Source organism: Streptomyces sp. AM 4-1-1, assembly GCF_029167625.1.
Taxonomy (GTDB): domain Bacteria; phylum Actinomycetota; class Actinomycetes; order Streptomycetales; family Streptomycetaceae; genus Streptomyces.
In genome coordinates this window covers 4939410-4997080 of record NZ_CP119145.1, presented here as the reverse complement: position 1 = coordinate 4997080, position 57671 = coordinate 4939410, and the positions used below count along the sequence as shown (strand labels likewise).

Below are 57671 nucleotides of genomic sequence, written 5' to 3'. Positions count from 1 at the left end.
GCGAGGTGTTCCGCAAGCACACCGGCGCCTCCAGGAAGGAGTCCAGGGCGCGGGCCGTGGAGATGCTGACCAGGGTCGGCATCCCGCAGCCGGGGCTGCGGGTCGACGACTATCCGCACCAGTTCTCCGGCGGAATGCGCCAGCGGGCGATGATCGCCATGGCGCTGGTCTGCGACCCGGCGCTGCTGATCGCGGACGAGCCGACGACCGCGCTGGACGTCACCGTGCAGGCCCAGATCATGGACCTGCTCAAGGACCTCCAGCAGGAGACCGGCACCTCGATCATCTTCGTCACCCACGACCTGGGCGTCATCGCCGACATCGCGGACGACGTGCTCGTGATGTACGGCGGGCGGTGTGTGGAGCGCGGCACCAAGCAGCAGGTCCTGCGGTCGCCCCAGCACCCCTACACCTGGGGGCTGCTGGGGTCCATGCCGTCGCTGGAGGGACCGGTCGACATACCGCTGTCACCGATCCCCGGTACCCCGCCCAGCTTGCTGAACCCGCCGACCGGCTGCCGGTTCCACCCCCGGTGCACCTTCACCGAACAGGTCATGGGCGGGCGCTGCTCGACCGACCGGCCGCCGCTGGAGCTGGTGGACGACCGGGGGGCGGCCTGCCACCTCACCGCCGGACAGCGCGCCGAGCTCTTCGCCGGTATCGCCGGCAGCCGGTCCAACTGACGTACAAGAGACGGGACTTCACCACCATGAGCACGACCGACCCCCTCCTGGACGTCTCCGGACTCAGCAAGCACTTCCCGATCATGGGCGGCTTCCCGATCAGACGGAAGGTCGGCGCGGTCCAGGCCGTCGACGGCCTGGACTTCGGCATCGGCCACGGCGAGAGCCTGGGCCTGGTGGGCGAGTCGGGCTGCGGGAAGTCCACCACGGGCCGGCTGGTCACCCGGCTGCTGGAGCCGACCGGGGGCCGGATCTCCTACCGGGGCAAGGACATCACCCACGCCTCGCGCCGGGAGCTGGCACCGGTCAGGTCCGAGATCCAGATGATCTTCCAGGACCCGTACGCCTCGCTGAACCCCCGGCAGACCGTCGGCAAGATCATCTCCAGCCCGATGGAGGTCAACGACATCCGGCCGACGGGCGGCCGGGAGGCGCGGGTCCGGGAGCTCCTGGAGACCGTCGGGCTCAACCCGGAGCACTACAACCGCTTCCCGCACGAGTTCTCCGGCGGCCAGCGGCAGCGCATCGGGGTGGCCCGCGCGCTGGCCCTGGAGCCGAAGCTGATCGTGGCCGACGAGCCGGTCTCCGCGCTCGACGTGTCGATCCAGGCGCAGGTGGTGAACCTGCTCCAGAACCTCCAGAGGGAACTCGGCATCGCGTTCCTCTTCATCGCCCACGACCTGGCCGTCGTGCGGCACTTCTCGCAGCGCGTCGCGGTGATGTACCTCGGACGGATCGTGGAGATCGCCGACCGCGCGGACCTGTACGGCAATCCGCGCCACCCGTACACCAGGGCGCTGCTCTCCGCCGTGCCCGAGGCGACCGCCGACGACGCGCCGGCCCGCGAGCGCATCCGGCTCACCGGCGACGTGCCGTCCCCGATCGACCCGCCGTCGGGCTGCCGCTTCCGTACCCGCTGCTGGAAGGCGACGGAGAAGTGCGCCACCGACACCCCGCCGCTGGTCGTGGTGGAGGGCAGCAACGCCGGGCACCTGACGGCCTGTCACCACCCGGAGCCGAGCACGCTCGGGTCCGCCGCCGCACCGGCCCGTACCGGCGGGACGGGCCCCGCGTCCCCCGCCGAGGGGCCCCCTTCCCTGTCGAAGGCCACCGCGGCCGCCGAAGGGGCGAGGACCCCCGACGACCCGAAGGCCGGGGCCTGACACCCCGCTCCGGCCCCGGGGAGCCCCGTCCGGTACCGACCGGGCGGGGCTCCCCGGCCCGGGTACCGGGCACGCGCGCCCCTCTGACCCGAGCCGTCCGCGCGCCCGGTACCCGGGAACGGAAGGGCGCCCGGAACCGAACGGTTCCGGGCGCCTTCGTGTGTCCTCGGACAGGGTGACGGACTCAGCCGTACGGGTCCGGACTCAGCCGACCAGTACGGCCTTCTCCTCCGCGAAGTGGCAGGCCGACTCGTGCGCCGCCTGGGTCTCCTCACCCTTGAAGCGCTCCGGGATCGCCAGCAGCGGCACCTCCGTCGCGCACTTGTCCTGGGCCTTCCAGCAGCGGGTGCGGAAGCGGCAGCCCGACGGCGGGTTGGCGGGCGAGGGGACGTCACCGGAGAGGATGATCCGCTCGCGGCCCTCCCGGGCGTCCGGGTCCGGCACCGGGACCGCCGACAGCAGCGCCTGGGTGTACGGGTGCGTCGGGTGGTCGTAGATCTGCGTGTCCGTGCCGATCTCGGCCATCTTGCCGAGGTACATGACCCCGACCCGGTCCGAGATGTGCCGGACGATCGACAGGTCGTGCGCGATGAAGAGGTAGGAGAGGTTGAACTCGTCCTGGAGCTTCTCCATCAGGTTGATGACCTGCGCCTGCACCGACACGTCGAGCGCGGAGACCGGCTCGTCGCAGATGATGATCTCCGGGTTGAGCGCGAGGCCGCGGGCGATGCCGATGCGCTGGCGCTGACCGCCGGAGAACTGGTGCGGGTAGCGGTTGATGTACTCCGGGTTGAGCCCGACGACGTCCAGCAGCTCCTGCACCTTGCGGCGCCGGTCGCCCTTCGGGGCCACCTCGGGGTGGATCTGGAAGGTCTCGCCGATGATGTCGCCGACCGTCATCCTCGGGTTGAGCGAGGTGTACGGGTCCTGGAACACCATCTGGATGTTGCGGCGCACGGCCTTCAGGGCGCGGCCGGACAGCTTGGTGATGTCCTGGCCCTTGAAGAAGACCTCGCCCGCGGTGGCCCGCTCCAGGGTCATCAGCAGCTTGGCGACCGTGGACTTCCCGCAGCCGGACTCGCCCACGATGCCCAGGGTCTCGCCCTGGTACAGGTCGAAGGAGATCCCGTCGACCGCCTTGACCGCGCCGACCTGCTTCTTGAAGAGGATGCCCTGGGTCAGCGGGAAGTGCTTGACCAGGTTGCGCACCTGGAGGATCGGCTCGCCGTGCGAGACCGGGGCCTCGATGGCGGCGACCGCCTCGTCCTCGGTGGCGGCGTTGACCGTGCCGACCTCGGTGACGTTGGGGGTGGCGTCCACGGACTCCGACCCGGCCGCCTTCTTCTTCGGGCTGTCAGCCATGGAGCGTCTCCTTCCAGAAGTGGCAGGCGCTGTGACGGCCGGCCAGTTCGCTGCCGTCCCGCTCCGTCACCGGGTACAGCGGCGGAATGTCCGTGCGGCAGATGTCCTGCGCCATCGTGCAGCGCGGGTTGAAGGCGCAGCCCGGCGGCACGTGGAGCAGGTTGGGCGGCAGTCCCTTGATCGCGAACAGCTCCTGGCCCTTCTGGTCCAGGCGCGGGATCGAGGCGAGCAGGCCCTTGGTGTACGGGTGCGCGGGGCGCTTGTAGATCTCGTGGACCGGCGCGGTCTCGACGATACGGCCCGCGTACATCACGGCGATCTTGTCGGCGACGTCGGCCACCACACCCAGGTCGTGGGTGATCAGGATCAGGCCCATGTTGTACTCGCGCTGGAGTTCCGCGAGCAGGTCCATCACCTGGGCCTGGACGGTCACGTCGAGCGCGGTGGTCGGCTCGTCCGCGATGATCAGGTCCGGCTCCAGGGCCAGCGCCATGGCGATCATGATGCGCTGGCGCATACCGCCGGAGAACTGGTGGGGGTAGTCCCCGATGCGGGCCCTGGCGGCCGGGATCTTGACCTGGTCCATCAGGTCGATGGCCTTTTCCCTGGCGTCCTTCTTGGACAGGCCCTGGTGGACGCGGTACATCTCGCCGAGCTGGTAGCCGACGGTGAGGACGGGGTTCAGCGAGGAGAGCGCGTCCTGGAAGATCATCGCGATCTTCCGGCCGCGGATCTGCCGGCGCTCCTCGTAGCTCATCTTCAGCATGTCCTGGCCGCGGAAGAAGATCTCGCCCTGCGGAATCCTGCCGGGGGGCATGTCGAGGATGCCCATGATGGCCTGGGCCGTCACGGACTTGCCGGAGCCGGACTCGCCGAGCACGGCGAGCGTCTCGCCGGCGCCCACGCTGTAGTTGACACCGTTGACCGCCTTGGCCACACCGTCGCGGGTGTGGAACTCCACATGGAGGTCACGGACTTCGAGCAGTGGGCCGACGTGGTCGTCACCCGAACGTGCGGACGGGACTTCGGCGGTCTTGTCGATGGTGGTCACGTACGCCCTCCTTATCGCGTCTTCGGGTCGAGGGCGTTGCGGACGGCTTCGCCGAGCATGATGAACGCCAGAACGGTGATGCTGAGCATGATCGACGGGTACAGCAGGATGTGCTGTGCGACTCGGATCTGGTTCGAGCCGGTGGAGATGTCGATGCCCCACGAGATGGTCGGGGAGGCGAGGCCCAGCCCGAGGTACGACAGGGTCGCCTCGGCCGAGATGTAGACACCGAGCGAGATGGTCGCGACGACGATGACCGGGGCCATGGCGTTCGGCAGGATGTGCTTGAACAGGATGCGGTTCGTGCCCGCGCCCAGCGCTCTGGCGGCCTGGACGTAGTCCGACTGCTTGATGGTGATCACCGCGCCGCGCATGACTCGCGCGATCTGCGTCCAGCCGAGGAAGGCCAGTGCCATCACGACGACCCAGACCGTGCGCTCGGTGAACGCCTGGAGGACGACCATGGCGCCGAGCAGGAACGGCAGGCCGAGGAAGATGTTGGTGAAGCCGGACAGCAGGGCGTCGACCCAGCCGCCGAAGTAGCCGCCGATCATGCCGACCAGGCCGCCGAACACGGTCACCAGCAGGGTGACGCAGATGCCGACGATGATCGAGGCGCGGGTGCCGTAGATGACGCGGGCGTAGACGCTGCGTCCCTGCCCGTCGTAACCGAGCCATTCCGGCGAACCGACCTTGCCCAGTTCGGGCTTGGTCAGGAAGTGGTGGCTCAGGTCGCCGGTGGTGGGCGAGGCGCTGGTGAACAGGCCGGGGAAGACCGAGATCACCACGAGGATGGTGATGAGGATCGCCGACACGATGAAGTACGGGTTGCGGCGCAGGTCGGCCCAGGCGTCGCCCCAGAGGCTGCGCGCCTTCTCGGCCTTGATCCCCGCCGGTTCCGCGATGGGTGCCTTGGCGTCGTCGGGCGCGGAGGCGGTCTTGGTCAGCTCAGGCATACCGGATCCTCGGGTCCAGGACCGCGTACAGCAGGTCGACGAGCAGGCTCATGAAGAGGTAGACGAGCACCAGGATGGTGACGAGTCCGACCAGCGTGGTGCCTTCGCGCCGGGTGATCGACTCGAAGATGGTGCCGCCGACGCCCTTCACGTTGAAGACACCCTCGGTGACGACCGCGCCGCCCATCAGGGCGCCCAGGTCGGTACCGAGGAAGGTGATCACGGGGATCAGCGAGTTGCGCATGAGGTGCACACCGACGATGCGGCGCCGGGGAAGCCCCTTGGCGACGGCCGTCCGCATGTAGTCCGCGCGCAGGTTCTCCGCCATGGTCGTACGCGTCAGTCTCGCCACGTAGGCCAGGGAGAGCGAGCCCAGCACAATCGCAGGCGTCACCAACTCCCCCCAGGTGGCGTCGGCCGAGACGTTCGGCGCGATCCAGCCGAGCTGGTCGGCGAAGACGGACTTCACGATGTGGGCGAGCACGAAGACCGGGATCGAGATGATCAGCAGTGTGATGATCAGGACGACGTTGTCGGCGAGGCGCCCGGCGCGCAGACCGGCGATCATGCCCAGGCCGATGCCGAGGATGATCTCGATGAGGAAGGCCATTCCGGCCAGTCGCAGCGTGACGGGGAAGGCGTCGCTCAGCACGTCGGTGACCGGCCGGCCGCTGGCTATCTGGGTACCGAAGTCACCGTGCAGCACGATGCCCTTCATGTAGTCCCAGTACTGCACCAGAAGCGGCTGGTCCAGGCCGAGCTTGTGCCGCATCGCGGCGAGGGTCGCGGGGTCCGCGCCCTTGTCCCCGAAGAGTCCCCGCACGGGATCACCGGGCAGTGTGTAGACCATCAGGAAGATCAGCAGAGTCGTCCCGATGAAGACCGGGATCATCTGGAGCAGTCGTCGTGCGACATAACGCCCCATGGTGCCTCCATGTAATAGGCAAGCGGCAGCCGACGGGCCCTCCCCCGCCGACGGCGTCCCGGTGGGACGGTCGTCGGCGGGGAAGGGCCCCCCGGCCACGGCGAGCAGGCTGGCCCCGGGACCGATGTCAGTGTCGGTCCCGCACCGGCCCGCGGACTACGACGGTGGTTACTTCTTGACCTGGACCTCGGTCAGGATCGGGTCGCCGTCCTGCGCGTAGTCCACGTTCTGGACCTTCTCCGAGTAACCGGCGTTGACCTTGTAGTACCAGAGCGGGATGGAGGGCATGTAGTTCACCAGCTCCTTCTCGATCTTCTGGTAGGCCTTGACCGACTCGTCGAGCGAGGCCGCGGAGTCCGCCGCCTTGATCTCGGCGTCGAGCGCCTTGTTGGAGAAGTCACCCTGGTTACCGGCGGCGCCGGTCCGGAACAGGTCACTGATGAAGTTGGCGTTCACCGGGTAGTCGAGCACCCAGCCGGAGCGGTACAGGGACTTGACCTGCTTGGCGTCACGGGCGTTCGTGTCGGCCTGGAAGTCCGGCTTCGAGTCGCCGGTGCACTTGACGCCGGTCGCCTGGGTGATGCTGTTGCAGACGGCCTCGACCCATTCCTTGTGGCCGCCGTCGGCGTTGAACTGGATGGAGATGGCGTTCTTCGGGACGCCGCCGCCCTCCGTGATGAGCGCCTTGGCCTTCGCCGGGTCGTACTTGGTGACGTCACCGGTGGCGTTGGGCTGGTAGCCGAGCACGCCCTTGGCGACCCAGCCGGTGGCGGGCTCGCGGGTGCCCTGGAGCACCGTCTTGGTGATCGTGTCGCGGTCGATCGCCATCGACAGGCCCTGGATGACCTTCGGGTTGATGCTCTTGAACTCGGGGGAGTAGAACGCCACGGCGATGGTCTGGATCGCGGAGTACGCCTTGTCCACGGCGCGGTCGCCGAGGTCGGACCGGTAGACCGGGAGGTCCTTCGGGCCTATCTGGCGCAGCACGTCGACGTTGCCGGACTTCAGGTCCTCGTAGGCGGTTTCGAGGGTGGTGTAGTTCTTGAAGACCACACCGCCGTTCTTCGCCTTGTCGGAGCCCTTGTAGTCGTCGTTGCGGACGACCTTGATCTGCTTCTTGTGGTCCCAGCTGACGAACTTGTACGCGCCGTTGCCGACCGGCTTCTGACCGGCGGCCTTCGGGTCCTTGTAGAAGGACTCGGGCAGCGGGGAGAAGACCGTGTAGCCGAGCTTGTACGAGAAGTACGGCAGCGGGGCGTTGAGCTCGATGGTGAAGGTGTAGTCGTCGACGACCTTCAGGCCGGACATGGCGTCCGACTTCGGAGTGGTCTTGGCGTCCGCCGGGTGGACGTCCGCGTAGCCGACGATGTCACCGAACCAGGACGCGTTGGTCTGGTCGTTCTTGATGTTCGCGGCCCAGTTCCACGCCTTGACGTAGGAGTTGGCCGTGACCGGGGTCCCGTCGTGGAACTTCCAGTCCTTCTTGAGCTTGACCGTCCAGAGCTTGCTGTCCGTGGTCTCGACGGACTCGGCGTTGATCATTTCGAGCTTGCCGGCCGGGTCGTAGTCGACCAGCTGCGAGAAGATCGAGTCGGTGACGATGCTGCCGTTCGACTCCATCGTGTTGGCCGGCTGCAGCGGGTTCTGCGGCTCACCGACCTCGACGGAGAAAATGCCGTCAGGGTCGACAGCGCCCTTCGCTCCGCCGTCGCTCTTGTCGTCGCTACCGCCGCAGGCGGTCGCGGCCAGGGCGATGATTGCCGCTCCCGCGACCCACTTGGCGCTCTTGGCACCGCGCATGGGTTTCCTCCTCATGAGTCCACTTTTGACTACAAGAGGGGCACTGTGTGATCCACCGACACCCCTGACGGTGATCGTTCCAGTGCCCCGAGTGTGCTCGTGAGTCCGTACTCCCCACAGTCCGTGACCCATTGACCCGAGCTCAATGGAGCCAACTATTGAGTACGACCGGGCTGTAAACCACACTTAAAGGGTCTCGGTTTGACAACATCAGTCATCCCCCTATGCCCGAAATCCGGACAAAGTGATCCCAGACAGACACCCCCGAAACGGACTGTTAACACACGTTCCGGAGAGCGACGCCCGATATCCGGACGCTCGGGCCGTGAAATCCGCTTGACGAAAGGCTCGGGCCCCCGCGGTTTCCGCGGGGGCCCGAGCCCTGGATCTGACGCCCCACCAGCACAGACCTGTGTATCAGGCGGGTGCGCCGGCCGGCGTCCGGGGGGGTGGTGCGTGCGCGTCAGCGCTTGGCGCGCGAGGCGGCGCGGCCACGCTCCTTCTGGTCCAGGACGACCTTGCGGATACGGACCGTCTCCGGGGTCACCTCGATGCACTCGTCGTCGCGGCAGAACTCCAGGGACTGCTCCAGCGACAGCTTCCGCGCCGGCACCACGTTCTCGGTGGTGTCCGCGGAGGCGGCGCGCATGTTGGTGAGCTTCTTCTCCTTGGTGATGTTCACGTCCATGTCGTCGGCGCGCGAGTTCTCGCCGACGATCATGCCCTCGTAGACCTCGGTGCCCGCCTCGGTGAAGATGACACCGCGCTCCTGGAGGTTGACCATCGCGAACGGGGTCACCGAACCCGAACGGTCCGCCACCAGCGAGCCGTTGTGACGGGTGCGCAGCTCGCCGAACCACGGCTCGTGGTCCTCGAAGATGGAGTGCGCGATGCCGGTGCCGCGGGTCTGGGTCAGGAACTCGGTACGGAAGCCGATGAGGCCGCGGGACGGGACGATCCACTCCATGCGGACCCAGCCCGAACCGTGGTTCGTCATGGTCTCCATGCGGCCCTTGCGGGTCGCCATGAGCTGGGTGATGGCACCGAGGTGCTCCTCGGGCGAGTCGATCGTCATGCGCTCGACGGGCTCGTACGTCTTGCCGTCGATCTGCTTGGTGACGACCTCCGGCTTGCCGACGGTCAGCTCGAAGCCCTCACGGCGCATCTGCTCGACGAGGATCGCCAGCGCCAGCTCGCCGCGGCCCTGGACCTCCCAGGTGTCGGGGCGCTCGGTCTCCAGGACGCGGAGCGAGACGTTACCGATCAGCTCGCGGTCGAGGCGGTCCTTCACCTGGCGGGCGGTGACCTTGTGGCCCTTGCCGCCCTTGCCGACGAGCGGCGAGGTGTTCGTACCGATGGTCATCGAGATGGCGGGCTCGTCGACCGTGATCAGCGGGAGCGCGATCGGGTTCTCGGGGTCGGCCAGGGTCTCGCCGATCATGATGTCCGGGATACCGGCGATGGCGCAGATGTCACCGGGGCCGGCCTTCTCGGCGGCCTTGCGGGTCAGCGCCTCGGTCATCAGCAGCTCGGTGATGCGGACGTTGGTCTGCGTACCGTCACGCTTGATCCAGGTGACCGTCTGGCCCTTGCGCAGCTCGCCCTGCTCGACGCGGCAGAGGGCGATGCGGCCGAGGAAGTTGTCGGCGTCGAGGTTGGTGACGTGGGCCTGGAGCGGCGCCTCTTCGTCGTACTCGGGGGCCGGGACGTGCGACAGGATCGTGTTGAAGAACGGTTCGAGGTTCTCGCTGTCCGGCGGGACCGTGCCGTCCTCCGGCTTGGTCAGGGAGGCGACGCCGTCCCGTGCGCAGGCGTAGACGATCGGGAACTCGATCTGCTCCTCGTCCGCGTCCAGGTCCAGGAACAGGTCGTACGTCTCGTCGACCACCTCGGCGATACGGGAGTCGGGACGGTCCGTCTTGTTGATGCACAGGATGACCGGCATCTTGGCCGAGAGCGCCTTGCGCAGCACGAAGCGAGTCTGCGGGAGCGGGCCCTCGGAGGCATCGACGAGCAGCACGACCGCGTCGACCATCGACAGACCGCGCTCGACCTCGCCGCCGAAGTCGGCGTGGCCCGGGGTGTCGATGATGTTGATCGTGATGGGGTCCCCGCCGGACTTGGGGTGATATTTCACCGCCGTGTTCTTGGCGAGGATCGTGATGCCCTTCTCACGCTCCAGGTCGTTCGAGTCCATCATGCGTTCGTCGAGGTTCTCGGCGGCGTGCGCGGCGAAGGCGCCCGCCTGCCTCAGCATGGCGTCGACCAGAGTGGTCTTGCCGTGGTCGACGTGGGCGACGATGGCTACGTTACGGATGTCGTGGCGCGTGGGCATGGGTGGCTTGCGCTTCTCTCGGTTCGTGGGATCAGGCGTCTCAGTCGCTCTCGGGTCCTCGTACGCCCGCCGGGCGGACACGCCACGGCTCGTCCCATGGTACGGGCCCGACGCGTCCGGGGCTTCCCGGACCGGTGCGCGAGACGGGTCTTCAGCCGGTGCCCCACCGGTCCTACGGCGCTGTTCAGCCCCTGTTCAGCGAGGCTCGCGGGGGCCCGGAAATCCGGCCCGCCGAACCCGGGCGGCTGCCCGCCCGGGTTCGGCGGGCCGCACGCGCGAACGGGGTTCGGCGACCTTCCGTACCCGCCGTGACCTGGTCTTTCCTACCGCTTGTACGGGTGCGCGGGGGCACCGGCCCGCGGTCCTCCCCGGAACCCGATGTCCTGGTAGCGGGGCGCCGCGAAACCGAACGCTCCGGCGTTCACCAGCTTCCTGTCCACCGCCACCAGCTGCGGGCGCTGAAACAGCGGAATCGATCCTGCGGCGGCCCAGATCCGGGCGTCCGCCTCCTCCATCAGCGCCCGTGCGGCGTTCTCGTCCAGCTCGGAGAGGGCCTGGTCGAAGAGCTGGTCGATGTGGTCCGTACCGACCCGGGTGTAGTTCTGCTCGACGAGGAGCGAGCCGTCGGACGCGGGCTGCGGCTTGGCGTAGATCGGGCGGCCGTCGGTCGCGGGGTAGGCGCTGGCGGGCCAGGAGTACAGCGCCAGGTCGTAGTCGCCGGACGCGACGTGGTCCTTGAAGTAGCTGTCGTCGGCGACCTTGGTGATCTCCGTACGGATGCCGATCGATTCGAGCATCGCCGCGATCCGGTCGCCGACGGTGCGCAGCGACTGCGAACCGGGCCCGGACGGCAGCACGAAGCGCAGGGTCAACGGCTTGCCGTCCTTGCCGAGCGCTCCCGGTGCCGCGGCGGCGTCCACCGGGGCGGCCGTGCCCACGGGGGCGTAGGCCCCCGCCGCGCCCCTCGGGTGCCTGTCCTGCGGGACGCCCTGGGCCGCGGCGTCGTCACCGGCGCCGGCCGCCTCGGCCCTGGTGCCGGTGGTACCCGCGGTTCCGGTGGCGCCCGTGAGGAACGCGGCCTGGCGCAGGAGCGCGTCCCCGTGCCGGGCGGCGGTGGTGGCGGGGGCCAGGACACGGGCGGGAGCCTCGGCGCCGTGCCGGGCGGGGGGCTTGTCGTCCCCGCCGACGATGTACACGCCGTCGTCCGGGGAGACGGCGGCCCGGTCGTCCTTGTCCGCCTTGTCGTCCCCGTCGTCCTTGCCGGACCGCGCGCCCTTCTTCTCGTCCGCCTCGCTGCCCGCCTTGGTGTCACCGGACTTCTTGGCGGCGCCGCCCCGGGTCCAGCCCGCGTCGGCCAGCAGGGCCAGCGCCTCCTTGGTGTCCTGCCGCCCGAGCGCGCCGCTGCTGTCCTTGTACGCGGGCTGCCCGGCGAGCGCCAGGTGGCTGCCGAGCGGCCGCGCGGGCAGGCCGAGCGGTTTGAGCACGGCGTCGGCGAGCGCCTGGCGGTCCAGGGCGCGGGCCACCGCCCGGCGCACCCGGTCGTCCGACAGCGGGCCGGACTCACCGTTCAGGGCGAGCTGGGTGTAGGCGGGTTCCAGCGAGGTGCGGACGACGTACCGGCGCAGCCCCTTCTGTTCCGTGGCGTACGCGGCGACGGCCAGCCTGGTCCGTTCCCGGGCGGCACGCGCCTCCTCCGCCTGCTCCTCGTCGGAGCCGTGTGCCAGCGCCCAGGAGCGCAGCGCCTCGGCCGGGCCGGTGTCGGCGCCGGGTCCGTGGGCGGGCGGCTGCCCGCCCGCGCCGTCGCGGGCCGCCTGCGCGACCCGGTCCGCCGCGACGGGGTCGACGTCGGCGATGTCGACGGTGCCCTCGGCCAGCGCGTCGACGCGTTTGTCCGGTTCGACCACGCGGAAGACCAGCCCCTGGAGCTTGGCCCGGTCACCCCACCAGCGCGGGCTGCGGACCAGGCTCACGGTCCCGTCGCGCTTGTTCACACTGCGCAGCTGGAACGGTCCCGCCGTGGCCTTGAGCGTCGCCCTCGCCCCGTCGTTGAAGGCGTCCGGCGTGCCGGTCACCTGCTTCGGGTAGAGCGGCGAGAAGAGGGAGCGCCAGTCCGCGTACGGCTTGGCGAAGGTGACCCGGACCTGTAGGTCGTTCGCCCCGCGCTCGATCTTCTCGATCCGCTCGTATCCGGCGTTGTGGGCGCTCCAGTACGCGGAGTCCCTGCCGTTCAGCGCGCGCCACTGGGCGACGAAGTCGGGTGCCCCGATCTCCCGGCCGTCGCTCCAGACCGCCTGCTGGTTGAGTTTGTAGAGAACGACCTGTTTGGGCTCGCGTCCGACGATCTTCGCGGATTCCAGATAGTCCGGGTTGAGCTGCGGCCTCCCCTTGGCGTCGAGCGGGAAGAGCGACGGCAGCAGGGCTCCGGTCACGCGGGCGGTGGCGTCGTCGGCGTCGGCCTGGAAGGCGTTGAGGGTGGTGGGCATCGAAGCGATGGCCCAGTTGACCGTGGACCCGTCGGCGACCGCGTCGCGGGTCGTGGGCGCGATGTCCTGCGCGGCCATGGCCGCGGTGGTGTCGTTGCCCACGGTGCAGCCGGCCAGTACGGAAAGGGCGAGCACCCCCGTGGTGAGAAGCGCGAGCGTGCGACGCCTGGGGGCCGTCCCGCGCGGGACGCCGACGTGGGACATGGCTGATACCTCCGGGGCCGGCCCGGCCCATCCGTACCCGATGCGCCGGATTGTGCATGTCTGGTGGCATTTGCAGTTGATCACACTGTTTCTGCTCACCCACTGAAAGCACACCCTCGCGAGCGGGGGCGCCGACACGTCGCACGGACCGCGAACCTCACCCGTCCGCCCCGTCGCGCGTTCCCCGCACGGCGGGGCGGACCACGAGAGAGCGAGGGCGCCGGACGGACCGGGCGCCGGACCGGGAAGGACCGGACTCGGGGCCGGACGGCTCGGAGCCGGGGCGGCTCGGAGCCGGGGCGGCTCGGGCTCAGTCCAGGAGCGCGAGGACCGCGTCGGTGGTGTCCGTCTCGCCGAGCCTCGGGAAGATCTTCTCGACGCTGTTGCGGTGGGCGTCGGCGTCCATGTCGGTGACGGCGTCGACCGCGACGGTGACGTGGTAACCGTGCTCGTACGCGGCGCGGGCGGTGGACTCGACGCCGGACCGCGCGGGCCCGGAAGCCGACCCGCGCGCCGCACCGGGCCGGACCGGACTCGCGGCGGGCCGTACCGAAACACACCGGTCCGGTCCGGCACGGCACGCCTCCCGCCCGGCTCAGTTCCAGCCCGTGCGGTACGCCGTCCAGTCCCCCTCCAGGGCCGCGAAGTCGACGTACAGCGCCAGCCCGAACCGCTCACGCCCCCGGTCCGTGCGGCCCAGTCCCAGCCTGGCGCCACGGACGGCGGCCGTGACGGTCTCCGCCGGCGCGTGGTGCCCGAAGCGTTCCTCGTGGAAGAACGGCAGCCCCATCAGCAGATCGGTGCCGGCCGGCGTCACCTCCAGGGCGAGCGCCGTCTGCTGGGCGACATAGCCGCCGTACAGCCCCTCCAGCGGCATCCAGCTGTCGTACGACATGACGGCGATCTGGTCGACGCGCCGGGCCACCTGCCCGAAGAACTCCTGCGACCACCACTTGGGGCTGCCGGTGACCGCGCCGAGGACCCGGTGGGCGGCGGGCAGCGGGTCGATCTGATGGGCCGCGACGGACAGCGTGACCCCGCGCGCCCGGGTGAGGGCCCGCAGGTCGTCGAGGAGCGAGAGGTAGTGGGTGTCGCCCGAGTGCAGCGGCTCCAGGTCGAAGTGGACGCCGTCGAACCCGGCGTCGGCGATCTGCCGCGCCGACGCCACCACGGCGGCGCGCGACGAGGCCCGCTCCAGCCGCAGCCCCTCCGGGCCCTCGGTGGCGAGTACGTCCCCGAGCCATGCCTGCACCCTGATGCCCGGCATGGTGCGGTGCACGGAGTCGAGCAGCCACTTCGCCCTCGGATACGCGGTGGCGGGCAGTGTGCCGTCATGCTCCAGCGGCCCCGCGTGGACGTAGAGGTCCTTGATGCCCGTGCCCCGGATTCGGTCGGCGAAGGCGGCCAGATCGGCGTCGGTCCTGCGCCCGTCCACCCAGGCGTGGCCGAGCCAGATCGCGTCCCGGCCCCGGGTGCGGGTGCCGTCACCGGGATCGCCCGTGTAGTTGAGCCGCAGTGCGAGCCCGGCGCCGAGCGCGGGAAGGACGACGGCCAGGACCAGCCCCAGGGCGATCCGCCTCGGCCAGGTCCACCGGAACCGACGCGCCGCCTTCCCGGGCGCCTCCCCGCCCGGGACCTCGTCGCGCACGGCGTCCTCGCGCACAGCGCCACCCCGCGCGGCCCTGCCCCGTATCGACCTGCTCCCCACCAGCCTGCCGCGTATCAACCCGCCGCGTATCGCTTCCGCCACCCGTGAAATCCGTGTACGCACGTCCTGCCCCCCCGTTGTGGATGTTGATGACCGGGCAGTATGCCGGACGCGCGTTGCTCCCGGTGCCCGTCACGGACCGCCCACCGGGCGCCGACCACCGGGTCGCGAGGCCGGAGAAGTGGACATAGCCTCACAAACGTGACGCCGCCCGTGAGCCGTACCAGGACTCCCCGGCCGGGCCGGGTCCTGCTCGCCACGTTGATGGCGCTGTGCTGGGCCGTGCTCCCGGCCGCGCCTCCGGCGCACGCCGATGCCCGGCTCCGGCCCGGGGCGCACATCGCCACTCCCGCGCTCACCCCGGGCGGAAGTGATCAGAGCGACGAGGGCGACACCACGGCCGACGACTCCGGTGGCGGCGCCGTGGACACGGTCCTGCCGGTGGCCGTCCTCTGCGTGGTGGCGGCCGTCGCCGCGTACACATATGTCCGGCGCCGAAAACGCGTCACGACCCGTACCACTCCGGTGACAGGCGCGCCGAGTCGGGACAGCCACCCCGAACCGCCTGCACCGCTGCGTGAGTTGTCGGCGCGGGCGGACGACGCGCTGGTGGCCACGGACAACGCGGTCCGCACCAGCGCGGAGGAACTCGGCCATGCCACGGACCGGTCCGGGGACGAGGCCACCACCCCCTTCGCCGACGCCGTCGCACGAGCCGGGGACGAACTGGCCACCGCCTTCCGGATACGGGGGCGGCTCGACGACGCGCCCCCGCAGGACGCCGCCACCCGGCGGCGGATGCTGGACGAGATCGTGGGCCGGTGCGCGGACGCCGACCGCCGGCTCGACGCCATGGCCGAGGACTTCGACGCGCTGCGCGCCCTGGAGCGCGACGCCCCACGGGCACTGGCCGCCGTCGAGACCACGTTCCGCGCGCTCACGGGCCGGGTCTCCGCCGCCGGGACGGCTCTCGTCGCGCTGCGGGACCGGTACGCCGAACCGGTCCGCGCGCCCCTGACGTCCGCCGCCGAACGGGCCAAGGACCGGCTGGTCTTCGCGACCTCGGCCCTCAACCGGGCCCGTCAGGCCGTCGACGCGGACGACGGCGGCGCGGCGGCCGCGTACGTCAGGGCGGCCGAGAGCGCGGTCGGCCAGGCGACCACTCTCGTCGACGCCGTGGACCGACGGGTGGCCGAACTCGTCCAGGCCGCCCGGCTCCTGGCCGCCGCACTCGCCGACACGGACACGGATCTGACCGAGGCGAACGGGCTGCTCGCGGGCCTCCCGGAGGGGCCCGCCAGGACGGATCTGCGCGTCCGGGCCGCCCGCGCCGCGTCGGTGCTCGCCGCCGTACGGAGCGGAACGGAGACCGGTCCGTACGACCCGGTGGACGCGCTGCGCCGGGTGACGGGAGCGGGAGCGGCGCTGGACGAGGCACTGGCGAGGGCCGGCGAACCGGGCGGTCGGCGGGTCAGGCGTGAGCTGCTCGAACAGGCGCTGTTCACGGCGCGCGCGGCGGCCGGGGCCGCCATGGACCACATCGACACGCACCGGGGCGCGGTGGGCGGCCGGGCCAGGACCCTGCTCGCGGAGGCCGGACGACGTCTGGAACGGTCCGGGGAACTGGCCTCGGCCGACGACGCCCGGGGCGCGCTGGACGAGGCACACCGGGCGGACGCCCTGGGGGCGGACGCCCTGGACGTGGCCGAGCGGGACGTACGGTCGTATCAGGACCGGTACGAACAGGACGGGCAGCGGGAGTTCCCTGCGGGAGGGGGCGTGGACGATCCACGACGTGCGGGACACGCGGCCGACGGGCGGGACGCCCGGGACGGGGGGAGCCATGCCCGCCGCGACCGGGGAAGCGCGGACGGCGGGCTCGCCGGGGCGGTGCTCGGCGGCATCGTCCTCCCGGGCCCGTACGACGACGAGGGCGGCGGCGGGCCCGCGAGTTTCGGCGGAGGGAGCACCCGTGGCAGGCGGGGCGGTGGCGGTCGCTTCTGAACGCGGGTGCCGACATCCCCGTACCCCGGCCCCGGTACGCGCCGACACACCGGCCCGGACACGGTCCCGGACACCCGCCGGCACTCCCCGCACACCCGTCCCGCGCGTCCCGATCCCACTCCCCACACGCCCTGACCGGCACGTCCCGACCGGCACCCCGGACCCGGCCGTGCACCGCGCGTCCATCCGTACGCGACCAACTCAAGGAGAGAGGCGCCCCCATGCCCAAGCAGACCGTTCTCGGCCGCGTCACCCTGCTGGCGAAGGCCGACATCAACACGCTGGTCGACCAGGCCGAGGACCGGCGGACGATGCTGGACCAGCTGATCCACGACTACACGACGAACCTCATGGAGGCCGGACGGGCGGCGGCGGACGCCCTCGGCGACCTCTCGTTGATGGAGCAGGACCACGCGGAGGACGTCGAGTTGGCCCGGGAGTGGGGCGAGAAGGCGCTCGCGGTCAGCCGGAGGGCCGACGAGCTGCGGGCGGCGGGCGCGCGGGAGGAGGCCGACGGGTTCGACAAGCTGGCCAGGATCGCGCTCGGGCGTCAGCTCGACGCGGAGAAGGAGGTCCAGGCCGCCGAGCCGACGATCACCTGCCGGACGCAGGTGCTGGAACGGCTCAACTCCGGTCTGGCGCAGATGCGGGCGAAGCTGTCACAACTGACGGAACTGGCAGAACTCGCGGAGCGGGCGGAACCGGCGGCGCCCGGTGCCTCCACCCCGGTGCGCGGCCGGACGACAAGGGCCCTCAGGAGCATCGACATCCTCGACCCGAGCAGCGAACTCCGCAGGTTCGAGGAGAAGGTGCGGCACGAGGAGAAGAAGGCGCCCGACGCCCGGGAACGGCCGACGGCCGCGTCGCCGGACACCCGGTCCGAGGAGCTGGACGCCCGGACCGCCGAACTGGACGCCCGTTTCGACGAGCTGGACGGTCTCGGCGGGAGCGCTGAGGTCGAGGCGAGGCTCGCGGCCCTGAAGACCGCCAACCCGTCCTGATCCCCCGCTCGCCCGCGATCCCCGCGGCCTGCCCTCCGCCGCCCCTGTCCGCCCCGTCCCCCGTCAGAACATGCTCAGCAACTGCTCCACCGTGGGCTCCGGTGCGGGCTCCCCGTCGGGCAGCGGCAGTTCGAACCAGACGGTCTTGCCGCGTGGGGTCCGCCGCGAACCCCAGGCCGCGCTCAACAGCCCGACCAGTTGCAGCCCGCGTCCGCCCTCGTCGGTGTCGCGCGCCCGCCGCCGCCGGGGCTGGACGAGGCCCGCGTCCCAGACCTCGCACACCAGCGTGCGGTCCCGCAGCAGCCGGAGCCGGATCTCGCCCTCGCCGTACCGCAGGGCGTTGGTGACGAGTTCGCTGACCAGCAGTTCGGTGGTGTCCACCAGGTCGCCGAGGCCCCAGCCGTTCAACTGGGTACGGGCCAGCTCGCGGGCGCGGCCGACCGAGCGGGGTTCGCGCGGCAGCGGCCAGTCACCGACCGCGTCGGCGGGCAGCCCCTGGATACGCGCCATGAGGAGCGCGATGTCGTCCTCGCCGTGCCGGGTGTCGAGGGCGGTCAGTACGTGGTCGCAGACGTCTTCGAGCGGCCGGGCCGGTTCGGTGAGCACGCGCCGGAACGCCTCCAGGCCCTCGTCGAGGGGATGGTCACGGGATTCGACCAGCCCGTCGGTGTAGAGCGCGAGGAGCGCCCCCTCCTTCAGCTCGACCTCGACCTCCTCGAAGGGTTCGCCGCCCACCCCGAGCGGCATCCCGGGCGGGACGTCGAGCATCACGGCCGGTGCGCCCGGCTCGACCACCATGGGAGGGAGGTGGCCCGCGTTGGCGAAGGTGCAGCGCCGGGTGACCGGGTCGTAGACGGCGTACACACAGGTCGCGAGGTAGACCTCGGCGAGGTCCGCCTCGCGGGACTTGTGGGCTGCCCGCGAGAGCCACTGAGCGCCGCCGCCCCCGCCGAAGCGGTCGTTCGGAGTGCCGCCGCCGGGGGTGCCGAGACCACGGGCGACCTCGTCGAGGGCGGACAGCACCTCGGCGGGCTCCAGATCCAGCAGCGCCAACGTCCGTACGGCCGTACGTAGTTCACCCATGGCGACGGCGGCCCGCAGACCCCGGCCCATGACGTCGCCGACGACGAGCGCCGTTCGGTGGCCGGGGAGTTCGATGACGTCGAACCAGTCACCGCCGACCTCCGTCGCCGTGTTGCCGGGCAGATAGCGACAGGCGATGTCCAGGCCGGCGGCCTCCGGGTCGCCCGGGGGCAGCAGGCTGCGCTGGAGGATCAGCGCGCGCTCGTGCTCGCGGCGGTAGAGACGGGCGTTGTCGATGCAGACGGCGGCTCGGGCGGCGAGTTCGGTGGCCAGTGCCCGGTCACGCTCGCCGAAGGGTTCGCTGCCCTTGGTACGGGAGAACTGGACGAGTCCGACGACGGTGTCGTGCGCGACCATCGGCACGGCCAGCGTGCACTGGACGAGACCGCCCTCGGTCGCCGGTACGTCCTGGACCCGGCCGAGGCGCAGGGCCATGGCACCCGGCGAGCGGAACGGGAAGCGGTGCACCGAACCGAGAGCGGGTGTCGCGGTGCCGGGGCCGTGGCCGCCCGTGGTGGCCGGCAGGGAGTCGGACACGGCGCTGGCGAAGGCGACCCGGCGCAGTTCGGCGGAGCCGCCGGCCTCCTGGCCGAAGGACGCGCCGCTGCCGGGCGGTGCCTCCTCCCCCGTGAGGAGCCCCTGGTAGAGATCGACGGAGGCGAGGTCGCAGAAGCCGGGGACGGCGACGTCGAGGAGGTCACGGGCGGTGGTCTCCAGATCGAGGGAGTTGCCGATCCGGGCACCCGCCTCGTTGAGCAGGGCGAGATTGCGGCGGGCGCTGTCCGCCTCACGGGCGGCGACATGACTTCGGGTCACATCGGTGGCCAGTCCGGCGACGCCGATGGGGTTCCCGGCCCCGCCGTGCACCCGGTAGAGGTTGATGGACCAGTGCCGGCGGCCGGCCCCACCGGGTGCGGTGCCGACGATCTGGAGGTCGGTCACCGACCTGCCGGTCTCCAGGACCCGCTTGAGGGTGGCGCTCAGCCGGGCGGCCTCCGGCGGGCCCAGATAGTCGTCCACCGAGCGTCCCCGGTGGTCGTCGGCCGTACCGCCGAAGACGGTGGCGAACCGCTTGTTGGCGCGTACGACCGTGAAGTCCGTACCGAACAGCACGAAACCGAAAGGAGATTGGCCGAATATGGCCTGCGAAGCTGCGAGATCCGTCTCGATGTGCCGCAACGCACGGACATCGACGACGATACAGAGCGCCGCGCGGGCCCCGCTCTCCGTACGGGTCGGCATGACATAGATCTCGGCGAGCCCGTGCGTTCCGTCCTCGCCCGGCACGACGAACGGCACGAGGCCCGTCCACTCCTTGCCGTCCAGGATCTCGGTGACCCTGTGGTGCCCGTCCCGTCGGAACTCGGACGGCATGAACGCCTCGACCGGGTCCCGGCCCACCGCCTGATGAGCGGCTATGCCGAAGAGACCGGCGGCCCGGCGGCTCCACTGCTCGATCAGCCCGTCGGGCCCGATCGAGAAGGAGGCGACCCTGACGTAGTCATAGATCGAGCCGGGCGGACTGCTCTGCCACACGACGTTGCCCGCCGTCCCAGGTATTTCGCTCACGCGACCGTCCCCTCCAGCTCACACACCGGACCGGTCCTGCCCGCAGTATTCAGCACTACGGCCCCGACCGACACGGCGTTCACGATCACAGCACGGTCTCAGTCCCTTTCAGCCAGGTTCTGCCCGACCTCTGGTGATCGCTGTGCTTCCCCTCCCACTCCTAACCAGGCAGGGCCAGCTCGAACCACACCGTCTTGCCAGTCTTTCCACGTCTGGTCCCCCAGCGGCGGGCCGAGCACGCCACGAGTTGCAGCCCACGGCCGCCCTCGTCGTCCGGATGCGCGGTGCGTTCGGTGGGCGGATCGGGAAGCGGATCGGAGACTTCCACCAGCAGACCGGTGCGGGGCGCGGCCGTGTCCTCCGGGAAGTGGGCGCCCCGGGCGGAGGACCCGTCCGGGCGCGGGGTACGGAAACGGTCACGGTCGGACCAGGGCTGCGGCTGGGACCGGCGCGGCCGGACCCGCGCCCGCGTCCGATCCTGTGCCTGATCCAGCGGCTGCGGTTGCGCCTCGGGCCTGCCCCGCGCCTGGGACCGAGCGGGCGGCCTCACCAGGCGTACACCGATCGGGCCCGGCGTGTACCGGAGGGAGTTGGTCACCAACTCGCTGACGAGAAGCACCGTCACATCACAGGAGTCGGGGTCGAGCCCCCACGCGTGCAACGCGTCGCGCACCGCGTGCCGGGCGGTTCGTACGGCGTTCGGCACGGCCGGGAAGGTCCACTCGGCGCAGCCGCCTTCGGTATCGATCACGCCGATCACTTCCCAAGACCAGCCAAGGGGAACACAATCCCCCACGGGTTACAGACAACCCCATACCCGATAATCGGAACAAAATACCGCGCGGATCGAGGGATGGATCGTACGGGTGCACGCGGGACGAGTACCCCACTGAGCCGGAGAGTACCGTCGCTCAGCGAGGCGCGGAGGCGGTGAGCCGGCGGACCGCCTCCGCGACGGCGGGCCGGTCCTGGTCCAGCCAGTCGACCTGGTCGGTCTCGGCGGGCCCGAGCCAACGCAGCTCGTCATGGTCCTCCAACGGCCGGGGGACGCCCGACACCAGGCGGACCGTCCACACCTGAAGGACATAACCGGGCTTCAGCGGCCACTCGCCGGAGATCCGCCCCACCGGCTCCGTCTCGACCCCCAGCTCCTCGCGCAACTCGCGCACCAGCGCCTGCTCGGCGCTCTCCCCCGGCTCCACCTTGCCGCCGGGCAGCTCCCAGCGCCCGGCCAGCTCCGGCGGTGCGCTACGGCGCGCGGCCAACAGCCGCCCCTGGTCGCAGACGGCCCCGGCCACCACCACACGATCGTTCATACGCCGGAGCGTAGCCGCCACCCCGGACGAGTCGTTCCCACCCGTCGCCGCCCGGCCCCGGAACGCACCGGTCCGAGCCATGACACAAGGCGGGCGACCGGGGGCACGGGCGCGGGGCCGACCGACAGACAGCCGGCCGGGCAGTCAGCGACCAGCCGGGCGGACAGCAACCAGGCCGACAGCAACCGGCTGGGCGGACAGCAACCAGGCCGTCAGCAGCCGACCGGGCGGACAGTCACGGCCAGGCGGTCACGGGCGGGCGCTCCGCTCCGCGCGCTCCACCCAGTAGAGCCGTTCGGCGCCGGAGCCGTCGAGGCTGTCGGCGATCCTCTGCGCCTCGCTCTGCGTGGCATACCTGCCGACGCGGTAGCGATTGCCGTTGTCGTCCTGCCGTATCACCAGCCAAGGGAGCACGGCACCGCTGTCGCTCATCGCACTTCTCCCCAGCATCGCGCCCCTCCCCGCACCGGATCGCACGTATCCAAAAATCCCCAGGAAACCGCAGTACGCATATGCCCGAGCGTACGCCTGACCTTCACTCAGCGGATACGCTTTTACACAAAGAGGTACGCATCCGGCCAGCACAAAGGGGGCGCACCCGACGAGTGCGCCCCCTCACTTCTGCACGGGGAACGGCGGATGACGCGCCGTCATCGCTGGTGAGCGGCGGTCGTGACGGAGAACGGGCGGGGCGTCAGCTCACCCCACAGGCGTTCGCGCACCCCGTACGAACCACCCGCGCCCCCTTCACTTGACCTGAAGGTGATAGGCGATCCGGTAGCGGTCGGCCGGCACCACCACGTCCGCCGTCTCGACCGCCCGCCCCGACGCGTAGTACGTGCGCCCGATCACCATCACCACATGGCCCGGCACCCCGCCGAGCGCCAGCAGCTCCTCCGCCAGCCCCGGACGCGCGCCGACGTCCTCGACCACGTTGTCCACGACGATGTCGATCGCGGCCATCCGCTCCACCACCCCGCAGCCGCCCAACGGCCCCTCCTCCGGCAGCATCACCGGAGTACGCCCCGTGACGGCCAGGGGCTCCCAGGACGTCGAGAGCATCATCGGTTCACCTGCCTCACGGAAGACGTACGCCGTGCGCATCACCCGGTCACCCGGCTCGATGCCGAGGCGTTCGGCGATCTCCGGCGCTGCTCCCTCCTGCTCGCTGCGCGACTCCCACGTCCCGTGCACCCCCAGCGCCGCCTGCTCCTGACGGAACGGGCTGGCACCCGCGTCGGGCCGGAAGCCGGAACGGGCGATCCTGCGCGGCACCGGGCGCTCGCGCACATACGTCCCCGACCCCGATCGGCCCTCGACCAGCCCCTCCGCCATCAGCACCTTGCGCGCCTCCAGGGCGACGGTGTCCGAGACGCCGTACTCCTCGCGGATGCGGGCCTGCGACGGCAGACGCGTGTGCGGCGGCAGTGAACCGCTGACGATCTTCTCCCGCAGGTCGCTCGCAACGCGCAGATAGGCGGGCTGCTCACCGAAAGTCACAGGCCACTCCCAACAGGTTGACAGTCTGCAACAGACTGACAACCGAGGGTTCCGAACCGCAAGCACAGGCCAGAGTTTCACTCGAAGTGATGATTCACCACCACTCCGCGCATGGACCCGCGCGACCGGGCACACGCCCGGCACCAAACCGGCCCCCCTCCCTCCACTTCCCGACCCATGGCACCCCTTGACCCCTTTTGGTCCAGACCAATAGCTTCCTCTGCACACAGCACGGCCCTCGTCACCTCACAGCACTCACACAGGAACGAGCCTCATGCGCCGGAAAACCCTGTCCAGACTGACCGTCGCCGCCTGCTCCTTCGCGCTGCTGGCCACCCTGGCCCCGGCCGCGTCCGCCGGTACGGGTCACGGAGGCGGCCGCCACGACGACCGCGGCAACGGACGTCACGGCTCCACCCCCGCGTACAAGCGCGTCGGCTACTTCACCCAATGGGGCGTCTACGGACGCGACTTCCAGGTCAAGGACCTGGACACCAGCGGCGCCGCCGCCAAGCTCACGCACATCAACTACGCCTTCGGCAATGTGAGTGCCGCAGGCAAGTGCTTCACCGGCAACGTGCCGGGCGAGACCGACGCCTGGGCGGACTACGTCCGTCCGCTGGACGCCGCCGGATCGGTGGACGGCGTCGCCGACACCGACACCCAGCCGCTCGCGGGCAACTTCAACCAGCTCCGCGAACTGAAGGCCAAGCACCCCGGCCTCAAGGTGATGATCTCGCTGGGCGGCTGGAGCTGGTCCACCCACTTCTCGGACGCGGTCCGCACCCCCGCCTCCCGCAAGGCGCTCGTCTCCTCCTGCCTCGACCTCTACATCAAGGGCAACCTCCCGGTGGATGGGGCGCGCGGTGGCCAGGGAGCGGCGGCCGGTCTCTTCGACGGCATCGACATCGACTGGGAGTGGCCCGGTTCCGCGGGCGAGGACGACACGGTCTACCGCCCCGAGGACAAGCGGAACTTCACCGCTCTGGTGCACGAGTTCCGCACCCAGCTGGACGCCTACGCCAAGAGCCAGGCGAAGAACCCGAAGCCGAAGGGCCACGGCCCGGCCCGCAAGCCCGAGCCCAAGCACTACGACCTGACGGCCTACGCCCCCGCGTCGGCGGCGAAGATCGACGCGGGCTTCGACGTACCGCGCATCATGCGGGACTTCGACTTCGTGAACCTCCAGGGGTACGACTTCCACGTCTCGGGCGACAAGACCACCGCCCAGCAGTCCGCGCTGTACGCGAAGAACGACTTCAGTGTCGACCGGACCGTCCGCGACTGGCTGAAGCGCGGCGCCCCCGCCCGCAAGCTGGTCGTGGGTGTGCCGTTCTACGGCCAGGGCTGGACCGGTGTGACCGGAGGCGGCAACGGCCTCGGCAAGCCGGCCACCGGCCCGGCGCCCGCCACCTGGGCGGCGGGTTCGGAGGACTACAAGGCCCTCAAGAAGCTCGCGCAGTCGGGCAAGTTCAAGATCCACCGGGGTACCGGGAACGGCGACGCCTGGCTGTTCGACGGCACCACCCTGTGGACGTACGACGACCCGCAGGTGCTGCGGGCCAAGACGTCCTACATCCGCGACCACCGGCTCGGCGGCGCGATGGTCTGGTCGCTGGACGGTGACACGGACAACGGTGAACTGATGACCGCGCTGGACCGCGGCCTCGGCCGCCGCTGACCGAACGGCCACCGGTACGACGGCGGGCGCGGGGCGGTCGCACGACGCGGTCGCCCCCGGGTCACACCGAGGCGCACCCCTGAGGCGCGCATTCGGGACGCCCGCCCCGCGCCACCCCGCGCCCGCCGCCCGCCGGATGTGCCCCACGGCACTCACCCCACCGCCCACTCACCCGGCCGACCGGCCACTCACCACACCGACCGCCCACTCACCCGACCGGCCGACCCGTCGATCACAGATCGAAGTAGCGCGTGCCCTTCTCGATGAGGTGGGAGGCGTAGGCCCGGCCCAGGGCGGGCTTCCCGCGGTAGAACCCGACGTACCGGTGAGTCGTGTCGATGACGACGGGCCGGGCGAAGCAGGCGAACTGGTTGCGCTGCTTCTCCTCCGCCCACGCCATCGCGGCCGGATCGACCCGGTCGCTGACCAGGACCGGGAAGCTCGCGACACCGGTCTGCATCCCGACCGGCAGACCACCCTTGTTCTTCTTGGCGTACGTGAGGACCTGTGTGGTGAAGGTGTCGACCACCGGGACGGTGATCTCGGGCACGGTGGCGGCGACAGTGAACAGATGCAGATTGGTGGCCGCCCACTTGAGACGGAAATCGGCCCGCCGTCCGACGAGGACGGGCGCGCCCGCCCAGTGCTCCCAGTGCGGCGCGCAACCGTCCGCTGCCAGCCGGCCTTCGACGGAGGCCAGGTAGGCGTGTATCGACTCATCGCTCATGGCAGCGATTGTCCACGGGCCGCCGTACGCCGGAAAGGCAGGCGGCACTACCGGGACTTCCCAGGACGCCCGCCCGGTACCTTCCGCCGCTCCGGCCGGGGCGCGGAGGGGTCAGGAACGCGGTCGTTCGGTCTGCTCGGCGCGCTCCGCCTTCTTCTCCTTGATCCGTACCGCTTCCTTCCGGACCTCGGCCTGGGTCGCGCGTTCCCGCTGCAACCACTCGGGGGATTCCTTCTTCAGCGCCTCGATCCGCTCGGTGGTGAGGGGGTCGGTGATCCCGCCGCGGGCGAGCCCCGCGATGGAGACGCCGAGCTTCGTCGCGACCACCGGCCGGGGGTGCGGCCCGTCGCGCCGCAGGTCCCGCAGCCACTCGGGGGGATCGGCCTGGAGCGCGTTCAGCTCGGTGCGCGAGACGACACCCTCCTGGAACTCGGCGGGGGTGGCCTCTAGGTACACACCCAGTTTCTTCGCCGCGGTCGCGGGCTTCATGGTCTGGGTGGTCTGGTGCGACGTCATGGTCCCAGCGTAACGAGCGTGTGCGGCGCCGCCGACCACGGCCGGTAACCTGGCCGGGTGACCGACTCGCAGGCAACCCCTTCGTTCCGGCTCGCCTACGTCCCGGGGGTGACGCCCACGAAGTGGGTGCGGATCTGGCACGAGCGGCTGCCGGACATCCCGCTGACCCTCGTACCGATGTCCGCCGCCTCGGCGGCCGACGCGCTGCGGGCGGGTGAGGCGGACGCGGGTTTCGTACGGTTGCCGATCGACCGGACGGACCTCAGCGCGATCCCCCTGTACACCGAGACGACCGTGGTCGTGATCCCGAAGGACCACCTCGTGGCGGCGGCCGAGGAGGTCTCGGCCGAGGACCTGGCCGACGACATCGTGCTGCACCCCCTGGACGAGACCCTCGACTGGCAGGAACGGCCGGGCCGCCCGGCGGACGACCGCCCGGCGACCACGGCGGACGCGGTCGAGCTGGTGGCGGCGGGAGTGGGCCTGCTCGTCGTGCCCCAGTCACTGGCCCGCCTGCACCACCGCAAGGACCTCACGTACCGGCAGGTCCGGGACGCCCCCGAGTCACGCGTCGCGCTGTCATGGCCGGAGGAGGCGACCACGGACCTGGTGGAGGAGTTCATCGGGATCGTCCGGGGCCGCACGGTCAACAGCACCCGGGGCCGCCCCCCGACACCCCCGCGACCGAAGGCCGAACGGTCCGACTCCGCAGGCACCCGCCGAAAGCCGGCGAAGGGCGGGACAGCCGGCGGAACGACGGGCCGCGCGACCGGCGGCGGCAGGAACCCCCGAAAGGGTTCGAGCGCTCCCAAGGGCACCAAACGCGGCAAACCCCGCCGCTGACCGGGATCTTGGTTGTGCCTGTCCTGGACGGAACCCCGCCCCGTCCTCCGGGGCAGCTCGAAGGTCAATTCAGTAGTGATACCGAGCCGCGAGAATGACGATTTCCTTGTCCGTGACATCGAAGCGGAACTAACCCACAAGGCTCTGACCTACACATATGCGGGCACCTCCCAGCACCCTCCCAGCACGGGATTCACGCCGAAGTACGAGAGGGCTCAGATCGCCAACGCTGCACATTAGCGCCGGCGGAGGGCGAGGGCCGAGGGCCGAAAAGCTTTTCCGCACCATCTCGGCCCCGTCGCGCTCACGAACTCCCGGACCTCGCCTGCAGTTCGCCACTCACAGCGGCCAAGCGGTAAGCAAGTCCCCGGGGCCGTAGGTGGCATCAAGGCCCGGAGAGTCGATGCCGCTGCGCGAGACCGCCACGACGGGAACGGGTTCGTCGGTGAGGGCGGCCCGGTGCCGATGGAGAGCGGCCAGGTCGTGCCGGTCGAAGGGTGACTGCTCCAGCCACTTGATGGAGCCCACGAAGAGAAGCTCCTTGGCGATGGGGGCGCGGTCCGCCCCGACGATGTCGATTTCGACGTCGTTGGTGCGGGTCCAGTAACCGCCCACCGCGGGCGCTGCGGGGAGCCGGTCGTCGGGCAGTATCCGCGCCAGGGCCTCGCGGACAAGGGGCTCGACGGCTCGGCCTCGCCAGCTCGTCCAGTTCTCCCGGATGCGCGCCAAGGCCAGATCACCCCGCCCCCGTTCGATCTCCTCCATGGAGGGGCCAAGCAGGTGCAGCCAAAACCGCAGGTAGGGATCTGTCACCCGGTAGCGGCGATCCTTCGACGGACGCAGCGATACGGGCAGCTCTGCGGCGACGATCCGCTTGTCCGTGAGCAGCTCCAGTGCTCGTTGCAGCGGCGTGGCTCCGATTCCGCCGGCTGCCCGGGCGATGTTGGTGAAGGTCCGCTCACCACTCCCGATGGCCGCCAGCACCGTACGCGCCTGGGCCTGCGGGGGGAATTCGGCAGCCAGCGAGCGCTCGGCCGACACCAGCAGGGCCGAGACCGGATCACTCAGCGCCTCACCGAGGAAGTCCCAAAGCCCCTCCCCTCTCGACCACTCCGCGCAGATCAGCGGCAGCCCGCCGGTGACCAGCGCGGCGTCGAAGGCTTCCGGCGGTTCCAGCCCAAGCATCCTCCCCACCTCAGCGGGGTTCAGCGGCCCCAGCACCATCTCCCGGCCGCGCTGATGGAAGGGGCGTCCATAACTGTTCAGAGCCTCCATCATCGACAGATCGGAGCCAATGAGGACCAGCAGCACCGGCTTGATCTCCAACGCCCGGTCCCAGGCCCTTTGCAGCATCCCCTCAAAGGCGCCACCGGAGTCCATCAGGTACGGCACCTCGTCGATGACCAGCACGCTCGCCCGGTCGGCAGGCAGCGCCGCAGCCAGCACATCGAACGCGGCGTCCCAGCTCTCCGGCCGCGCGGCGGCCACCAGCCCCGCCAACGGCAGCGTCGACGCTTGGGCATCACGGGCCAGCCGTGCCAGATCCTCCCTGGGGGACGCACCGGTCGCCGCGTAGAACAAGAACGGGGCTCCGGAATGCTCCGCAAACCGCTCAACCAGTCGCGACTTGCCCACCCGGCGCCGCCCACGCAGCATCACACACCGACCGGGCCGCTCCCCGCCGACCCCTGCCGCCACCTTGTGCAGTTCCCGCTCCAACGTCGCCAGCTCCTGGCGACGGCCTACGAAATCCACCACGCCTACCAACCTCCGCGCATGAAACTAACAACTATGTTAGTAACATCTAGGTTAGTCTATGATCTTCGTCAGTTGCCGCCACCCCGGCACTGTCTCCGCCGGCCCAGCCGGCGCCGCCACCAGGCCGTTGCCCGCCACTGCCACTACCAGCGCCGCACGCGCCCCGATCGAGTGAGTAACGAATCACCACCGATCTGACACAACGTTCCGACCTGACGCAACGCCAGCCGAGCAGGACCAGCGGCCGGCGCAGGGCCTGGAGGTGCGGCACGGACACGGTTTTGGTCAGCGGATCGACGGGGAAGCCGAGCGCCCGGCAGGCCCACGCCGGAGCATCCGCGATCGACTCGGTCATCGCGCTCAGCGAGCGGGCGCCTGCCGACACACTGGCCGCCGCGGCGGCCACCAGTGCGGACAACAGATGACGGAGCCCGCGCGGTCCGCGCGGATCAGGTATCAGGCCCAGAAACCCGGACAGCGCGACCGCGTCCGGCAGCGGCGCCGACATGGAAGCGAGGGCCGGTTCATCCAGACCGCAGAGCGTGAGAGAACATGCAGGAACAGGCACGGACCTGCCGAGTGATCATGGGGCGTAGACACCCACATGCCCACTGAGGCCGTGCCTGCACCGCGTTTCCCTCGAAGCGGAACACTCCACCCGGTTCCGTCGCACCCTGGCGAACCGGACAAACGTCGATCTCGCAAAGGGCCCCTGCCGTTCCGGGGCCGCCGCCTCAAGCGGTGGCAGCGCTGCCACCACAGCACACACGCCAAGATTCGCTGCCTCGGCGAGCAGGTCAAGGCCACCCTGCATAGTCAGCGTCTCCTACGAAAACTCCGCCGCAGCATCAACGGGAAGAAGCCAAGGGCCCGACTCCGAAGAGTCGGGCCCTCGCTGACCTGCATATTTGCCAGATCAGCGACGTGGTGTTGTGTCACCCACTACACGTTGAAGCGGAACTCCACCACGTCCCCGTCCTGCATCACATAGTCCTTGCCCTCCATCCGCGCCTTGCCCTTGGCGCGGGATTCGGCGACCGAGCCCGTCTCGACCAGGTCGTCGAAGGAGATGATCTCCGCCTTGATGAAGCCCTTCTGGAAGTCGGTGTGGATCACACCGGCCGCCTCCGGGGCCGTGGCGCCCTTCTTGATGGTCCAGGCGCGGGTCTCCTTGGGGCCTGCCGTCAGGTAGGTCTGGAGGCCCAGGGTGGCGAAGCCGACGCGGCCGAGGGTGGCGAGGCCCGGCTCTTCCTGGCCCATGGACTGGAGGAGTTCCAGGGCCTCGTCGTCGTCGAGTTCGATCAGCTCGGACTCGATCTTGGCGTTCAGGAAGATCGCCTCGGCGGGGGCGACCAGGGCCCGCTGTTCGTTCTTGAACTCCTCGTCGACCAGTTCGTCCTCGTCGACGTTGAAGACGTACAGGAAGGGCTTGACGGTCAGCAGGTGCAGCTCGTGCAGGAGCCGGCCCTTCTCCGTGCCCGCCGTGATGCCCGCCGAGAAGAGGGTCTGGCCCGTTTCGAGGATCTTCTGGGCCTCCTCGACGGCGGCCAGCACGGCGGCCTTCTCCTTCTGGAGGCGGGACTCCTTCGTGAGGCGCGGGACGGCCTTCTCGACGGACTGGAGGTCGGCGAGGATCAGCTCGGTGTTGATCGTCTCGATGTCGTCCTTGGGCGAGACCTTGCCGTCCACGTGCACGACGTTCTCGTCCTTGAAGGCACGGATGACCTGGCAGATCGCGTCGGATTCGCGAATGTTCGCCAGGAACTTGTTGCCCAGCCCCTCACCCTCGCTCGCGCCGCGCACGATGCCCGCGATGTCGACGAAGTCGACGGTGGCGGGGAGCACCTTCTGGGAGCCGAAGATCTCCGCGAGCTTGTTCAGACGCGGGTCGGGGACGCCCACGACGCCGACGTTCGGCTCGATGGTGGCGAACGGGTAGTTGGCCGCCAGCACGTCGTTCTTGGTCAGGGCGTTGAACAGGGTCGACTTGCCGACATTCGGCAGACCGACGATTCCGATCGAGAGCGACACGTTGGCGACTTCCTGAAGTGGGAGAGGGAGGGACGACGAGTGGAGCACGGCGCGTGGTACGGGTCGGTCCGGGTGGGCCGATTCTCCAGTTTACGGGCGGGGCGCGCCGGGTATCCACGGGTCCGGCCACCCCGCCTCACCGGCCGGATTCCGCCGTGTGACGTCGAACTCAACGCCAAGGTCGGCCAAAGGGCGTGTCCCACCCCTCCTCCGGACCGTTTCGCGACCTACGTTGTCCAGGTGGAGCAGCACAGGACACGTCCCCCGCAGCGCAGGCGGCCTCGGCAGGCCCCGCTGCCCCCGCCGCCGGGTGCCCTCGGAGAGGCGGCGACCGTCTACCGGGCAGCGGGGGCGTCCGGTGCGCCCGCGCGCAGCGCGGGGCCGGTCGTGCCGGTGTGGCGCCGGCTGCCGAATCCCCGGCTGACCGGTATCGGTGCCGGGCTCTTCGCCGCGGTGTCCATGTTCGTGTTCGCCTGTCTCGACCAGTTGCTGTTCGACGGTGCCCCGGCGGTGTACGGAGTGCTGTTCCTGCCGGTCGCCGCGTTGACGGCGCTGTGGGTGCGGCCGGCCGATCTGGTCACCGCCCCGATCATCGTGCCGATCGCCTTCGCCATCGGCGTCATCCCGGTGGCCGGCGGCAGCGGTGGTTTCGGCGGGCAGACCATGGCGATCGTCACGGCGCTCGCCGTCCACGCGGGGTGGCTGTACGGGGGCACACTCGTCGCCGGGCTCATCGCCACCGTACGCAGGGTACGGCTGACGCGGCTCCGGCGGCGCCAGTCGGTCCAGGCGGCTCAGGCCGCACAGGCACAGGCCCAGTCGCAGGCGCACGCCCAGTCGGCGCGGAGTGGCCGGCCCGTGCGGCGCGTCACGCGCTGACCGGCCCGCGCACCCGCGCCGCGCCGGGTCGCGCCGCGCCGGGTCGGGTCGGGGACCGGATCAGCCGCCGACCGGGCCGGCGTCCTTCCCTCCGCCGCTACTTCCCGATGCTCTCCCCGGCCGTCATCGCCGCTCCCACGATGCCCGCGTTGTTCTCCAGCTCCGCGGGCACCAGCTCGGCCCTGACGTGTTCGATCAGCGGCAGGAACTTCTCCGACTTCCGGCTGATCCCGCCGCCGATGATGAACAGTTCCGGCGAGAAGAGCATCTCCACGTGCGCGAGGTATTTCTGGACCCGGCGCGACCAGTGCTGCCAGCTCAGGTCCTCGTCCTCCCTGGCCTTGGTGGACGCGTGGGTCTCGGCGTCCCGGCCGTGCAGCTCCAGATGGCCCAGCTCGGTGTTGGGGACGAGCCGGCCGTCGATGAAGAGCGCGCTGCCGATCCCCGTACCGAAGGTCAGCATGATCACCGTGCCCGTGCGACCGCGTCCCGCGCCGAAGGTCATCTCGGCGACTCCGGCCGCGTCGGCGTCGTTCAGCACGGTGACCGGCAGGCCCAGCCGGTCACCCAGCAGTGCGCGGGCGTCCGTGTCTATCCAGCCCTTGTCGACATTGGCCGCGGTGCGGGTGACGCCGTCGGTGACCACGCCCGGGAAGGTGATGCCGACCGGGCCCGTCCAGCCGAAGTGGCCCACCACCTCGGCAACGCTGTCGGCCACGCCCTCGGGCGTGGCCGGGTGCGGTGTCGCCACTTTGTGGCGCTCGCCCGCCAGGTCTCCGCGGATGAGGTCAACGGGAGCGCCCTTGATCCCTGTTCCGCCTATGTCCACGCCGAAGATCTCCATGCGATCCACGGTACGGGTCCGCGTCCAGGAACACTTCCCGGTGGTACGCGGTACCGGTCGCGGTTACTTCCGCGGCGCCGTCCGTGACAGCGCCGCCGCTTCGGCCCGCAGGTCCCGGCGGAGCTCCTTCGGCAGCGAGAAGGTGATGGACTCCTCGGCCGCCTTCACGATCTCGACGTCCTCGAAACCCCGCTCGGACAGCCAGGCCAGGACTCCGTCGACCAGCACCTCGGGGACGGAGGCGCCGGAGGTGAGACCGACCGTGGAGACGCCCTCCAGCCATGCCTCCTCGATCTCCTCGGCGGCGTCGACCAGGTGCGCGTCGCGCGCGCCCGCGCCCAGGGCCACCTCGACCAGGCGTACCGAGTTCGAGGAGTTCTTGGAACCGACGACGATGACCAGGTCCGCGTCCGCGCCCATCTGCTTCACCGCGATCTGACGGTTCTGCGTGGCGTAGCAGATGTCGTCGCTGGGCGGCGAGATCAGCTGCGGGAACTTCGTCTTCAGGGCGTCGACCGTCTCCATCGTCTCGTCGACGGAGAGCGTGGTCTGGGAGAGCCAGACGACCTTGGACTCGTCGCGCACCTTGACGTTGGCGACGTCCGCCGGGCCGTCGACGAGCGTGATGTGGTCGGGGGCCTCACCGGACGTGCCGATGACCTCCTCGTGGCCTTCGTGGCCGATGAGCAGGATGTCGAAGTCCTCGTCGGCGAACCGGACGGCTTCCTTGTGGACCTTGGTGACGAGCGGGCAGGTCGCGTCGATGGTGGCGAGCTTCCGTTCGGCCGCCTCCTGGTGCACGGTCGGCGCGACACCGTGCGCGGAGAACATCACGATCGAACCCTCGGGGACCTCCGCCGTCTCGTCGACGAAGATCGCGCCCTTCTTCTCCAGGGTCCGCACGACGTACTTGTTGTGGACGATCTCGTGGCGGACATAGATAGGGGAGCCGTACTGCTCCAGGGCCTTCTCCACGGCGATCACGGCACGGTCCACGCCCGCGCAGTAGCCACGAGGAGCGGCGAGCAGGACGCGTCGGGCAGGGGTAGCAGTCATGGGCACCATCGTAAGGCCGTACCGAACAGGCGAAGGATCAGGCGGGTCGCAAGACTGGTCCGTACCCGACCGACGGAGGCTTCATGTCAGACAGCAGCGGCAGGCGGCGGACAGGGGCGGGCGGCGGGTCCGTCGGGGGAGGCGGCCCCGCGGGTGGGCCCCCGGGGGACGGCCCCGTGGGAGGCGGTCCCACAGGCGGTGGCCCGGCGGCGGGTGGCCCGGCCGGGGGTGGCTCCACCGACAGCGGCGGGCTCAGGCGGACGCTGGGCTTCCGCGATCTGGTGGTGTACGGGCTCCTGTTCATCGCCCCCATGGCACCCGTCGGCGTGTTCGGCACGCTCGACGCGAAATCGGGGGGCGCGGTCGCGCTCGTCTACGTCGTGGCGACCGTCGTGATGGCGTTCACCGCGTTCAGCTACGCGCAGATGGTGCGGGTCGCGCCGCTGGCCGGTTCGGTGTTCGCGTACGCCCGCAGGGGGCTCGGCGAGGGTCCCGGGTTCATCGCCGGCTGGATGGCGATGCTCGACTATCTGCTGATCCCGGCCGTCGCCTACCTCTTCTCCGGCATCGCGATGCACGCGCTGGTGCCGTCCGTGTCGCAGTGGGTGTGGACGGCACTGGCGGTGGTCGTGACGACGCTCCTCAATCTCTCCGGCGTACGGGCGGCGGCCCTGGTCGGGTTCGCGGTGCTCACCATGGAGATCGTGGTGCTCCTGGTCTTCGCGGTGTCCGCGGTGGTGGTCCTGGTGCGGGACGGGGCTCAGCGCGGCTGGCTGTCGCCGCTCACCGGGGACTCCGGGTTCTCGACGACGGCGGTGCTGGGCGCGGTGTCGGTGGCCGTGCTGTCGTATCTGGGCTTCGACGCCATCGCCTCGTTCGCGGAGGAGGTGACGGGCGGTTCGGCGAAGGTGGCGCGTGCGGTGCTGTTCTGTCTGGTGCTCGCGGGCACGCTGTTCGTGGCGCAGTCGTACCTGGCGGCGCTGCTGGAGCCGGTGTCGTCGGCGGAGCTGGCCGCCGAGCCGGCCAAGCAGGGCTCCGCGTTCTACGACGCGGTGGATTCGTCGGTCGGTGGCTGGCTGCACGATCTGGTGGCGGTCAGCAAGGCGATCGGGGCGGCGTTCGCGGCACTGGCCGGGCAGGCGGCCGCAGGCCGGCTGCTGTTCGCGATGGCGCGGGAACGGAGGCTTCCGGCGGTGCTCTCGCGGGTCGATCAGCGCTCCGGTGTGCCGCGGTCGGCCATCCTGCTCGCGGCGGTCGTGACGATGGTGGCGGCGGTGTGGGCGGCCCGGCGCGACGACGGGCTGGACCATCTGGTGTCGGTCGTGGACATCGGCGCGCTGACGGCGTTCGTGCTGCTGCACGCGTCGGTGGTGGGCTGGTTCGCGGTACGCCGGATGGAGGGGCCGCCGAGCTGGTGGCGGCATGTGCTGGTGCCGGTGCTGGGCGCGGCCGCGCTGATCGCGGTGATCGTGGAGGCGACGGCCAGTTCGCAGGTGGTGGGGGCGTGCTGGCTGGCGATCGGGCTCGTGGTCCTGGCGGTGCAGTGGCGGCGACGGGGGAAGGACGCCGGGGCGCGGGGGCGTGAGAGCGCCGGAGCGTGAGGACGCGGAGGACGTCCGGGAGGGCGACGGGCCAAGGGTGCGAGCGCGGGAGCGGATGCCGGGAGCGGGCGCCCGACCGCGCGTACCGCCTCGGTGTCCGTGGCGGCGGATACGCTCGACCGCATGGCTCTCAACACGTCCGCGGAAGCACCGCTGCCCGTCGGCGAGGTGTCGCGGCTCATCGGCGGATGGATCGACCGGCTCGGCGCGGTCTGGGTCGAGGGACAGATCACCCAGTTGTCCCGGCGGCCGGGCGCCGGGGTCGTCTTCCTCACGTTGCGCGATCCCTCGCAGGACATCTCGGTGGGTGTGACGTGTTTCCGGCAGGTCTTCGACCGGATCGCGGATGTGGTGTCGGAGGGGGCGCGGGTCGTCGTCCTGGCGAAGCCCGAGTGGTACGGGCCGCGTGGGCAGTTGTCCCTGCGGGCGACGGAGATACGGCCGGTCGGGATCGGTGAACTGCTCGTCCGGCTGGAGCAGCTGAAGAAGTCCCTGACCGGGGAGGGGCTGTTCGCGCCGGAGCGCAGGAAACCGCTGCCGTTCCTCCCGCAGTTGATCGGTCTGGTCTGCGGCCGGGCGTCGGCGGCCGAGCGTGACGTGCTGGAGAACGCGCGACGGCGGTGGCCCGCGGTCCGCTTCGAGGTGCGCAACACGGCGGTGCAGGGCGTCCACGCCGTCGACCAGGTGGTATCGGCGGTCAGGGAACTGGACGGGCTGCCCGAGGTCGACGTGATCATCGTGGCGCGCGGCGGGGGCAGTGTGGAGGACCTGCTGCCGTTCTCGGACGAGGAGCTGATCCGTACGGTGGCGGCGTGCCGCACCCCGGTCGTGTCCGCGATCGGGCACGAACCGGACACTCCCCTGCTCGACCTGGTGGCGGATCTGCGGGCGTCGACCCCCACGGACGCGGCGAAGAAGGTCGTCCCCGACGTGGGTGAGGAGCTGGCTCGGGTCCAGCAACTGCGCGACCGAGCGCTCCGGGCGGTACGAGGGCTGCTCGACCGGGAGGAGCGCGGCCTGGCGCACGCGCTGGGGCGGCCGTCGATGGAGCGTCCGCACCGGCTGGTGGACGAGCGCGCCTCCGAGGTCGACGCGCTGATCGGGCGGAGCCGACGGGTGCTGGGTCATCTGCTGGACCGCGCCGACTCCGAACTGGCGCACACCCGGGCCCGCGTGGTCGCGCTGTCGCCCGCCGCGACGCTGGAGCGGGGGTACGCGGTGCTCCAGCGGGCGGACGGGCATGTGGTGCGCTCCCCCGGGGACGCCGGGGCGGCGGGCGACGCGCTGCGGGCGAGGGTCGCGGAGGGCGAGTTCACGGTACGGGTGGGTGAGCGGGCGGACGAGTGAGTCACGTCACGCACGCTGGGCGCCGACCGTGGGCGCGCGGCCGGGCCGGGCCACGGCCGCGCGCCGGGCGTGAAGCGGAAGCCGTAGCCGTAGCCGTAGCCGTAGCCGTAGCCGTAGCCGTAGCCGATTTTGTCGTAGCGCATACATAGGGTGGGACACATGGACAGGACCGACGACGCAACGACGGCGGCCGCCGCCACGGGGACGCTCGGATACGAACAGGCTCGGGACGAGCTGGTCGAGGTCGTACGCCGGTTGGAGGCGGGCGGTACCACCCTGGAGGAGTCGCTGGCCCTCTGGGAACGGGGCGAGGAGCTGGCGAAGGTGTGCCGGCGCTGGCTGGAGGGCGCACGGGCCCGGCTGGACGCCGCCCTGACGGGACCGGCGGAGCCGGACAACGGCTCGGCGGGCGACGCGGGCCGCGCTGACGGCTGACGGCTGACGGCTGACGGCTGACGGCTGACGGCTGACGGCTGACGGCTGACGGCTGACCGGAGGCCCGGCGGGTACGAGGGCCAGGGCGGGCACGAGGACGAGGCGGGGCCGGCCCGACGGCAAAGGACGCACGGAATCCCCGAGCCGACAAGTCGCCCGTGTCACCGGGAAGCACTGGACAGAGCCCGGCGTTGGAATCAAGGCGACCGACGTGTGGAACGGGTCACTCCCGCCCGGGTTTAGTTGAAAGTTAACCTAAACATCCTTTAGCGTCGTGCGCATCACTTGATTCCCGTACGCCCGGAAGGTAAATCGCCAGATGTCTCTCGCCCTTGACCCCGCCGCCCAGGACCTCCTCTTCCGTGAGGCCCGCACCGCCAACACCTTCACCGATGAGCCGGTGACCGACGAGCAGGTGCAGGCGATCTACGATCTGGTCAAGTACGGCCCGACCGCGTTCAACCAGTCCCCCCTGCGTGTCGTCCTGATCCGCTCCGCCGAGGCCCGCGAGCGCCTTCTTCCGTACATGGCCGAGGGCAACCGGCCGAAGACCGCCACCGCCCCGCTGGTCGCGATCCTCGCCGCCGACAACGAGTTCCACGAGGAACTTCCCGCGCTGCTCCCGCACTTCCCGCAGGCCAAGGACGCGTTCTTCTCCGAGCGCCCGGTCCGTGAGCAGGCCGCCGGTCTCAACGGCGCGCTCCAGGCCGCGTACTTCATCATCGGCATCCGCGCCGCCGGTCTGGCCGCGGGTCCGATGAACGGTTACGACGCCGCGGGCATCCAGAAGGAGTTCCTGGACGACGACCACTCCCCGCTGATGGTCGTCAACATCGGCAAGCCCGGCGAGGACGCGTGGTTCCCGCGCCTGCCGCGCCTGGCCTACGACGAGGTCGTCAAGACCGTCTGAGCCGCCCCGGCGACACATTCCACGGCCGAAAGCCCTGACCGCACCCACCGGGCGCGTTTCAGGGCTTTCAGTCGTGAACGGTCACGAACGGGCCGTGCCCCGGTCGTCAACGAGTCATCAGGACGTCCTCAGCGCGGCGGCCATCTCCGCCAGTCGCTCCGGTGACGCGGAACCCGTGACGACCGTGGTCGAGCCCTTGTCCTCGCGCACCAGCGCGTCGTACTTCGGCCCCTCCCAGCGCTGCCAGGTCTGACCGCCCACCTGCTCCGTGCGCCCGGTGTTCTCGGCCTTCTGGCTGACCTCACCGACGTACTTCTTCGCCGGGGACAGGGTGGACTGCTCCACCGCCACGTATCTGCCGTCCGGGTCCCGGAAGCCCAGGTGCCAGCCGCTGCCGCCCTGATGGTCGTACGAGACCGAGGTGGCCCGCCACTCCGGCGACAGGCCGGTCGGCGCGGCCACCGGGTAGGGCGCGGCGCGGCGGACGGTCTGGAGCTCCACGCGGTAGTCCACCGTCTTCACGGGGTCGGCCTTGTCGTCGTGCGGGATGAAGATGTAGGCGACTCCCGCGACGGCGGCGATGACCGCCAACGACAGGATCATGTCCCACGCTGTCTGCTTGCCTCGCTTGCTTGCCACGCCTACATGGTCGCATTGAGGGTAGGACGACGACCCGCCGGGCACCCGCTCATAAGTGACCCGGTCTGCTCATTTTATCGGCCTGACGATAGAGTCACAGCACCCTCATATCCGGTCGTCGTCGTACAGAAAGGTGCGCTCCGATGTCCGAACATCATCTGCCGTCCCAACTGGAGGTCTCCCCGGAGGCCCCGGACCGCAACCTCGCCATGGAACTGGTCCGGGTCACCGAGGCCGCGGCCATGGCCGCCGGGCGCTGGGTCGGGCGCGGTGACAAGATCGGCGCCGACGGCGCCGCGGTGAAGGCCATGCGCACCCTCGTCTCCACCGTCTCGATGAACGGCATCGTCGTCATCGGTGAGGGCGAGAAGGACGAGGCGCCCATGCTCTTCAACGGCGAACGGGTCGGCGACGGCACCGGCGCCGAGGTCGACATCGCGGTCGACCCGATCGACGGCACCACGCTCAACGCCAAGGGCATGCCGAACGCCATCGCCGTACTGGCCGCCGCGGACCGCGGTGCCATGTTCGACCCGTCCGCGGTCTTCTACATGGACAAGCTGGTCACCGGCCCCGAGGCCGCCGACTTCGTCGACATCAACGCGCCCGTCTCGGTGAACATCCGGCGCGTCGCGAAGGCCAAGAATTCCACCCCCGAGGACGTCACCGTCGTCATCCTCGACCGCCCCCGGCACGAAGGTGTGGTCAAGGAGATCCGTGAGACGGGCGCGCGGATCAAGTTCATCTCCGACGGCGATGTGGCCGGGTCGATCATGGCCGCCCGCGAGGGGACCGGCGTCGACCTGCTGATGGGCATCGGCGGTACGCCGGAGGGCATCATCTCGGCGTGCGCCATAAAGTGCCTCGGCGGGGTCATCCAGGGCAAGCTGTGGCCCAAGGACGCGGCCGAACGGCAGCGGGCCCTGGACGCGGGGCACGACCTGGACCGGGTGCTGTCGACGGACGACCTCGTCTCGGGCGACAACGTGTTCTTCGTCGCGACCGGCATCACGGACGGCGAACTGCTGCGGGGGGTGCGTTACCGCTCGGAGACGGCGACCACCGAATCGCTGGTCATGCGGTCCAAGTCCGGCACGATCCGGCGGATCGACTCCACGCACCGGCTGTCGAAGCTGCGCGCGTACAGCGCGATCGACTTCGACCGCGCGAAGTAACGCCGGCGATCGCGCGGCCCTGTCGGCGCGTGGGCGCGTGGGCGTGGGCCGCGTGACATCGCGTCCGGCCGGACGCGACGCCGAAGCCGGCCAGGAAGCCTCCGCCGCGTGAGCGGCGGACATGAACGAAGAGGCGCCCCCCTGTGCGGTGGGGGCGCCTCTTCGCGCAAGGCCACACGCCATTCAGGTAAAGGCCACGCGCCATCCACGCAGGGCCACGCGACGGCGGCACGCGGATACGTGGCGCGCGGCGCACGATTCGGCGCGCCGCTGCGCGTGTACGCATACGTGTACGTGGCGCTCGGCTCAGCACACAAAACGGCGGTACGCGTCTCACGGCACAGCAGGCGGGTGCGCAACGCTCGCTCAGCAACGGCACACGACGGCAGACACCGGGCGCGGCGCTCAGCTCACGGCACACGACGGCGGACACCGAACGTGGCGGTCAGCCCTCAGCATGCGACGGCGCGCACCGCTCACAGCGCTCGGTCCACGGCGCAGCGGGCCGTACGGCGGGCGGTGTGGAGCCGCGCCGCAGGCCGTTGCCGTGGTCCGTGGCGTCAGCCGGCCGCCGCGACGCGGCCCGCCGGAGTGGTCGCTGTGAGTTCGATGTCCCGGCGTCTGCGGCGGGCGAGCACCACCCGTCGTTCGGCGGCGGTGAGGCCGCCCCAGACCCCGTACGGTTCCGGTTGTTCCAGGGCGTGTTCCCGGCACTCGACCATCACCGGGCAGCGGGCACAGACCCGCTTGGCGGCCTCCTCGCGCGCGAGTCGGGCAGCGGTCGGCTCCTTCGAAGGGGCGAAGAACAGCCCGGCTTCGTCCCGGCGGCACACCGCCTCCGAATGCCAGGGTCCGGCGTGATCCTCCCGGGCGGGCATGCGCTGGGGAGGGACGGCGGCGACCTGGAGGGGCTGACGCGGCGGTTGCAGCACGGTCTACTCCTGACGACGGCTTCGCGAGCGAGAGACGATGCAGCACTCCCTACCCGCTGTGCGCGCGCCTATGCACTGTGTGGCGCCGGGTTCCGTGTTACGGAATTCCGATCGACCGGAATTGGACGACCGCCGGAGGCCGAATTGTGTAGCGGCCGATCAGTTCCCCGTCACTTACCGTCCACGCTGTCGTGCGCGGCCGTTTCAGGGGCCAAGATACTTGCGGAGCTGGTTCTGGAGGTTGGCAATCAGCTTGCCACGCTTGGGTTTTGCCTCGACGTTGCCGAAGACCGAATATCCGTTGACCACCACTACCGGTGCTTCCGGGTCGGGAGATTCGAGTGTGACGACTTCGAAATTTCCGAAAACGCCCGTGCCGCTGCCACGCAGCGAGATGTTCTCGGGCACCTTGATCTCGACACTTCCGAAGATCGAGGTCGCGTTGATGACGGTGTGGCGCTGGCCGAAAAGCGCCTCGGTCAGATCGATCTCCACGCTGCCGAACAGGGCGAAGGCGTTGGTCCGGCCGCCCACGCGCCAACGGCCCTTGCGGGTGGAGCTGCTGAAGACCGCGATCAGATTGTCGGCGGGGCCCACGGGCGCCTCGGGACCGTAGGCGTACGGCATCGCGAAGTGCTGCGGGGAGGTCCCGGTGGCCGGGAGATCCCGTACCAGCGGTTCGAGCTCACCGACGGTCTTGGCGCGGTAGACGGCGTCGATCCGGTCGCCGTGCTCATCGGCGGTCAGCCTGCCCTCGGCCAACGCCTCCCGCAGGATGTCCGCGATCCGGTCGCGGTCGGCGTCGGAGGCACGCATGCCGGAGGGGGCCGTGTCGGCCGGGGCCGCCGGGCGCTGGGGCTGCTTTTCGAGGTCCACCGGCTCAGCGTACCCAAACGCGATAGATCGCGACTACCCCTCGCAACCCCCGCGCGTGCCGCGCGCGTGCCGTACGCGGCGCGCCACACGCCGGCCGGCCGCCTCTCCCCGCGCCCACGTCCTGCCCCGCCCCGGCCCGGCCGCGGGCCGACCCGGACCGCCGTCGACTGAGTCCTACCTCACCACTGCGCCCCGTCCGTCGCGTTCTACCCTGGTGGGTGCGCTGACCAAGGGAGGCCAGCCGCCGTCTGCCTAGTGAGGAATGGCCGTAATGCCAGAGTTTGCGTACTCCGATCTGCTCCCACTGGGAGAGGACACCACGTCGTACCGTCTGGTGAGCGCCGAGGGCGTCTCGACCTTCGAGGCCGACGGGCGTACGTTCCTCAAGGTCGCCCCGGAGGCCCTGCGCACGCTCGCCGCCGAGGCCATGCACGACATCTCCCACTATCTGCGCCCGACACACCTGGCGCAGCTGCGGCGGATCATCGACGACCCCGAGGCGTCGTCCAACGACAAGTTCGTCGCGCTGGACCTCCTGAAGAACGCGAACATCGCGGCCGCGGGCGTCCTCCCGATGTGCCAGGACACCGGCACGGCGATCGTCATGGGCAAGCGCGGTCAGAACGTGCTGACCGAGGGCGGTGACGAGGAAGCCCTGTCGCGCGGCATCTTCGACGCGTACACCAAGCTCAATCTGCGGTACTCGCAGATGGCCCCGCTGACCATGTGGGACGAGAAGAACACCGGCTCGAACCTCCCGGCGCAGATCGAGCTGTACGCGACGGACGGCGGCGCGTACAAATTCCTCTTCATGGCGAAGGGCGGCGGCAGCGCCAACAAGTCGTTCCTCTTCCAGGAGACCAAGGCGGTCCTGAACGAGACCTCCATGATGAAGTTCCTGGAGGAGAAGATCCGTTCGCTGGGCACGGCCGCGTGTCCGCCGTACCACCTGGCCATCGTCGTCGGCGGTACGTCGGCCGAGTTCGCGCTGAAGACCGCGAAGTACGCCTCCGCGCACTACCTGGACGAGCTGCCCGCCGAGGGCTCGCCGACCGGTCACGGTTTCCGGGACGAGGAACTGGAGGAGAAGGTCTTCGAGCTGACCCAGCGGATCGGCATCGGCGCCCAGTTCGGCGGCAAGTACTTCTGCCACGACGTGCGCGTCGTCCGTCTGCCCCGGCACGGCGCATCGCTGCCCGTCGCGATCGCCGTGTCCTGTTCGGCGGACCGCCAGGCCCTGGCCAAGATCACCGCCGAGGGGGTGTTCCTGGAACAGCTGGAGAAGGACCCGGCCCGCTTCCTGCCCGACACCACCGACGAACACCTCGACAGCGAGGGCGACGTCGTCCGGATCGATCTCAACCGCCCGATGGACGACATCCTCGCCGAGCTGACGAAGTACCCGGTCAAGACCCGGCTCTCGCTGACCGGCCCGCTGGTCGTGGCGCGCGACATCGCGCACGCCAAGATCAAGGAACGGCTGGACGCGGGCGAGGAGATGCCGAAGTACCTGCGGGACCACCCGGTCTACTACGCCGGTCCGGCGAAGACGCCCGAGGGGTACGCCTCCGGGTCCTTCGGCCCGACGACGGCCGGCCGGATGGACAGCTACGTCGAGCAGTTCCAGGCCGCGGGCGGCTCGAAGGTGATGCTGGCCAAGGGCAACCGCTCCCAGCAGGTCACCGACGCCTGCGGCGCGCACGGCGGGTTCTACCTCGGGTCGATCGGCGGACCCGCCGCCCGGCTGGCGCAGGACTGCATCAAGAAGGTCGAGGTCGTCGAGTACGAGGAACTGGGCATGGAGGCGGTCTGGCGGATCGAGGTGGAGGACTTCCCGGCGTTCGTCGTCGTCGACGACAAGGGCAACGACTTCTTCACCGAGCCGGCCCCGGCGCCGACGTTCACCAGCATTCCGGTACGGGGTCCAGGACTCGCCTGACCGACCCGCCCGGTCATCGGGGTACACGCCCGAGGGGGCGCACCGGCTCGACGCCGGTGCGCCCCCTCGGGCGTTCCGCGCACCGTCCGGCGGACGGTGACCGCCCTCGACCCGCCCGCCCGTTCATCCGCCCGGCCGCCGGTCCGCCCGTCCGCTCGGCCCTGCGGCCGCCTCGACCCTCCTACGGCGATATTCAGCCAAAAACGAGAAGCGTCGGCCGTCGTCGAACATCCACCCGGTCACCTGTCCGGCGCACCTGCCGACGCCCCCCGGCAGCGGTGCCCGCCCGCTCGCCCGCACCACGGGCAACACCCGATACCGGTATGCAGAACGGCACCGCGGTGGCCGGACCACACGCCACCGCCCCGGACCGGTCCCGCACGCGCGACGGGACCACCGCGCCCGGCCCCGGCCCGAGGGGTCCCGCACCGCCTCTTTCTCGCAGCGGGCCGCGTCACGGACTTGCGTCACGCCGGACCCGCGCAAAGGGTTGTCGGACGTTCCTCGCGCACCCCACCGCTCCCCTCGAACCGGGGGGAGCCGGCCGAAGAACTCCTCCCCCCGTACACCGAGCCGCCTTCCCGACGTCCGTCCCCCCCGACCGGACGCCCGCCCGCCCCCACGCCCCGCCGACGACGGCTCGGTCCGGGACCGCGAACAGCGGCGCCCGACACCGCCGCCCACCTCATGACCCCAGCGCCCCTGACACCAGCACCCACACCCGCACACCGGAAACCGACGCACCAGCGCCCGACGCACCACGATCACCCACCTCCCGTCACCCTCGCAGTCACCACCGAACACCGGAAAGGCGGACGCCGTATGACGCCGGCCCCTCACCGCAGCCACGCCGACGACCTGCTCTCCTTCATCAGGGCCAGCCCCTCGCCGTACCACGCGGTCGCGAGCGCCGCCCAGCGGCTGGAGAAGGCCGGATTCCGTGAGCTGCGCGGGACGGACGACTGGACCGGTACGACCGGTGGCTGCTTCGTCGCCCGCAGCGGCGCACTGATCGCCTGGTACGCCCCCGAGGGCCTGCCCGCCCACACCCCGTTCCGGATCATCGGGGCGCACACCGACTCGCCCAACCTCCGGGTCAAGCCGACACCGGACACCGGGGCGGCGGGCTGGCGGCAGATCGCCGTGGAGATCTACGGCGGGGTGCCCCTCAACACCTGGCTCGACCGTGATCTCGGCCTCTCCGGGCGTCTCGCGCTGCGCGGCCCGAGCCGCACCCCGGACATCCGGCTCGTACAGATCGACGAACCGTTGTTCCGGGTCCCGCAGTTGGCGATCCACCTCGACCGCACCGTCAACGAGGGGCTGTCCCTCGACCGTCAGCGCCACATCGCCCCGCTGTGGTCCCTCGGCAGCCCCGAACAGGGCGCCCTGCTGCGCCGGGTGACCGCGGCGCTCGACGTCGATCCGGCCGATGTCCTCGGCTGGGACCTGATGCTCCATGACATCCAGCCGCCCGGATACCTCGGCCTGGAGGAGGAGTTGCTGGTGGCGCCCCGGCTGGACAACCTGGTCTCGGTGCACGCGGGCGTGACCGCGCTGGCGCACGCGGCGTCCCTCATGGACACGCCCTCGTACGTACCGGTCCTGGCCGCCTTCGACCACGAGGAGGTGGGCAGCGGCTCCGACACGGGCGCGCAGAGCCCCCTGCTGGAGCGGGTCCTCAACCGCTCGGTCACCGCGCGCGACGGCTCGTCCGAGGACTGGGCCCGCGCCCTCTCCGGTGCCTTCTGCGTGTCCGCCGACATGACCCACGCGGTGCACCCGAACTACCCGGAGCGCCACGACCCGGGCCACCACCCGATGCCCAACGGCGGCCCGACGGTGAAGGTCAACGTGAACCAGCGGTACGCGACGGACAGTGCCGGTCTCGCGCTGTTCAGGTCGGCGTGCGAGCGGGCGGGGACGCCCTGGCAGCAGTTCGTCTCGAACAACGCCATGCCGTGCGGCACCTCGATCGGCCCGCTGACGGCGGCCCGGCTCGGGGTCCCCACCGTCGACGTGGGCGTGCCGGGACTGTCGATGCACTCGGCCAGGGAGCTGTGCGGCGCGGACGACCCCGGCCATCTGGCCGCGGTACTGGGCGAGTTCGTGACATCCGGCTGAGCCGGACACCGTCCGCGCCGAAGGACCGCCGACGGGCAGCCGACGGGCAGCGGGAGAGCAGCCGACGGGCGGCGGGAGACAGCGGGGGACGGCCGATGACCCGGCCGTCCCCCGCACGCTCGTCCTGACTGCTACCGGGCCGCGAGCCCGGCCGGCACCAGGAGCCCTGCCGGTACCGCGAGTACCGCCGACGCCGGTGGCGCCACCGGTACCGGGAGCGCCACCGACGCCGCGGCGGCCGTCATGCGAACCGCTGCCCGGCGCTCCCGTCGCACGTCCCGAGCTTCAGCTGGTCCTTCGCCCCGGCCAGCGTGAGGCACAGCCCCGTGGCGGCGGCCGGACGCAGTGTGCCCGCCTGCCGGACGAACTTCTGGTTCGCCGCGCCGGAGCAGTCCCACAGGATGAGCGCGGCGCCCGCCCGGTAGTCGGCGCCGGACACGTCGAGGCACCGGTCGTGGCTCAGCGCGGTGCGCAGGGTCTCGCTGCCGGCGTCGTACCACCAGCTCTGGTTGCGTCCGCCGTGGCAGTCCCAGCCGGTGGGCCTCGTGCCGTTCCGGGTCACCGAGGCCGGGACGTCCAGGCAGCTGCCCGTGGCCTCGTTCCTCAGCGGTGCGAACACGTCGTCCCAGGCCACCGGGGTCAGCACGGGGCTGCCCGTGCCCGCCGGGTCGGCGCAGCCCGCCTCCCGTACCGTCGCCCGGTAGATCTGCGTCAGGCAGGACGCGAAGGCGGCGTGCCCGCGCACGTTGGGGTGGAAGGACTGCCGTACGGAGTTGGCGTCCGGCGGGAACGGGTTCGCCAGGTCGATGTGGAGGCCCCGGGCCCAGGTGTTCTCCGAGCAGACCTCGTGGCCGTGGAAGAGCCGGGAGTTGTCGAGGTAGACGGCGCCGGTCTCGGCCGCGGCCCGGCGCATTCCGCGTTCGAAGGCGGGTACGGCGGTGTTGCGGCCCCACGCGGCGTCCGAGTCGTATCCGGCGCAGCCGCCGGGCAGCTTGCCGGGGAACTTCGGGTTGTCGTTGAAGTCCGGTCCGATGGGGCTCGGGTAGCCCATCACGACGAGCTTGTAGTCACCGGCTGCGTACCCCGCGTCCGTCATGACGGTCCGCAGGTCGCGCACGGTCTGCTCGACCTTGGGGACGAGCGCGTCGACCCGGGCCTGCCAGCCGCCGTCGTACTTCGACTCGCAGCCGCCCTGGAGGAGGAACCAGCGCTCGACGCAGTCCGTCATGACCGGGCCGAACTGGAGGTCGTCGTTGGCCCCGGCCACCAGGACGATCATCTTGATGCGGGTGTTGCGGGCCTTGACGGCGAGGCTGTCGCTCTGCACCAGTTCGTCGGCGTACTGCTTCGTACCGCCGATCCGGATGTTTCCGGTGTACGCGCCGGAGCAGGCGACGTTGTACGTGACGTCCGCGGCGATGCCCGTGCGGTGGATGGCGGAGTCGGGTGAGCGGTGGCACCAGTTGACGGGGCCGTTGGTGCCCGTCTCGTAGCCGCCGACGCCCTCGCCGGAGATCTCGCTGTCGCCGAGCGAGATCAGTCCCGTCCTGCGTTCGGCGAGCGGGCGTTCGGCCGGGCTGCCGTAGAGCGCGGTCGCCTCGGCGGCCCGGACGGCCTCAAGTGCGGGCGGGAGCGGGGTGGAGAGGGGTGCGGTGGTGAGTGTGGTGGATGCGGTTGCGGTGGTACGGGCTCCGGCCGCGCCGGCCGGTCCCGCCGCGACGGCCATGCCGCCGAGGGCCGCCGCCGTGGCCGCGACGGTCGCGACCGTGCGGCGGAGTCCGGCGATTCTGTGCCTCGTGCGCCTCATCGCGCCTCCCGGGTAGTGGGTTACCCACGGTATTTACTGGTCGGTAGGCGACTTGGGAATACACAGAACAAGACAAGTGCTCAACTTTTCCAGGAGGTTCAAACATCATGGACGCAGCGGCAGGCACCCCTGAGGGCGACGAGTACCGCGTCGAGCACGACTCGATGGGCGAGGTACGGGTCCCCGCGCACGCCAAGTGGCGGGCCCAGACGCAACGCGCCGTGGAGAACTTCCCGATCTCCGGCCAGCGGCTCGAACGCGCCCACATCGAGGCGCTGGCACGAATCAAGGCGGCCGCCGCGAAGGTCAACGCCGAGCTGCGGGTGATCGACCCGGACATCGCCGAGGCGATCCAGGAGGCCGCCGCCGAGGTCGCCGAGGGCCATTGGGATGAACACTTTCCGGTCGATGTCTTCCAGACCGGATCAGGTACCTCCTCCAACATGAACACGAACGAAGTCGTGGCGACCCTGGCCACCGAACGGCTCGGCCGCCCGGTCCACCCCAACGACCACGTCAACGCCTCCCAGTCGTCCAACGACGTCTTCCCCTCCTCCATCCACATCGCCGCGACCGCCGCCGTCACCGCCGATCTGGTTCCGGCCCTCGACCACCTCGCCGCCGCCCTGGAGCGCAAGTCCGTCGAGTTCGCGGAGGTCGTCAAGTCGGGCCGTACGCATCTGATGGACGCCACTCCCGTCACCCTGGGCCAGGAGTTCGGCGGGTACGCGGCGGCGATCCGTTACGCGGTCGAGCGGCTGCACGCCTCGCTCCCCCGGCTCGCCGAACTGCCGCTGGGCGGCACCGCCGTCGGCACCGGCATCAACACCCCGCCCGGCTTCGCCGCCGCCGTCATCGCGGAGGTCGCCCGCACCACCGGTCTGCCGCTCACCGAGGCCCGCGACCACTTCGAGGCGCAGGGCGCCCGCGACGGGCTCGTCGAGACGTCCGGCCAGCTGCGGACCCTGGGCGTCTCGCTCACCAAGATCTGCAACGACCTGCGCTGGATGGCGTCGGGTCCGCGCACCGGTCTCGCCGAGATCTCCCTGCCCGACCTCCAGCCCGGTTCGTCGATCATGCCCGGCAAGGTGAACCCCGTCGTCCCCGAGGCCGTCCTGATGGTCGCGGCCCAGGTCACGGGGAACGACGCGACGGTCGCAGCCGCGGGAGCCGCGGGCAACTTCGAGCTCAACGTCATGCTGCCGGTGATCGCCAAGAACCTGCTGGAGTCCGTACGGCTGCTCGCCAACGCCTCCCGGCTGCTCGCCGACCGCACGGTCGACGGCATCACCGCCCACACCGAGCGCGCCAGGGAGTACGCCGAGTCCTCGCCGTCCGTCGTCACCCCGCTGAACAAGTACCTCGGTTACGAGGAGGCGGCGAAGGTCGTCAAGAGGTCCCTCGCCGAGCGTCGGACGATCCGCGAGGTGGTGCTGGACTCGGGCTACGTCGAGCGCGGGGACCTCACCGTGGAACAGCTCGACGAGGCGCTGGACGTCCTGCGCATGACCCGCCCGTGACCCCTGTCACGGGGATGTGTCGCGGGTGAGACCGCCCGTGTGCGCGAATGGCGCGGATGTGCCGGGTACGGCCCTTCCGCGGCGGACCTGGCGACGCCCGTGCGGGTCCCTCCTTAAGATCTGTCCATGGCGGGTACGGAGAGCGGGACGCGAGAGCCGGGAGAGCCGGAAGAGATCGAGCGCTGGGCGCCGGGCGACCGGATTCTGTGGCGCTACCGGGGCAACGGGACGCGCCCGCCCGGCGACGGCCGGTCCCCCGGCGGACAGCGGGCGAACGGCGAACGCCCGGCCGACGGTGGGCGCCCGGCCAAGGGTGAACACCGGTCCGACGGCGGGCAGCTGACCAACGGTGAGCACCTGGGGAGCGGTGGATACCCGGGCAACGGCGGGCACCGGCTGCCAGGGCCGGCGAGGTCGGCCGCACCGGCCGCCTCGCCCGCGTCGCGCGGCGGGCACCGTCCGTCCGGCGTGTCGCAGCCGTACCGCCCCGATCAGCCGTTCGGGGCACGGCCGCCCTCGTTCCCCATCTGCCGTCCCGTCACCGTCGTCCAGGACAGTTCCGATCTGCTCGCCGCGTGGATGGCGCCGGGCACCGAGTGCGTGAAGCCGGTGCTCGCCGACGGCACCGATGTGCACGCCGAGCCGCTGGCGACCCGCTACACCGCGCCCCGGATCGCCATCCGCTCCGCCTGGTCGGGGACCGGGGTGCTGAAGCTGGCCAGGCCCGGCGAGCCGTGGTCGGTGTGGCTGTTCTGGGACCAGGGCTGGCGGTTCCGCAACTGGTACGTGAACCTTGAGGAGCCGCACACCCGCTGGTCCGGCGGCATCGACTCCGAGGACCACTTCCTGGACATCGCCGTCCGCCCGGACCGCAGCTGGCACTGGCTGGACGAGGACGAGTTCGCCCAGGCGCAGCGCGTCGGCCTGATGGACCCGTCGACCGCCGAGCGGGTACGGGAGGCGGGCCGGGCGGCCGTGGAGACCATCCGGGCCTGGGGCGCGCCGTTCCGGGACGGCTGGGAGGACTGGCGGCCCGACCCCCGGTGGCGGGTCCCTTCGCTGCCGGATGACTGGGACCGCACTCCCGCTCATATGCCGACGTGAGATCCTTGGACGGACGCCAGGGGGAGAATCGTAGGATCGTTCTCCGCAAGACCGATCCGCCCGATCGGCGTGCCCGGTACTGGACCTGACTGACCGCAAGCCCACGCACAAAGCGCACGAGGCGCATGAGGCGCACGTGTCACATGAGGCGCATGGACCACTACGAGGGGGTGGAGACGTGCCGGTTGTCCGCTGCCCTGCCACCGGAAACGTTGTCATCGGGACACCTTCCCGGGGGCGACCGGTTTCGGCCGCCCGTATCGGGGCATGCGGTGACAGCCGTTGTTCTCGGCGCCCGTGCGAGGGCAAAGTAACGCCCCACAAGGTGATTGCCTCATACAACCGGCCCGGACGGACGGAATCCCACGCGTGACGGAGCACCCCACCTCCCACGAAGGCCGGCAGCCTCTCGCGGCCAGGCCGCAGGAACGCACCCGGCCGCGGCAGCAGGAGGCCGCGCCGAAGGCGCCCCCTGCCGCCGCCGCGGTCCCCGGCCCCACCAAGGCCCCACCGGGCCGCGGGCAGGCCGCGGGGACAGGTCCTGCCACGGCGCCGCGACCGGGCTCCGGCCCGGCCTGCGTGCCCGACCCGGCACCCGCCCCGGCGTCCGGACCGGTCGCGGTGGCCGCCGACCCGCAGGCCGTCGCCCGGCGCGAGGGCGACCGGCTGCGCTTCGTGGGCGCCGCGACCCGCCGGATCGCCCGGGGCATAGACCTCGACGAGATCGTGCTCGGTCTCTGCCGGGCCAGTGTGCCCACATATTCCGACGCCATACTCGTCTACCTCCGCGATCCGCTGCCGGTGGGCGACGAGCGCCCCGTACACCCGTTCGTGCTGCGGCTGCGGCGCACCGACCGGCTGCGGCTGAGCGACGAGGAGTTCGAGGGCTCCCCGGAGATCGAACGCCTGCGGCTGCCGGTCATCGACCCGCAGGCCGATCCGACGCCCGCGTCCCAGCTCTGCGAGGTGCGCCCCGGTGGCGCGCTCGCCGAGGTGCTGCGCGGGGTCCGGCCGGTCTTCGGGGACTCCGCGGCGGCCCGTGCCGCGCTGCCCGAACTGCTCGGCGCCGGACGGACCGTGCCCTCCGGGCACCGGGCGATCCTCGCCCCGCTGCGCGGCCGGCGCCGGGTGATCGGCGCCGCCGTGTTCCTGCGCGGGACGGAACGGCCGCCGTTCGAGGCCAACGACCTGCTGGTCGCCGCCCAGCTCGCGACGCACACCGCGCTCGGCATCGACAAGGCCGTGCTGTACGGCCGCGAGGCGTACATCGCCGACGAGTTGCAGCGGACCATGCTGCCCGACTCGCTGCCGCAGCCCACCGGCGTCCGGCTCGCGTCGCGCTACCTCCCGGCCGCCGAGACGGCCCGGGTCGGCGGCGACTGGTACGACGCGATCCCGCTGCCGGGCAGCCGGGTCGCGCTCGTCGTCGGTGACGTCATGGGCCACTCCATGACCTCCGCCGCGATCATGGGACAGCTGCGCACCACCGCCCAGACCCTCGCCGGGCTCGATCTGCCTCCGCAGGAGGTGCTGCACCACCTCGACGAGCAGGCGCAGCGGCTCGGCAGCGACCGCATGGCGACCTGCCTGTACGCGGTGTACGACCCCGTCGCGCACCGCATCACCATCGCCAACGCCGGTCATCCGCCGCCCGTCCTGCTCCACCTGGGCGGCCGGGCCGAGGTGCTGCGGGTGCCGCCGGGGGCGCCGATCGGGGTCGGTGGTGTCGACTTCGAGGCCGTCGAGCTGGACGCGCCCGCGGGGGCGACGCTGCTGCTGTACACGGACGGCCTGGTCGAGTCCCGGCTGCGGGACGTCTGGACCGGCATCGAGCAGTTGCGGGAACGGCTCGCGACCACCGCCCGGCTGACCGGGCCGGACCACTCGCCGCCGCTGGAGGCGCTCTGCGACGACGTGCTCGACATGCTCGGCCCCGGCGACCGGGACGACGACATCGCGCTGCTCGCGGCCCGCTTCGACGGGATCGCGCCGAGCGATGTCGCGTACTGGTTCCTGGAGCCGGAGGACGCGGCGCCCGGCAGGGCCCGGCGGCTGGCCCGCAGGGCGCTCGCCCGTTGGGGTCTCGAAGAGCTGTCGGACTCGATGGAGCTGCTGGTCAGCGAGGTGGTGACCAACGCCGTGCGGTACGCCGAGCGGCCGGTGACGCTGCGTCTGCTGCGTACCGACATCCTGCGCTGCGAGGTCGGCGACGACGCCCCGCAACTGCCCCGTCAGCGGCGGGCGCGGGACACCGACGAGGGCGGCCGTGGCCTGTTCCTGGTCAACCGGCTGGCCCGGCGGTGGGGAGCGACCCGGCTGTCGACCGGCAAAGTGGTCTGGTTCGAGATGGAGACCCGCAGCCCGTAGGCCGGTCGGCCGGTACGGACATGACGAGGGGCGGGCGCCCGCCGGCGCCCGCCCCTCGTCATGTCCGTACGGACGCGCCCAGGCGCGAGAGCCGGGCGAGCCCGGCCTGGTCCGGGCGGAACGTCTTAAGGCCGCTGGACGTTGGTGTTGCCACCCGGCCGGTTGCCGCTGGGCCGGTTGCCGTCGTCGTCCCCTTCTCCGGGGTCCTCGGAGGTCTCGGGCGGGCTCACGGAGAGCGAGGGGGACGGGGACTCGGTGACCGTCTCGTCCGGGCTCTCCGACTCGGACTCGCTCGGTGTCTCCTCGGGCGACTCCGGCTCCTCGGACGGTGTCTCCTCGGGCGACTCGGACGCGGAGGTGGACGGCGACGGGGATTCGGTCACGGTGACCTCGCCTTTCTCGACGTCCTCCAGGTCGAAGCGGGCGTCGGAGCCGCCGTTCAGGGCGCGCAGGGTGTAGTCCGCCCAGATCTTCGCCGGGAAGCCACCGCCGTTGGCACGGCCTGAGTTGGCGGTGCCGGTGAGGCTGACCTGGCCGCCGCCGTCCTTCGGGGACTCGCCGTAGAGCGCCACGACGGTGCTGAGTTCCGGGGTGTAGCCGGCGAACAGGGCCGCCCGGTTGTTCTCCGACGTACCCGTCTTGCCCGCCGCGTCATAGGCCGAGGTGTCGGCCTCGTGGCCGGAGCCGTTGTCGACGACGCCGGACAGCACGGACGTCACGGTGTCGGCCGACCTGCGGCTGAGTACCTGCTTGCCGATGCCCTGCACCGGGTCGACCGAGCGGCCGCGGTGCTCGGCGGACTTCACGATGGTCGGGGTGACCTTCTTGCCGTGGTTGTCGAACGTGGCGTACACGCCCGCCATGTCCCAGGTCGAGGCGTACATGGTGCCCAGGGCGGTCGCCGGGCGCTCCGGGAAGTTCTTGTCCGGTACGCCGAGGGCGAGCGCGGTCTCCTTCACCTTGCCGGGGCCGACGTCGACGACCATCTGCGCGAAGACCGAGTTGATGGACTTGTCCATCGCCTCCTGGACGTTGACGTCCCCGTAGCTGGTGTCGTCCTCGTTCTGCGGGGCGTACGGGGTGTCGCTGCCCTCGACCGGGCGCCGGCTCGTCCCGTCGTAGAGGGTGTTGACGCCGATCCGGTCGCCGTCCTGGGTCTCCGCGCCGTTCTCCAGCGCGGTGGCGAACACCAGCGGCTTGAAGGTGGACGCGGGCTGGTAGTCCTGCCGGGTGGCGTTGGATATCCAGTGCTCGGTGGCGCCGGTCCCGCCGTACAGGGCGACGACCGCGCCGGTCTTCGGGTCGACGGAGGTGGCGCCCGCCTGGACCGTCGCGTCGACCTTGTTGCCCTTGCGGTCGATCTTCGACTCCAGTTGCCGCTCGACCGCCTTGACGAGTTCCTTCTGCTTCTTCTCGTCGATGTTGAGGGTGATGGTCCAGCCGCCGGCCTTGAGGTCGGCCTCGGAGACGCCCTGCTTGCGCAGCTCCGCGTCGGCGGCCTCGACGAGGTAGCCGGTCTGGCCGCCCATGCCGAGGGGCGGCTTCGGACTGTGCGGTACGGGGAACTTCAGCGCGTCGCGCTCCGACGCGTCGAGCCACTTCTCCTCGACCATGTTGTCGAGGACGTAGTGCCAGCGTTCGGTCACGAGCTTCTTGCCGGTCGGTGAGGCGACCGCCCAGTCGTACTGGCTGGGCGCCTGGAGCAGTGCGGCGAGGTAGGCGCCCTGGGCGACGGTCAGCTTCTCGGCGTCGACGCCGTAGTACGCCTGGGCCGCGGCCTGGATGCCGTACGCGCTGCGCCCGTAATAGCTGGTGTTGATGTACCCGGCGAGGATGTCCTCCTTGTGCATCCGCCGGTCGACCTTGAGCGAGATCACCAGTTCCTTGAGCTTGCGGGAGACCGTCGGCTGCTGGGTCAGGTAGTAGTTCTTGACGTACTGCTGAGTGATCGTCGAACCTCCCTGCTTCCCCTTGCCGGTCACGGTGTTCAGCAGACCGCGGGCGGTGCCCTTGAGGTCGACCCCGGAGTCCTTGAAGAACGACTTGTTCTCGGCAGCGACGAAGGTGTAGCGGACCTTCTCCGGGATCTTGTCGAGGTCGACCATCTCCCGGTTGATACGGCCCGTGCGGGCGAGGATCTTGCCGTCGCCGTACTTGTAGACGTTGCTCTCCAGCTTCGCCTCCGCGTTGGGTGCGGGCTCGTCCACGGACAGATAGAGCGCCACGAAGGCGCCGATGATCAGCAGGCAGAACCCGAAGAAGGCCCCCAGCAGCTTCCGCCAGGTGAAGAAGCGGCGTATGCCGGTCTTCTTGGCCCGCCGCGCACCGCGCTGCTGGGCTCGTCGCGCTTCCGCTCGACCCATCGCTGTGTTGCTCCCGTTTCTCTGTTCGATCAGATCAGCTCAGCCAAGACAGCTAACACCGTTGAGACGGACAAAATGCAGGCGATCCGGTCTTTTCCGGACGTGAGAATCAGCACCCGCACCCCAAGGAACCGACTCACGGACGGTACGCAAGGTTGCCATGCGCGCTAATGTGTAATCACATTGATCGCGCGGTGATGGACCGCGGACGCCGTACACAACGGGGGAATCCATGCCCGAACAGCACGACTCGCACAACCCGCACACCTCCCGGCCGGAGCCGGTACCGGCCGCGGTCACGGCCGACACACCGGACATGCCCGCCCCTCAGGTCCGCGAGACCACGGCCCACAGCATTCCCGGCGGGCTCGGCCTGCTGCTGACGGTGGTCGGGGTGTTCCTCGGGATCGCCCTGATCATCCTCGGCGCCGCCGTCGGGTCGAACGGCCACAACGGCCTCGGGATCACGCTCGTCGTCCTCGGCATCCTGCTCACCATCGCGTCGCTCTTCTGCATGAGCGGCGTGAAGATGGTCGCGCCCGGCGAGGCCCGCGTCATCCAGCTCTTCGGGCGGTACGTCGGCACGATCCGCGCCGACGGACTGCGCTGGATCAACCCGCTCACCAGCAGCCGGAAGATCTCCACCCGGGTCCGCAACCACGAGACGGCCGTCCTGAAGGTCAACGACGCCTACGGGAACCCGATCGAGCTGGCCGCGATCGTCGTGTGGAAGGTCGACGACACCGCGCAGGCCCTCTTCGAGGTCGACGACTTCCTGGAGTTCGTGGCCACCCAGACCGAGGCCGCCGTCCGGCACATCGCGATCGAGTACCCGTACGACGCCCACGAGGAGGGCGGTCTCTCGCTGCGCGGCAACGCCGAGGAGATCACCGAGAAGCTGGCCGTGGAACTGACCGCCCGGGTGCGCGCCGCCGGGGTGCTGATCGTCGAGTCGCGCTTCAGCCACCTCGCGTACGCCCCCGAGATCGCCTCCGCGATGCTCCAGCGACAGCAGGCGGGGGCCGTGGTCGCGGCCCGGCAGCAGATCGTCGAGGGCGCGGTCGGGATGGTCGAGATGGCGCTGACCCGGATCGCCGAACAGGGCATCGTCGAGCTGGACTCCGAGCGCAAGGCGACCATGGTCAGCAATCTGATGGTCGTGCTGTGCGGTGACCGCGCGGTGCAGCCGGTCCTGAACACGGGCTCGCTCTACCAGTGACCGACGAGACGTCCCGGCGCGGGCCGCGGCAGCGCAAGCAGATGCTGCTGCGGCTGGATCCGGCGGTGCACGACGCCCTGGCGCGCTGGGCGTCCGACGAACTGCGCAGCGCGAACGCCCAGATCGAGTATCTGCTGCGGCGGGCGCTGGCCGAGGCGGGACGGCTGCCGGGCGGCGCCCGCCCCATCCCCCGCCGCGGGCGCCCCCCGAGGGACCCGGCGGCGGATCAGGCGAGGGACCCGGCGGCGGACCCCATGGGCGACCCGGCCGCGGAGTCCGAGGACCCGGCCTGACGGGGCGTGCCACCGGGGCGGGAGGCCGGTACGCCCCCCGCCCCGAAGACGGCCCACGACCGCCCGAGGGTCACCCTCCACACCACCTGGCCCGGCGGAACAACGCCGAACCGCAGTTCAGGACGGTATGCACACCACGTATACATGGCATGTATACGTGATGTGTATAGTCCTCCGCATGTCTATCGGTCACACCTTGCTCGGACTCCTGGAGTCCGGTCCACGCCACGGATACGACCTCAAGCGCGCCTTCGACGAGAAGTTCGGGCACGACCGCCCCCTGCACTACGGGCAGGTCTACTCGACCATGTCCCGGCTGCTGAAGAACGGCCTGGTGGAGGTCGACGGCGTCGAGGCCGGCGGCGGCCCCGAGCGCAAGCGCTACGCCATCACCGACGCCGGGGTCACCGACGTGTCCGCCTGGCTCGCCCAGCCCGAGAAGCCGGAGCCGTATCTCCAGTCGACGCTCTACACCAAGGTCGTCCTGGCCATCCTCACCGGACGCAGCGCCTCCGACCTGCTCGACACCCAGCGCTCCGAGCATCTGCGGCTGATGCGCATCCTGACCGACCGCAAGCGCCGTGGCGACTTCGCCGACCAACTCATCTGCGATCACGCGCTGTTCCACCTCGAAGCCGATCTGCGCTGGCTGGAACTGACCGCCGCGCGTCTCGGCCGGCTCACCCTGGAGGTGACGGCATGACGCCCGCCGGTTCCCTGCTCAGCGCCCATGACCTGCGCAAGACCTACGGCGCGACGCCCGCCCTCGACGGCGCCGGGTTCTCCATACACGCGGGCGAGGTCGTCGCTGTGATGGGCCCCTCCGGCTCCGGCAAGTCCACCCTCCTGCACTGTCTCGCCGGGATCGTCACACCGGACTCCGGCACCGTCACCTACGCGGGCCGTGAACTCTCCGCGATGTCCGAGGCCGAACGCAGCGCACTGCGCCGCAGCGAGTTCGGCTTCGTCTTCCAGTTCGGCCGGCTCGTACCGGAGCTGACCTGTGTGGAGAACGTCGCCCTGCCGCTCCGGCTGAACGGTGCCAAGCGCAAGGACGCCGAGCGCACCGCCCTGCACTGGATGGAGCGACTGGAGGTCGACACCCTGGGCGACAAGCGCCCCGGTCAGGTCTCCGGCGGCCAGGGCCAGCGGGTCGCCGTAGCCCGCGCGCTGGTCTCCTCACCGAGGGTGATCTTCGCGGACGAGCCGACCGGCGCCCTCGACTCCCTCAACGGCGAACGGGTGATGGAACTCCTCACCGAGGCCGCCCGGTCCGCCAACGCGGCCGTCGTCCTCGTCACGCACGAGGTGCGGGTCGCCGCCTACTCGGACCGCGAGGTCGTCGTACGCGACGGCAGGTCCCGCGATCTGGAGCACGCCGTATGACGTTGCTCGAACAGCGGGACGCCCCGGCCGGCCGACGGCCCGCCTCCCCCGCGGCCTCCTCTGCGCCCGCCTGGCTGCGCGACCTCCTCTTCGGGGCGCGGTTCGCGGTCTCCGGTGGCCGTGAGGGCTGGACCCGTACCCTGCTCACCGCGGTCG

The 57671-nt window shown here is 70.7% G+C and carries 47 protein-coding genes and 2 pseudogenes (2 of these 49 cut by a window edge); 23 read left to right on the top strand and 26 right to left on the bottom strand.

Translation table 11 applies throughout. From position 1 onward, the window contains the following. Both PZB75_RS21305 and PZB75_RS21300 read left to right on the top strand, forming a co-directional pair. Positions 1-683, top strand: partial view of an ABC transporter ATP-binding protein gene (locus tag PZB75_RS21305; RefSeq protein WP_275536890.1) — the 3' portion only. 343 nt of this gene lie to the left of the window's left edge; the window shows 683 of its 1026 coding nt (coding positions 344-1026); its start codon lies beyond the left edge, outside the window; its stop codon occupies positions 681-683. A gap of 26 nt (positions 684-709) precedes the next feature. After that, positions 710-1846: a dipeptide ABC transporter ATP-binding protein gene (locus PZB75_RS21300; protein ID WP_275536889.1), complete on the top strand. Its 1137-nt coding sequence runs from the start codon at positions 710-712 to the stop codon at positions 1844-1846. 204 nt (positions 1847-2050) lie between these two features. Here PZB75_RS21300 and PZB75_RS21295 read toward each other — a convergent pair whose 3' ends face one another. The 9 genes and pseudogenes from PZB75_RS21295 to PZB75_RS21255 form a co-directional block, all read right to left on the bottom strand. Continuing rightward, positions 2051-3208 carry a dipeptide ABC transporter ATP-binding protein gene (locus tag PZB75_RS21295; protein WP_275536888.1) on the bottom strand — a complete coding sequence of 386 codons (1158 nt, stop codon included), beginning with the start codon at positions 3206-3208 and terminating at the stop codon, positions 2051-2053. After that, the gene (locus PZB75_RS21290) at positions 3201-4259 is read right to left on the bottom strand and encodes an ABC transporter ATP-binding protein (RefSeq protein ID WP_275536887.1); all 1059 of its coding nucleotides are present in this window, start codon (positions 4257-4259) and stop codon (positions 3201-3203) included. Before PZB75_RS21290 ends, PZB75_RS21295 begins: the two co-directional genes overlap by 8 nt. A gap of 11 nt (positions 4260-4270) precedes the next feature. Continuing rightward, positions 4271-5215 (bottom strand): ABC transporter permease, encoded by a 945-nt coding sequence (locus PZB75_RS21285; protein ID WP_275536886.1) that lies wholly within the window; start codon positions 5213-5215, stop codon positions 4271-4273. After that, positions 5208-6140: an ABC transporter permease gene (locus PZB75_RS21280; protein ID WP_275536885.1), complete on the bottom strand. Its 933-nt coding sequence runs from the start codon at positions 6138-6140 to the stop codon at positions 5208-5210. The genes PZB75_RS21285 and PZB75_RS21280 overlap by 8 nt, the downstream gene beginning before the upstream one ends. Positions 6141-6308: 168 nt before the next feature. After that, positions 6309-7940, bottom strand: a complete 1632-nt coding sequence (locus PZB75_RS21275; RefSeq protein WP_275536884.1) for an ABC transporter substrate-binding protein — start codon at positions 7938-7940, stop codon at positions 6309-6311. Between the two features lie 463 nt (positions 7941-8403). Further along, the gene (typA, locus tag PZB75_RS21270) at positions 8404-10275 is read right to left on the bottom strand and encodes a translational GTPase TypA (RefSeq protein WP_275536883.1); all 1872 of its coding nucleotides are present in this window, start codon (positions 10273-10275) and stop codon (positions 8404-8406) included. A 323-nt stretch (positions 10276-10598) separates the two neighbouring features. Continuing rightward, positions 10599-12962, bottom strand: a complete 2364-nt coding sequence (locus tag PZB75_RS21265; protein ID WP_275536882.1) for an ABC transporter family substrate-binding protein — start codon at positions 12960-12962, stop codon at positions 10599-10601. Between the two features lie 310 nt (positions 12963-13272). Then, positions 13273-13461 (bottom strand): annotated as a pseudogene (locus PZB75_RS21260) (isochorismatase family protein); the annotation flags it as partial. Positions 13462-13557: 96 nt separating this feature from the next. Next, complete coding sequence (locus PZB75_RS21255; protein WP_275538805.1) at positions 13558-14535, bottom strand: hypothetical protein; 978 nt, start codon at positions 14533-14535, stop codon at positions 13558-13560. A gap of 336 nt (positions 14536-14871) precedes the next feature. Here PZB75_RS21255 and PZB75_RS21250 point away from each other — a divergent pair, with 336 nt between their 5' ends. Together PZB75_RS21250 and PZB75_RS21245 are read left to right on the top strand one after the other, a co-directional pair. After that, complete coding sequence (locus PZB75_RS21250) at positions 14872-16674, top strand: TPM domain-containing protein (RefSeq protein WP_275536881.1); 1803 nt, start codon at positions 14872-14874, stop codon at positions 16672-16674. Between the two features lie 221 nt (positions 16675-16895). Beyond that, positions 16896-17675, top strand: a complete 780-nt coding sequence (locus PZB75_RS21245) for a PspA/IM30 family protein (protein ID WP_275536880.1) — start codon at positions 16896-16898, stop codon at positions 17673-17675. A gap of 63 nt (positions 17676-17738) precedes the next feature. Here the strand turns inward: PZB75_RS21245 and PZB75_RS21240 are convergent, their stop codons facing one another. From PZB75_RS21240 to PZB75_RS21220, 5 genes are all read right to left on the bottom strand, one after another. Beyond that, the gene (locus PZB75_RS21240) at positions 17739-20294 is read right to left on the bottom strand and encodes a SpoIIE family protein phosphatase (RefSeq protein ID WP_275538804.1); all 2556 of its coding nucleotides are present in this window, start codon (positions 20292-20294) and stop codon (positions 17739-17741) included. Between the two features lie 193 nt (positions 20295-20487). Further along, positions 20488-21087, bottom strand: coding sequence for an ATP-binding protein (locus PZB75_RS21235; protein WP_275536879.1), 600 nt, complete (start codon positions 21085-21087; stop codon positions 20488-20490). 151 nt (positions 21088-21238) lie between these two features. Further along, positions 21239-21643, bottom strand: coding sequence for a (deoxy)nucleoside triphosphate pyrophosphohydrolase (locus PZB75_RS21230; RefSeq protein ID WP_275536878.1), 405 nt, complete (start codon positions 21641-21643; stop codon positions 21239-21241). Positions 21644-21892: 249 nt separating this feature from the next. Beyond that, complete coding sequence (locus tag PZB75_RS21225) at positions 21893-22075, bottom strand: SPOR domain-containing protein (protein ID WP_275536877.1); 183 nt, start codon at positions 22073-22075, stop codon at positions 21893-21895. A gap of 315 nt (positions 22076-22390) precedes the next feature. Further along, the gene (locus PZB75_RS21220; RefSeq protein WP_275536876.1) at positions 22391-23143 is read right to left on the bottom strand and encodes a GntR family transcriptional regulator; all 753 of its coding nucleotides are present in this window, start codon (positions 23141-23143) and stop codon (positions 22391-22393) included. A gap of 274 nt (positions 23144-23417) precedes the next feature. Here PZB75_RS21220 and PZB75_RS21215 point away from each other — a divergent pair, with 274 nt between their 5' ends. Further along, a complete protein-coding gene (locus PZB75_RS21215) occupies positions 23418-24824 on the top strand; it encodes a glycoside hydrolase family 18 protein (protein ID WP_275536875.1) in 1407 nt (468 codons plus the stop codon). A 232-nt stretch (positions 24825-25056) separates the two neighbouring features. On the opposite strand, the gene PZB75_RS21210 is transcribed toward PZB75_RS21215, so the two are convergent. Beyond that, positions 25057-25551: a levansucrase gene (locus PZB75_RS21210; RefSeq protein WP_275536874.1), complete on the bottom strand. Its 495-nt coding sequence runs from the start codon at positions 25549-25551 to the stop codon at positions 25057-25059. Between the two features lie 111 nt (positions 25552-25662). Next, a complete protein-coding gene (locus PZB75_RS21205) occupies positions 25663-26067 on the bottom strand; it encodes a DUF5997 family protein (protein ID WP_275536873.1) in 405 nt (134 codons plus the stop codon). A gap of 57 nt (positions 26068-26124) precedes the next feature. On the opposite strand from PZB75_RS21205, the gene PZB75_RS21200 reads away from it, so the two are divergent. Beyond that, positions 26125-26910 carry a LysR family substrate-binding domain-containing protein gene (locus tag PZB75_RS21200; protein WP_275536872.1) on the top strand — a complete coding sequence of 262 codons (786 nt, stop codon included), beginning with the start codon at positions 26125-26127 and terminating at the stop codon, positions 26908-26910. Between the two features lie 339 nt (positions 26911-27249). Here PZB75_RS21200 and PZB75_RS21195 read toward each other — a convergent pair whose 3' ends face one another. Together PZB75_RS21195 and PZB75_RS21190 are read right to left on the bottom strand one after the other, a co-directional pair. Continuing rightward, positions 27250-28668 carry a DUF234 domain-containing protein gene (locus PZB75_RS21195; protein WP_275536871.1) on the bottom strand — a complete coding sequence of 473 codons (1419 nt, stop codon included), beginning with the start codon at positions 28666-28668 and terminating at the stop codon, positions 27250-27252. Positions 28669-28714: 46 nt separating this feature from the next. Then, positions 28715-29176 (bottom strand): transposase family protein, encoded by a 462-nt coding sequence (locus PZB75_RS21190; RefSeq protein ID WP_275536870.1) that lies wholly within the window; start codon positions 29174-29176, stop codon positions 28715-28717. Positions 29177-29413: 237 nt separating this feature from the next. On the opposite strand from PZB75_RS21190, the pseudogene PZB75_RS21185 reads away from it, so the two are divergent. Further along, a pseudogene (locus tag PZB75_RS21185) lies at positions 29414-29515 on the top strand (IS5/IS1182 family transposase); the annotation flags it as partial. A 95-nt stretch (positions 29516-29610) separates the two neighbouring features. Here PZB75_RS21185 and ychF read toward each other — a convergent pair. Beyond that, positions 29611-30699, bottom strand: a complete 1089-nt coding sequence (gene ychF, locus PZB75_RS21180) for a redox-regulated ATPase YchF (protein ID WP_275536869.1) — start codon at positions 30697-30699, stop codon at positions 29611-29613. A gap of 240 nt (positions 30700-30939) precedes the next feature. Between ychF and PZB75_RS21175 the strand changes: the two genes are divergently transcribed. Next, positions 30940-31578: a DUF6542 domain-containing protein gene (locus PZB75_RS21175; protein ID WP_343286252.1), complete on the top strand. Its 639-nt coding sequence runs from the start codon at positions 30940-30942 to the stop codon at positions 31576-31578. Positions 31579-31675: 97 nt separating this feature from the next. On the opposite strand, the gene PZB75_RS21170 is transcribed toward PZB75_RS21175, so the two are convergent. Both PZB75_RS21170 and PZB75_RS21165 read right to left on the bottom strand, forming a co-directional pair. Then, positions 31676-32422: an ROK family protein gene (locus tag PZB75_RS21170; RefSeq protein WP_275536868.1), complete on the bottom strand. Its 747-nt coding sequence runs from the start codon at positions 32420-32422 to the stop codon at positions 31676-31678. 63 nt (positions 32423-32485) lie between these two features. Further along, the gene (locus PZB75_RS21165) at positions 32486-33487 is read right to left on the bottom strand and encodes a 4-hydroxy-3-methylbut-2-enyl diphosphate reductase (RefSeq protein WP_275536867.1); all 1002 of its coding nucleotides are present in this window, start codon (positions 33485-33487) and stop codon (positions 32486-32488) included. Positions 33488-33561: 74 nt separating this feature from the next. On the opposite strand from PZB75_RS21165, the gene PZB75_RS21160 reads away from it, so the two are divergent. The 4 genes from PZB75_RS21160 to PZB75_RS21145 all read left to right on the top strand — a co-directional run bounded on the left by PZB75_RS21160 (position 33562) and on the right by PZB75_RS21145 (position 37771). Next, positions 33562-35079, top strand: coding sequence for an APC family permease (locus PZB75_RS21160; RefSeq protein ID WP_275536866.1), 1518 nt, complete (start codon positions 33562-33564; stop codon positions 35077-35079). A 123-nt stretch (positions 35080-35202) separates the two neighbouring features. Next, on the top strand, positions 35203-36426 hold the full coding sequence (xseA, locus tag PZB75_RS21155) for an exodeoxyribonuclease VII large subunit (protein ID WP_275536865.1): 1224 nt from the start codon (positions 35203-35205) through the stop codon (positions 36424-36426). A gap of 159 nt (positions 36427-36585) precedes the next feature. Next, entirely contained in the window at positions 36586-36861 is a 276-nt protein-coding gene (locus PZB75_RS21150) for an exodeoxyribonuclease VII small subunit (protein WP_275536864.1), read from the top strand. Positions 36862-37180: 319 nt separating this feature from the next. After that, complete coding sequence (locus PZB75_RS21145) at positions 37181-37771, top strand: malonic semialdehyde reductase (protein WP_275536863.1); 591 nt, start codon at positions 37181-37183, stop codon at positions 37769-37771. A 117-nt stretch (positions 37772-37888) separates the two neighbouring features. Here the strand turns inward: PZB75_RS21145 and PZB75_RS21140 are convergent, their stop codons facing one another. After that, the gene (locus tag PZB75_RS21140) at positions 37889-38410 is read right to left on the bottom strand and encodes a DUF4245 domain-containing protein (RefSeq protein WP_275536862.1); all 522 of its coding nucleotides are present in this window, start codon (positions 38408-38410) and stop codon (positions 37889-37891) included. 143 nt (positions 38411-38553) lie between these two features. Here PZB75_RS21140 and glpX point away from each other — a divergent pair, with 143 nt between their 5' ends. Next, positions 38554-39585 (top strand): class II fructose-bisphosphatase, encoded by a 1032-nt coding sequence (gene glpX, locus PZB75_RS21135; RefSeq protein WP_275536861.1) that lies wholly within the window; start codon positions 38554-38556, stop codon positions 39583-39585. 560 nt (positions 39586-40145) lie between these two features. Here the strand turns inward: glpX and PZB75_RS21130 are convergent. Both PZB75_RS21130 and PZB75_RS21125 read right to left on the bottom strand, forming a co-directional pair. Beyond that, positions 40146-40517, bottom strand: coding sequence for a WhiB family transcriptional regulator (locus tag PZB75_RS21130; protein ID WP_275536860.1), 372 nt, complete (start codon positions 40515-40517; stop codon positions 40146-40148). Positions 40518-40721: 204 nt separating this feature from the next. Beyond that, the gene (locus tag PZB75_RS21125) at positions 40722-41393 is read right to left on the bottom strand and encodes a DUF1707 domain-containing protein (protein ID WP_275536859.1); all 672 of its coding nucleotides are present in this window, start codon (positions 41391-41393) and stop codon (positions 40722-40724) included. A gap of 262 nt (positions 41394-41655) precedes the next feature. Here PZB75_RS21125 and PZB75_RS21120 point away from each other — a divergent pair, with 262 nt between their 5' ends. After that, entirely contained in the window at positions 41656-43332 is a 1677-nt protein-coding gene (locus PZB75_RS21120) for a fumarate hydratase (RefSeq protein ID WP_275536858.1), read from the top strand. Positions 43333-44154: 822 nt separating this feature from the next. Then, entirely contained in the window at positions 44155-45456 is a 1302-nt protein-coding gene (locus PZB75_RS21115; RefSeq protein WP_275536857.1) for a M18 family aminopeptidase, read from the top strand. Positions 45457-45697: 241 nt separating this feature from the next. On the opposite strand, the gene PZB75_RS21110 is transcribed toward PZB75_RS21115, so the two are convergent. Next, positions 45698-47263 (bottom strand): ricin-type beta-trefoil lectin domain protein, encoded by a 1566-nt coding sequence (locus PZB75_RS21110; protein WP_275536856.1) that lies wholly within the window; start codon positions 47261-47263, stop codon positions 45698-45700. 107 nt (positions 47264-47370) lie between these two features. On the opposite strand from PZB75_RS21110, the gene PZB75_RS21105 reads away from it, so the two are divergent. The 3 genes from PZB75_RS21105 (at position 47371) to PZB75_RS21095 (ending at position 52254) form a co-directional block, all read left to right on the top strand. Beyond that, positions 47371-48783 (top strand): class II fumarate hydratase, encoded by a 1413-nt coding sequence (locus PZB75_RS21105; protein WP_275536855.1) that lies wholly within the window; start codon positions 47371-47373, stop codon positions 48781-48783. A 468-nt stretch (positions 48784-49251) separates the two neighbouring features. Then, positions 49252-49887, top strand: a complete 636-nt coding sequence (locus PZB75_RS21100; RefSeq protein WP_275538802.1) for a DUF402 domain-containing protein — start codon at positions 49252-49254, stop codon at positions 49885-49887. A gap of 369 nt (positions 49888-50256) precedes the next feature. Continuing rightward, a complete protein-coding gene (locus tag PZB75_RS21095) occupies positions 50257-52254 on the top strand; it encodes a SpoIIE family protein phosphatase (protein WP_275536854.1) in 1998 nt (665 codons plus the stop codon). 125 nt (positions 52255-52379) lie between these two features. Here the strand turns inward: PZB75_RS21095 and PZB75_RS21090 are convergent, their stop codons facing one another. Then, a complete protein-coding gene (locus PZB75_RS21090; protein ID WP_275536853.1) occupies positions 52380-54617 on the bottom strand; it encodes a transglycosylase domain-containing protein in 2238 nt (745 codons plus the stop codon). Positions 54618-54933: 316 nt separating this feature from the next. Here PZB75_RS21090 and PZB75_RS21085 point away from each other — a divergent pair, with 316 nt between their 5' ends. The 5 genes from PZB75_RS21085 to PZB75_RS21065 all read left to right on the top strand — a co-directional run. After that, positions 54934-55836 carry an SPFH domain-containing protein gene (locus PZB75_RS21085; protein ID WP_275538801.1) on the top strand — a complete coding sequence of 301 codons (903 nt, stop codon included), beginning with the start codon at positions 54934-54936 and terminating at the stop codon, positions 55834-55836. 41 nt (positions 55837-55877) lie between these two features. Further along, positions 55878-56129 (top strand): hypothetical protein, encoded by a 252-nt coding sequence (locus PZB75_RS21080; protein ID WP_275538800.1) that lies wholly within the window; start codon positions 55878-55880, stop codon positions 56127-56129. A 178-nt stretch (positions 56130-56307) separates the two neighbouring features. Further along, a complete protein-coding gene (locus PZB75_RS21075) occupies positions 56308-56832 on the top strand; it encodes a PadR family transcriptional regulator (RefSeq protein ID WP_275536852.1) in 525 nt (174 codons plus the stop codon). Then, complete coding sequence (locus tag PZB75_RS21070) at positions 56829-57515, top strand: ABC transporter ATP-binding protein (RefSeq protein WP_275536851.1); 687 nt, start codon at positions 56829-56831, stop codon at positions 57513-57515. Before PZB75_RS21075 ends, PZB75_RS21070 begins: the two co-directional genes overlap by 4 nt. Beyond that, a protein-coding gene (locus tag PZB75_RS21065) for an FtsX-like permease family protein (RefSeq protein WP_275536850.1) crosses the window boundary here: on the top strand, positions 57512-57671 show its start. Its footprint extends 2252 nt past the window's final position; 160 of the gene's 2412 nt are visible here — the first part of the coding sequence; the start codon lies at positions 57512-57514; its stop codon lies off the right edge, out of view. Before PZB75_RS21070 ends, PZB75_RS21065 begins: the two co-directional genes overlap by 4 nt.

Excerpts from the sequence above, each read along its gene's own strand:
- glpX (WP_275536861.1), top strand. The coding sequence starts at position 38,554 with ATGTCCGAACATCATCTGCCGTCCCAACTGGAGGTCTCCCCGGAGGCC.
- PZB75_RS21300 (WP_275536889.1), top strand. The coding sequence starts at position 710 with ATGAGCACGACCGACCCCCTCCTGGACGTCTCCGGACTCAGCAAGCAC.
- PZB75_RS21090 (WP_275536853.1), bottom strand. The coding sequence starts at position 54,617 with ATGGGTCGAGCGGAAGCGCGACGAGCCCAGCAGCGCGGTGCGCGGCGG.
- xseA (WP_275536865.1), top strand. The coding sequence starts at position 35,203 with ATGGCTCTCAACACGTCCGCGGAAGCACCGCTGCCCGTCGGCGAGGTG.
- PZB75_RS21160 (WP_275536866.1), top strand. The coding sequence starts at position 33,562 with ATGTCAGACAGCAGCGGCAGGCGGCGGACAGGGGCGGGCGGCGGGTCC.
- PZB75_RS21070 (WP_275536851.1), top strand. The coding sequence starts at position 56,829 with ATGACGCCCGCCGGTTCCCTGCTCAGCGCCCATGACCTGCGCAAGACC.
- PZB75_RS21295 (WP_275536888.1), bottom strand. The coding sequence starts at position 3,208 with ATGGCTGACAGCCCGAAGAAGAAGGCGGCCGGGTCGGAGTCCGTGGAC.
- PZB75_RS21150 (WP_275536864.1), top strand. The coding sequence starts at position 36,586 with ATGGACAGGACCGACGACGCAACGACGGCGGCCGCCGCCACGGGGACG.
- PZB75_RS21190 (WP_275536870.1), bottom strand. The coding sequence starts at position 29,176 with ATGTCGGCGCCGCTGCCGGACGCGGTCGCGCTGTCCGGGTTTCTGGGC.
- PZB75_RS21085 (WP_275538801.1), top strand. The coding sequence starts at position 54,934 with ATGCCCGCCCCTCAGGTCCGCGAGACCACGGCCCACAGCATTCCCGGC.
- PZB75_RS21165 (WP_275536867.1), bottom strand. The coding sequence starts at position 33,487 with ATGGTGCCCATGACTGCTACCCCTGCCCGACGCGTCCTGCTCGCCGCT.
- PZB75_RS21225 (WP_275536877.1), bottom strand. The coding sequence starts at position 22,075 with ATGAGCGACAGCGGTGCCGTGCTCCCTTGGCTGGTGATACGGCAGGAC.
- PZB75_RS21105 (WP_275536855.1), top strand. The coding sequence starts at position 47,371 with ATGGACGCAGCGGCAGGCACCCCTGAGGGCGACGAGTACCGCGTCGAG.
- PZB75_RS21170 (WP_275536868.1), bottom strand. The coding sequence starts at position 32,422 with ATGGAGATCTTCGGCGTGGACATAGGCGGAACAGGGATCAAGGGCGCT.
- PZB75_RS21145 (WP_275536863.1), top strand. The coding sequence starts at position 37,181 with ATGTCTCTCGCCCTTGACCCCGCCGCCCAGGACCTCCTCTTCCGTGAG.
- PZB75_RS21275 (WP_275536884.1), bottom strand. The coding sequence starts at position 7,940 with ATGCGCGGTGCCAAGAGCGCCAAGTGGGTCGCGGGAGCGGCAATCATC.
- PZB75_RS21075 (WP_275536852.1), top strand. The coding sequence starts at position 56,308 with ATGTCTATCGGTCACACCTTGCTCGGACTCCTGGAGTCCGGTCCACGC.
- PZB75_RS21280 (WP_275536885.1), bottom strand. The coding sequence starts at position 6,140 with ATGGGGCGTTATGTCGCACGACGACTGCTCCAGATGATCCCGGTCTTC.
- PZB75_RS21080 (WP_275538800.1), top strand. The coding sequence starts at position 55,878 with ATGCTGCTGCGGCTGGATCCGGCGGTGCACGACGCCCTGGCGCGCTGG.
- PZB75_RS21115 (WP_275536857.1), top strand. The coding sequence starts at position 44,155 with ATGACGCCGGCCCCTCACCGCAGCCACGCCGACGACCTGCTCTCCTTC.
- PZB75_RS21110 (WP_275536856.1), bottom strand. The coding sequence starts at position 47,263 with ATGAGGCGCACGAGGCACAGAATCGCCGGACTCCGCCGCACGGTCGCG.
- PZB75_RS21285 (WP_275536886.1), bottom strand. The coding sequence starts at position 5,215 with ATGCCTGAGCTGACCAAGACCGCCTCCGCGCCCGACGACGCCAAGGCA.
- PZB75_RS21205 (WP_275536873.1), bottom strand. The coding sequence starts at position 26,067 with ATGACGTCGCACCAGACCACCCAGACCATGAAGCCCGCGACCGCGGCG.
- typA (WP_275536883.1), bottom strand. The coding sequence starts at position 10,275 with ATGCCCACGCGCCACGACATCCGTAACGTAGCCATCGTCGCCCACGTC.
- PZB75_RS21215 (WP_275536875.1), top strand. The coding sequence starts at position 23,418 with ATGCGCCGGAAAACCCTGTCCAGACTGACCGTCGCCGCCTGCTCCTTC.
- PZB75_RS21230 (WP_275536878.1), bottom strand. The coding sequence starts at position 21,643 with ATGAACGATCGTGTGGTGGTGGCCGGGGCCGTCTGCGACCAGGGGCGG.
- PZB75_RS21265 (WP_275536882.1), bottom strand. The coding sequence starts at position 12,962 with ATGTCCCACGTCGGCGTCCCGCGCGGGACGGCCCCCAGGCGTCGCACG.
- PZB75_RS21120 (WP_275536858.1), top strand. The coding sequence starts at position 41,656 with ATGGCCGTAATGCCAGAGTTTGCGTACTCCGATCTGCTCCCACTGGGA.
- PZB75_RS21210 (WP_275536874.1), bottom strand. The coding sequence starts at position 25,551 with ATGAGCGATGAGTCGATACACGCCTACCTGGCCTCCGTCGAAGGCCGG.
- PZB75_RS21245 (WP_275536880.1), top strand. The coding sequence starts at position 16,896 with ATGCCCAAGCAGACCGTTCTCGGCCGCGTCACCCTGCTGGCGAAGGCC.